The sequence below is a fragment of the Flavobacterium denitrificans DSM 15936 genome, from assembly GCF_000425445.1.
Taxonomy (GTDB): Bacteria; Bacteroidota; Bacteroidia; order Flavobacteriales; family Flavobacteriaceae; genus Flavobacterium; species Flavobacterium denitrificans.
The window spans coordinates 57,672-115,342 of record NZ_AUDL01000012.1 but is presented as its reverse complement, the minus strand read 5'-3'; the positions used below and the strand labels follow the sequence as shown (position 1 = coordinate 115,342).

At 34.1% G+C, this 57,671-nt stretch carries 52 protein-coding genes and 1 pseudogene (1 of these 53 only partly in view); 35 read left to right on the top strand and 18 right to left on the bottom strand.

The features are described 5' to 3' along the window. Nucleotides 1-89: 89 nt before the first annotated feature. Together H600_RS0107920 and H600_RS0107915 are read right to left on the bottom strand one after the other, a co-directional pair. Complete coding sequence (locus H600_RS0107920; RefSeq protein WP_026728276.1) at nt 90-845, bottom strand: SDR family NAD(P)-dependent oxidoreductase; 756 nt, start codon at nt 843-845, stop codon at nt 90-92. A gap of 203 nt (nt 846-1,048) precedes the next feature. Beyond that, a complete protein-coding gene (locus H600_RS0107915; protein WP_026728275.1) occupies nt 1,049-1,921 on the bottom strand; it encodes an aldo/keto reductase in 873 nt (290 codons plus the stop codon). Between the two features lie 224 nt (nt 1,922-2,145). On the opposite strand from H600_RS0107915, the gene H600_RS0107910 reads away from it, so the two are divergent. The 9 genes from H600_RS0107910 to H600_RS0107870 all read left to right on the top strand — a co-directional run bounded on the left by H600_RS0107910 (nt 2,146) and on the right by H600_RS0107870 (nt 11,764). Continuing rightward, the gene (locus H600_RS0107910) at nt 2,146-3,150 is read left to right on the top strand and encodes an AAA family ATPase (RefSeq protein WP_026728274.1); all 1,005 of its coding nucleotides are present in this window, start codon (nt 2,146-2,148) and stop codon (nt 3,148-3,150) included. 79 nt (nt 3,151-3,229) lie between these two features. After that, nucleotides 3,230-4,093, top strand: a complete 864-nt coding sequence (locus H600_RS0107905; protein WP_026728273.1) for a DUF58 domain-containing protein — start codon at nt 3,230-3,232, stop codon at nt 4,091-4,093. A gap of 60 nt (nt 4,094-4,153) precedes the next feature. Next, nucleotides 4,154-4,510 carry a four helix bundle protein gene (locus H600_RS0107900; RefSeq protein WP_035108497.1) on the top strand — a complete coding sequence of 119 codons (357 nt, stop codon included), beginning with the start codon at nt 4,154-4,156 and terminating at the stop codon, nt 4,508-4,510. Nucleotides 4,511-4,594: 84 nt separating this feature from the next. Beyond that, a complete protein-coding gene (locus H600_RS0107895; RefSeq protein WP_026728271.1) occupies nt 4,595-6,229 on the top strand; it encodes a phenylalanine--tRNA ligase subunit alpha in 1,635 nt (544 codons plus the stop codon). After that, nucleotides 6,229-7,230 (top strand): vWA domain-containing protein, encoded by a 1,002-nt coding sequence (locus tag H600_RS0107890; protein ID WP_026728270.1) that lies wholly within the window; start codon nt 6,229-6,231, stop codon nt 7,228-7,230. Before H600_RS0107895 ends, H600_RS0107890 begins: the two co-directional genes overlap by 1 nt. Nucleotides 7,231-7,306: 76 nt before the next feature. Beyond that, nucleotides 7,307-8,341: a vWA domain-containing protein gene (locus H600_RS0107885; protein WP_026728269.1), complete on the top strand. Its 1,035-nt coding sequence runs from the start codon at nt 7,307-7,309 to the stop codon at nt 8,339-8,341. Nucleotides 8,342-8,383: 42 nt separating this feature from the next. After that, nucleotides 8,384-9,145: a tetratricopeptide repeat protein gene (locus H600_RS0107880; protein WP_026728268.1), complete on the top strand. Its 762-nt coding sequence runs from the start codon at nt 8,384-8,386 to the stop codon at nt 9,143-9,145. Between the two features lie 111 nt (nt 9,146-9,256). Next, nucleotides 9,257-11,005 (top strand): BatD family protein, encoded by a 1,749-nt coding sequence (locus tag H600_RS0107875; RefSeq protein WP_026728267.1) that lies wholly within the window; start codon nt 9,257-9,259, stop codon nt 11,003-11,005. A 15-nt stretch (nt 11,006-11,020) separates the two neighbouring features. Beyond that, entirely contained in the window at nt 11,021-11,764 is a 744-nt protein-coding gene (locus H600_RS0107870) for a tetratricopeptide repeat protein (RefSeq protein ID WP_026728266.1), read from the top strand. 265 nt (nt 11,765-12,029) lie between these two features. Here H600_RS0107870 and H600_RS0107860 read toward each other — a convergent pair whose 3' ends face one another. The 3 genes from H600_RS0107860 to H600_RS0107850 form a co-directional block, all read right to left on the bottom strand. Continuing rightward, nucleotides 12,030-12,926, bottom strand: coding sequence for a restriction endonuclease (locus H600_RS0107860; RefSeq protein WP_026728265.1), 897 nt, complete (start codon nt 12,924-12,926; stop codon nt 12,030-12,032). A gap of 108 nt (nt 12,927-13,034) precedes the next feature. Continuing rightward, nucleotides 13,035-13,607, bottom strand: a complete 573-nt coding sequence (locus H600_RS0107855; RefSeq protein WP_026728264.1) for a 5-formyltetrahydrofolate cyclo-ligase — start codon at nt 13,605-13,607, stop codon at nt 13,035-13,037. After that, a complete protein-coding gene (locus H600_RS0107850) occupies nt 13,594-14,571 on the bottom strand; it encodes a succinylglutamate desuccinylase/aspartoacylase family protein (protein ID WP_026728263.1) in 978 nt (325 codons plus the stop codon). The genes H600_RS0107855 and H600_RS0107850 overlap by 14 nt, the downstream gene beginning before the upstream one ends. A 134-nt stretch (nt 14,572-14,705) precedes the next feature. Here H600_RS0107850 and uvrC point away from each other — a divergent pair, with 134 nt between their 5' ends. The 15 genes from uvrC to H600_RS0107775 all read left to right on the top strand — a co-directional run bounded on the left by uvrC (nt 14,706) and on the right by H600_RS0107775 (nt 33,099). Continuing rightward, nucleotides 14,706-16,499 carry an excinuclease ABC subunit UvrC gene (uvrC, locus tag H600_RS0107845; protein ID WP_026728262.1) on the top strand — a complete coding sequence of 598 codons (1,794 nt, stop codon included), beginning with the start codon at nt 14,706-14,708 and terminating at the stop codon, nt 16,497-16,499. 9 nt (nt 16,500-16,508) lie between these two features. Further along, nucleotides 16,509-18,791, top strand: coding sequence for a patatin-like phospholipase family protein (locus H600_RS0107840; RefSeq protein ID WP_026728261.1), 2,283 nt, complete (start codon nt 16,509-16,511; stop codon nt 18,789-18,791). 318 nt (nt 18,792-19,109) lie between these two features. After that, complete coding sequence (locus tag H600_RS0107835; RefSeq protein ID WP_026728260.1) at nt 19,110-20,267, top strand: homogentisate 1,2-dioxygenase; 1,158 nt, start codon at nt 19,110-19,112, stop codon at nt 20,265-20,267. A 147-nt stretch (nt 20,268-20,414) separates the two neighbouring features. Beyond that, the gene (locus H600_RS0107830) at nt 20,415-20,774 is read left to right on the top strand and encodes a four helix bundle protein (protein ID WP_026728259.1); all 360 of its coding nucleotides are present in this window, start codon (nt 20,415-20,417) and stop codon (nt 20,772-20,774) included. A 95-nt stretch (nt 20,775-20,869) separates the two neighbouring features. Continuing rightward, the gene (gene hppD / locus H600_RS0107825; protein ID WP_026728258.1) at nt 20,870-22,030 is read left to right on the top strand and encodes a 4-hydroxyphenylpyruvate dioxygenase; all 1,161 of its coding nucleotides are present in this window, start codon (nt 20,870-20,872) and stop codon (nt 22,028-22,030) included. 293 nt (nt 22,031-22,323) lie between these two features. Beyond that, complete coding sequence (locus tag H600_RS0107820) at nt 22,324-23,094, top strand: DUF3108 domain-containing protein (RefSeq protein WP_026728257.1); 771 nt, start codon at nt 22,324-22,326, stop codon at nt 23,092-23,094. Continuing rightward, nucleotides 23,094-24,035, top strand: a complete 942-nt coding sequence (locus H600_RS0107815; RefSeq protein WP_026728256.1) for a tryptophan 2,3-dioxygenase family protein — start codon at nt 23,094-23,096, stop codon at nt 24,033-24,035. Before H600_RS0107820 ends, H600_RS0107815 begins: the two co-directional genes overlap by 1 nt. Nucleotides 24,036-24,059: 24 nt before the next feature. Next, the gene (locus H600_RS0107810; protein ID WP_026728255.1) at nt 24,060-25,280 is read left to right on the top strand and encodes a peptidoglycan DD-metalloendopeptidase family protein; all 1,221 of its coding nucleotides are present in this window, start codon (nt 24,060-24,062) and stop codon (nt 25,278-25,280) included. Nucleotides 25,281-25,314: 34 nt separating this feature from the next. Further along, nucleotides 25,315-25,935 (top strand): hypothetical protein, encoded by a 621-nt coding sequence (locus H600_RS0107805; protein WP_026728254.1) that lies wholly within the window; start codon nt 25,315-25,317, stop codon nt 25,933-25,935. Between the two features lie 8 nt (nt 25,936-25,943). Beyond that, complete coding sequence (locus H600_RS0107800; protein ID WP_026728253.1) at nt 25,944-26,372, top strand: hypothetical protein; 429 nt, start codon at nt 25,944-25,946, stop codon at nt 26,370-26,372. 47 nt (nt 26,373-26,419) lie between these two features. Beyond that, nucleotides 26,420-27,076 (top strand): hypothetical protein, encoded by a 657-nt coding sequence (locus tag H600_RS0107795; RefSeq protein WP_026728252.1) that lies wholly within the window; start codon nt 26,420-26,422, stop codon nt 27,074-27,076. 143 nt (nt 27,077-27,219) lie between these two features. Next, nucleotides 27,220-28,863, top strand: coding sequence for a glucose-6-phosphate isomerase (pgi, locus tag H600_RS0107790; RefSeq protein WP_026728251.1), 1,644 nt, complete (start codon nt 27,220-27,222; stop codon nt 28,861-28,863). Between the two features lie 313 nt (nt 28,864-29,176). After that, complete coding sequence (locus H600_RS0107785) at nt 29,177-32,005, top strand: TonB-dependent receptor (protein ID WP_026728250.1); 2,829 nt, start codon at nt 29,177-29,179, stop codon at nt 32,003-32,005. Between the two features lie 105 nt (nt 32,006-32,110). Beyond that, on the top strand, nt 32,111-32,533 hold the full coding sequence (locus H600_RS0107780; protein WP_026728249.1) for a hypothetical protein: 423 nt from the start codon (nt 32,111-32,113) through the stop codon (nt 32,531-32,533). An 83-nt stretch (nt 32,534-32,616) separates the two neighbouring features. Next, nucleotides 32,617-33,099, top strand: a complete 483-nt coding sequence (locus tag H600_RS0107775; RefSeq protein WP_026728248.1) for a septal ring lytic transglycosylase RlpA family protein — start codon at nt 32,617-32,619, stop codon at nt 33,097-33,099. Between the two features lie 32 nt (nt 33,100-33,131). Here H600_RS0107775 and H600_RS0107770 read toward each other — a convergent pair whose 3' ends face one another. After that, complete coding sequence (locus H600_RS0107770; RefSeq protein ID WP_026728247.1) at nt 33,132-33,587, bottom strand: DinB family protein; 456 nt, start codon at nt 33,585-33,587, stop codon at nt 33,132-33,134. A 79-nt stretch (nt 33,588-33,666) separates the two neighbouring features. On the opposite strand from H600_RS0107770, the gene H600_RS0107765 reads away from it, so the two are divergent. From H600_RS0107765 to nadD, 4 genes are all read left to right on the top strand, one after another. Then, the gene (locus H600_RS0107765; RefSeq protein ID WP_026728246.1) at nt 33,667-34,014 is read left to right on the top strand and encodes an arsenate reductase family protein; all 348 of its coding nucleotides are present in this window, start codon (nt 33,667-33,669) and stop codon (nt 34,012-34,014) included. A gap of 94 nt (nt 34,015-34,108) precedes the next feature. Next, on the top strand, nt 34,109-34,969 hold the full coding sequence (locus tag H600_RS0107760) for a YicC/YloC family endoribonuclease (RefSeq protein ID WP_035108494.1): 861 nt from the start codon (nt 34,109-34,111) through the stop codon (nt 34,967-34,969). 94 nt (nt 34,970-35,063) lie between these two features. After that, nucleotides 35,064-35,636 (top strand): guanylate kinase, encoded by a 573-nt coding sequence (gene gmk, locus H600_RS0107755; protein WP_026728244.1) that lies wholly within the window; start codon nt 35,064-35,066, stop codon nt 35,634-35,636. 109 nt (nt 35,637-35,745) lie between these two features. Continuing rightward, nucleotides 35,746-36,327, top strand: a complete 582-nt coding sequence (gene nadD, locus H600_RS0107750) for a nicotinate (nicotinamide) nucleotide adenylyltransferase (RefSeq protein WP_026728243.1) — start codon at nt 35,746-35,748, stop codon at nt 36,325-36,327. A 59-nt stretch (nt 36,328-36,386) separates the two neighbouring features. Here the strand turns inward: nadD and H600_RS23285 are convergent. Both H600_RS23285 and H600_RS0107740 read right to left on the bottom strand, forming a co-directional pair. Further along, a pseudogene (locus H600_RS23285) lies at nt 36,387-36,566 on the bottom strand (PKD domain-containing protein); the annotation flags it as partial. Between the two features lie 310 nt (nt 36,567-36,876). Further along, entirely contained in the window at nt 36,877-37,782 is a 906-nt protein-coding gene (locus H600_RS0107740) for a LysR family transcriptional regulator (protein WP_026728242.1), read from the bottom strand. Nucleotides 37,783-37,867: 85 nt separating this feature from the next. Between H600_RS0107740 and H600_RS0107735 the strand changes: the two genes are divergently transcribed. From H600_RS0107735 to H600_RS0107725, 3 genes are all read left to right on the top strand, one after another. Next, nucleotides 37,868-38,629 (top strand): type 1 glutamine amidotransferase domain-containing protein, encoded by a 762-nt coding sequence (locus H600_RS0107735; RefSeq protein ID WP_026728241.1) that lies wholly within the window; start codon nt 37,868-37,870, stop codon nt 38,627-38,629. A gap of 175 nt (nt 38,630-38,804) precedes the next feature. After that, nucleotides 38,805-39,962, top strand: a complete 1,158-nt coding sequence (locus tag H600_RS0107730) for an iron-containing alcohol dehydrogenase (protein WP_026728240.1) — start codon at nt 38,805-38,807, stop codon at nt 39,960-39,962. A gap of 343 nt (nt 39,963-40,305) precedes the next feature. Further along, nucleotides 40,306-41,301: an NAD(P)H-dependent glycerol-3-phosphate dehydrogenase gene (locus H600_RS0107725; protein ID WP_026728239.1), complete on the top strand. Its 996-nt coding sequence runs from the start codon at nt 40,306-40,308 to the stop codon at nt 41,299-41,301. A 156-nt stretch (nt 41,302-41,457) separates the two neighbouring features. Here the strand turns inward: H600_RS0107725 and H600_RS0107720 are convergent, their stop codons facing one another. The 3 genes from H600_RS0107720 to H600_RS0107710 all read right to left on the bottom strand — a co-directional run bounded on the left by H600_RS0107720 (nt 41,458) and on the right by H600_RS0107710 (nt 43,462). After that, entirely contained in the window at nt 41,458-41,865 is a 408-nt protein-coding gene (locus H600_RS0107720) for a hypothetical protein (protein WP_026728238.1), read from the bottom strand. A gap of 97 nt (nt 41,866-41,962) precedes the next feature. Next, entirely contained in the window at nt 41,963-42,982 is a 1,020-nt protein-coding gene (pheS, locus tag H600_RS0107715; protein WP_026728237.1) for a phenylalanine--tRNA ligase subunit alpha, read from the bottom strand. A 123-nt stretch (nt 42,983-43,105) separates the two neighbouring features. Then, on the bottom strand, nt 43,106-43,462 hold the full coding sequence (locus tag H600_RS0107710) for a hypothetical protein (RefSeq protein ID WP_026728236.1): 357 nt from the start codon (nt 43,460-43,462) through the stop codon (nt 43,106-43,108). 200 nt (nt 43,463-43,662) lie between these two features. On the opposite strand from H600_RS0107710, the gene H600_RS0107705 reads away from it, so the two are divergent. After that, the gene (locus tag H600_RS0107705) at nt 43,663-44,208 is read left to right on the top strand and encodes a CvpA family protein (RefSeq protein ID WP_026728235.1); all 546 of its coding nucleotides are present in this window, start codon (nt 43,663-43,665) and stop codon (nt 44,206-44,208) included. 8 nt (nt 44,209-44,216) lie between these two features. Here the strand turns inward: H600_RS0107705 and H600_RS0107700 are convergent, their stop codons facing one another. Together H600_RS0107700 and H600_RS0107695 are read right to left on the bottom strand one after the other, a co-directional pair. Then, nucleotides 44,217-44,576 carry a hypothetical protein gene (locus tag H600_RS0107700; RefSeq protein WP_026728234.1) on the bottom strand — a complete coding sequence of 120 codons (360 nt, stop codon included), beginning with the start codon at nt 44,574-44,576 and terminating at the stop codon, nt 44,217-44,219. Between the two features lies 1 nt (nt 44,577). Then, nucleotides 44,578-45,036 carry a Panacea domain-containing protein gene (locus tag H600_RS0107695; RefSeq protein ID WP_026728233.1) on the bottom strand — a complete coding sequence of 153 codons (459 nt, stop codon included), beginning with the start codon at nt 45,034-45,036 and terminating at the stop codon, nt 44,578-44,580. Between the two features lie 199 nt (nt 45,037-45,235). Here H600_RS0107695 and H600_RS0107690 point away from each other — a divergent pair, with 199 nt between their 5' ends. The 3 genes from H600_RS0107690 to H600_RS0107680 all read left to right on the top strand — a co-directional run bounded on the left by H600_RS0107690 (nt 45,236) and on the right by H600_RS0107680 (nt 48,258). Beyond that, entirely contained in the window at nt 45,236-46,336 is a 1,101-nt protein-coding gene (locus H600_RS0107690; RefSeq protein ID WP_026728232.1) for a helix-turn-helix domain-containing protein, read from the top strand. 252 nt (nt 46,337-46,588) lie between these two features. Next, entirely contained in the window at nt 46,589-47,578 is a 990-nt protein-coding gene (locus H600_RS0107685) for an alpha/beta fold hydrolase (protein ID WP_026728231.1), read from the top strand. Between the two features lie 5 nt (nt 47,579-47,583). Next, nucleotides 47,584-48,258, top strand: coding sequence for a hypothetical protein (locus H600_RS0107680; RefSeq protein ID WP_026728230.1), 675 nt, complete (start codon nt 47,584-47,586; stop codon nt 48,256-48,258). Between the two features lie 265 nt (nt 48,259-48,523). On the opposite strand, the gene H600_RS22525 is transcribed toward H600_RS0107680, so the two are convergent. The 5 genes from H600_RS22525 to H600_RS0107650 form a co-directional block, all read right to left on the bottom strand. After that, entirely contained in the window at nt 48,524-49,261 is a 738-nt protein-coding gene (locus H600_RS22525; protein WP_051234396.1) for a helix-turn-helix domain-containing protein, read from the bottom strand. A gap of 172 nt (nt 49,262-49,433) precedes the next feature. Then, nucleotides 49,434-51,830 (bottom strand): glycoside hydrolase family 95 protein, encoded by a 2,397-nt coding sequence (locus H600_RS0107665; protein WP_026728229.1) that lies wholly within the window; start codon nt 51,828-51,830, stop codon nt 49,434-49,436. A 118-nt stretch (nt 51,831-51,948) separates the two neighbouring features. After that, complete coding sequence (locus H600_RS0107660; protein ID WP_026728228.1) at nt 51,949-53,895, bottom strand: sialate O-acetylesterase; 1,947 nt, start codon at nt 53,893-53,895, stop codon at nt 51,949-51,951. 111 nt (nt 53,896-54,006) lie between these two features. Continuing rightward, on the bottom strand, nt 54,007-55,509 hold the full coding sequence (locus H600_RS0107655; protein ID WP_084157366.1) for a cellulase family glycosylhydrolase: 1,503 nt from the start codon (nt 55,507-55,509) through the stop codon (nt 54,007-54,009). Nucleotides 55,510-55,598: 89 nt separating this feature from the next. Continuing rightward, nucleotides 55,599-57,671 carry the 3' portion of a glycoside hydrolase family 3 C-terminal domain-containing protein gene (locus H600_RS0107650; protein WP_026728226.1) on the bottom strand. Its footprint extends 165 nt past the window's final position, so only the last 2,073 of its 2,238 coding nucleotides appear in the window; its start codon lies off the right edge, out of view; its stop codon occupies nt 55,599-55,601.

Below are 57,671 nucleotides of genomic sequence, written 5' to 3'. Positions count from 1 at the left end.
AAAAACCCGCAAATCATTTTAATTCCAATTCATAATCTTAAAACGTAAAAAAGACGCACAGCAGTGCGTCTCTACAATAAAATTTTCTTTCAAATATTTTTCTTGACAATTGTTGCCGAGGCTTGCGCAGTCGGATAAACAATCAAATCAGCAATATTCACGTGATATTTTCTTGACACTACAAAATGAATAATGTCAGCAATATCTTCAGCTTGCAATGCGTCTAAACCTTTATATACATTTGAAGCTCTGTCGGCATCGCCTTTAAAACGAACTTCGCTGAATTCAGTTTCAACCATTCCTGGATGAATTGCTCCAACTCGAATTCCATACGGATTCAAATCCATTCGCATTCCGTTGTTGATCGCATCGACAGCATGTTTTGAAGCGCAATAAACATTTCCGTTCGGATAAACTTCTTTTCCTGCAATTGATCCAATATTGATAATATGCCCGGATTTTCTTTCGATCATCTGTGGGATAATTGCTTTAGAAACATACAAAAGCCCTTTTACATTTATGTCAATCATAGCATCCCAATCATCAATATCTCCGTTTTGAATCGGATCTAAACCATGTGCGTTTCCGGCATTATTGATTAAAACATCAATAGTCGAAAAATCAGTTGGCAATGAACCAATTGCTGCAAAAACATTTTCTTTGTCCCGAACATCAAATGATAAAGAATATACTTCTGTAAAAACCGAAAGTTCTTTTTCTAATTCTTCTAAACGATCCTTACGTCTTCCGCAAAGAATAACTTTATAATTGTTTTTTGCCAATATTTGTGCAGTTGCTTTTCCAATTCCGCTTGTTGCTCCAGTAATTAGGGCTGTTTTTTTCATTTTAAATATTTTGTTTTAACACATAGAATCATAGCTTAACTTTATCTAAAAAAAGGCATTTCATTTCATCTGAATTCACATAGCTATGTGAAAGTGAAACGTTGAATAGTTCTTTTCAGAAAAACATAAAATCTATGTTTCTATGTGTTTATTTTTTTTGCATTTTAGCTGAACACTAAAAACTGTAAACTGAATACTAAAAATTAAGGCACATCGTCGCCCATACTTTCAGTCCAGATTGCAAACCAGTCTTCTTTGTCCATATCTAATTCAACTGCTTTTAATAACGCTTGAATTCTGGCAACATTCACCGTTCCCGCAATTGGAATAACACCTGCTGGATGTTTTAAAATCCAAGCTAATAAAAGTGTATCAGCTCCTAAATGATATTTCTCTAATAAAGTTGAAAACAGCTTTTTCAATCGGCGTGTTTTTTTGGTATCTTCTCTAAAAACAGTTCCAAGCGGATTCCATGATAATGGACGAATTCCATGCGTTTGCATATAATCTAAACTTCCGTCAAGCATTGGTTCAAAATGTGTTGCCGAAAACTGCACTTGATTAAAACTGACTTCTGTTTTCTGGCGAATTAATTCGGTTTGAGAACTCGTAAAATTCGAAAGTCCGAAATCAATAATTTTTCCGTCTGATTTTAATTTTTCAACTGCCTCAGCAATTTCATCAGCCTGCATAAGCGGACTCGGTCTGTGCAATAAAAAAACGTCAATAAAATCTGTTTTAAGTTTCTTTAACGATTCTTCTGCCGACCAAATTATATAGTCTCTAGAATAGTCATAATGTTTGATTTTTGTGTTGCGATTTTCATTAACCAATTGGATACCGCATTTTGTAATCAATTGTAATTTTTCGCGGGAAATTTTACTTGCTTTAAATGCTTTTCCAAATTCAGCTTCAGTGGTGTAATCGCCATAAATATCGGCGTGATCAAAAGTAGTGATTTTGTTTTCGATACTAATTTGTATCAAGTTTTCCATTTCTTTAGCTGAAAGATTTTTATCCCAGATTCCCCAATTCATAGTGCCTGAAATAATAGGCGATAATGTTGTTTTGCTCATGGTTATATTGCGTTATTTTTGGTAATAAATATGCTTTTTAAAAACATATCCATCAAAGTTCTTAAAAATATAAAAATAGATTCACAATTCGTCCTTAAAATTAGGTGTTTGGTCGAAGTTTTAACCATTCTTTAACATCTTACTTCTCAAAAAATATTCAATTTGCACTCTCAAAAACCGGACGTAAAAATCAAGAGTTTAAAAAAGCTTTTAAAAACATTTATATGGAAGAAAATACAACGACTTTAGACATTAGAGCGATCAATGAAAAAATTGAAAGAGAAAGTGCTTTTATAGACCTTCTTACAATGGAAATGAACAAAGTTATTGTGGGCCAGAAACATATGGTCGAGCGTTTATTAATTGGTCTTTTAGGACAAGGACACATTTTACTTGAAGGAGTTCCTGGTTTGGCCAAAACTTTAGCAATTAATACGCTTTCTCAAGCGGTACAAGGTTCTTTCAGCCGTATTCAGTTTACTCCCGATTTATTACCTGCCGATGTTATCGGAACGATGATTTACAATATTAAAGCAAACGAATTCTCTATTAAAAAAGGGCCAATCTTTGCTAATTTCGTCCTTGCTGATGAGATCAACCGTGCTCCTGCAAAAGTTCAGTCTGCCCTTCTTGAAGCAATGCAGGAAAAACAAGTAACTATTGGTGACACTACTTTCAAATTAGATCGTCCGTTTTTGGTATTAGCAACACAGAATCCAGTTGAACAAGAAGGAACTTATCAATTGCCTGAAGCGCAAGTTGACCGTTTTATGCTAAAAACTGTTATTGATTATCCAAAAATTGACGAAGAGCGCTTTGTAATTCGCCAAAACTTAAAAGGAACTTACGAAAAAGTAAATCCGGTAGTTTCTGTTGATCAAATCTTGCGTGCGCAGGAAGCTGTTCGTGAAGTTTACATGGACGAAAAAATTGAAAAATATATCTTAGATATCATCTTTGCTACTCGTTATCCAGAGAAATACAAATTAGCCGATTTAAAACCGCTTATCAGTTTTGGAGCTTCTCCACGTGGAAGTATCAACTTGGCTAATGCTGCTAAATGCTATGCTTTCATCAAACGTCGTGGTTACGTAATCCCAGAAGACGTTCGTGCTGTTGTTCACGATGTGTTACGCCACAGAGTTGGAATCACTTACGAAGCAGAAGCAGAAAACATTACTTCTGTAGACATTATCAACAAAATCGTAAACGAGATTGAAGTACCTTAAAAAGTTGATGGTTGATAGTTTTTTGTTGATGGTTTATACACCATCAACCAACAACCATAAACCATAAACCAAATCAAAAATGGATACAAAAGAGCTTTTAAAAAAAGTACGGAAAATAGAAATCAAGACGAAAAGACTGAGCAATCATATCTTTTCGGGAGAATACCACTCTTCATTTAAAGGACGAGGAATGACGTTTAGCGAGGTGCGTCAATACCAATACGGAGATGATATTCGTAACATCGATTGGAATGTAACCGCACGCTACAACGAAGCTCACGTTAAAGTATTTGAAGAAGAACGCGAATTGACCATGGTTTTAATGGTTGACATTTCGGGTTCAGAAGGTTTTGGATCAAAAAGCCAATTTAAGAAAGACATCGTAACCGAAATTGCGGCAACGATGGCTTTTTCGGCTACACAAAACAACGACAAAATCGGACTGATTTTATTTTCTGACAATGTCGAATTGTACATTCCACCAAAAAAAGGCCGTTCTCACGTTTTGAGAATCATTCGAGAATTGATCGAATTTGAACCAAAAAGCAACAAAACGGATATTTCTGAAGCTTTGAAATTTTTATCTGGAACGCAGAAAAAGAAAGCCATCGTTTTTATGATTTCCGATTTTATGTCTGAAAATTATGAGCAGACCTTGAAAATTGCTTCCAAAAAGCATGATTTAACAGGAGTTCGCGTGTATGATATTCGTGAAGAAAAAATCCCAAATTTAGGCATGGTGCACATGCTAGATGCTGAAACTGGAAAAACAATTTTGGTTGATACGGGGTCAAAAACGGTTCGAATGAACTATGAAAAGCATTATCACGAAAGAGTAAATTATTTCAAAGAAACTTTCAGTAAATCTGGTGCCGGCGTTGTAAATACGAGAGTCGACGAAAATTATGTAACAAAATTATTAGGCTATTTCAAGTCAAGATAAAATTTTTGATTTTTGATTAACGATTTCTGATTTTTGAATGATTGCCTAAACGGATTTATAATGAATAAACAAGAACTAGAAAATAGATTGATTGATTTTGCAGCAAGTATAATAACGCTCACAATAAAATTTGAAAAGAATTATGCGGGAAATCACTTACTTGGACAAATAACACGATCTAGTACATCTCCTGCTTTGAATTATGGAGAGGCACAAAGCGCAGAAAGCAAAAAGGATTTTATTCATAAAATGGGAATTTGTCTAAAAGAATTAAGAGAAACTTTTGTTTGTTTGAAAATAATTGAAAAAGCAAACTTGTCAAAAGATTTAGAAAGTTTGACAAAAGCAAAAGAAGAAGCAAACCAATTAATATCAATTTTCGTTTCAAGCATTAAAACATCAAAAAATAATTCATGAAATTAAAGATTATCATTTTAGAAACTATTGACAATCTTAGGAAAATCAAAAATCAAAAATCGTTAATCTTCAATCGTTAATAAAATGAAATTAAAATTTTACATATTTCTATTTTTGCTTACATCGGCGGTTTTTGCACAGCAAAAGCAAGTCGAAACTAGTATTGATACTACAAAAAACAAAATTGGAGCTGAATTTAAACTGACGCTCAAAACAGTTGTAAGCTCAAAATCAAAAGTTGTTTTTCCTAAACAAAAAACCTTCGGGCCGTTAGAAGTTATTCAATCTTATCCAATTGATACTGTCAAAAAGAATGACACCTATGAATTGATCAAAAAGTATGGCCTAACTCAATTTGATTCGGGAAAATATACTATTCCCCCAGTTAAAATTTTAATTGACAAAAAACCTTTTTTATCAGACTCAATTAAAGTTGAAGTCGCTGGAGTAAAAGTAGATACTTTGCAACAAAAGATGTACGACATCAAAGATATTTCTAGTAGCGACAACGGTCTTGGTGACTGGTGGAAATATCTTCTTGCACTTATAATCATTCTAGGGATTGGTGCTTTTGTCTATTGGTTTGTTAAAAAAAATCAGAAGAAAAAAATTGAAGAGGAAGTTTATAAAACACCTATTGAAAAAGCAACAAGTTTACTTAACAATTTAGAGCAGAAAGAACTTGTACAAAAAGGTGAAATCAAAGAATATTATAGCGAACTGACTGATATTGCCCGAAATTATATTGAAGAGGCGATTCATATTCCGGCCATGGAAAGTACAACATCGGAGTTGATTGCGGCAATCAGAATAGCTTCCACTAAAAAGAAAATGACTTTGACGCCAGAAACAGTTGAAAACTTAGAACGTGTTTTGCGTCAGGCCGATTTAGTGAAATTTGCTAAATCCAAACCATTGGATTTTGAAATTACCGAAGACAGAAACAAAATTCAGAAAGTAATTTTAACGTTGGATAATGCCATTCCAACGGAAGCGCCAGAAGAAATAGAAGATCAGTTATTGAACGAAGCTCAGAGACAGAAACAAATTCGAATACAACTTCGTAAAAAACGAAATGCAAGAATTGGCTACTCAGTTGCGGCGGTTATATTCCTATTAGTAACAACTATATCTTTTTTAATTGTAACTAAAGGATTCAATTATGTAAAAGATAACTTAATCGGTCATCCTTCTAAAGAATTATTAGAAGGCGAATGGGTAAAAAGTGCTTATGGAAATCCGGCAGTTCTTATCGAAACTCCAAAGGTTTTAAAAAGAATGGATACAGAAAAAATACTGCCAAAAGAAACCATGGCATTAATCAAAGAAATGCAGCTTTTTATATATGGCAGCATGATTGATAATTTTTATGTCACAGTTTCTACCACTAAATTCAAACAGCCAACAGATATCGATTTAAGTAAAGCGCTAGAAGGTTCGTTAAAAGTAATCGAAGCACAAGGTGGCCAAAACATAATAGTAAAACAAGAAGATTTTCAAACAAACGAAGGTATTCAGGGAATAAAAGGTTACGGAACAATGTCAGTTCTGAATCCGGCAACTAAAACGAGTACAAAAGCATACTATGAGTTACTGCTTTTCAAACAAGATCAGGGTTTACAGCAAATCATGATTTTACATGAAGAAGGTGACACATATGCAAACGAGATTACAACTCGAATCTTAAATTCTATTGAACTTCAAAGAGCAAGCAACTAATGGGAAAGATCACTTTTTTAAATCCGGAATTCTTTTGGTTGTTTTTACTAATACCAATTGCAATAGCGTGGTTTTTCTGGAAACGCAACGAGCAGTCGGCAACTTTAAAAATGAGTTCGACGCAAGGTTTCAAAAACAGTGAATCGCTGTTGACGAAATTAAAACCGTGTTTATACGTTTTTAGAATTATTGCTTTATGTTCTTTGATTATTGCTTTGGCAAGACCAAGAACAGTAGACATCAGTAATCAAACCAAAACAACAAAGGGAATTGATATTGTAATGGCAATTGACGTTTCGGGAAGTATGCTCGCAAAAGATTTAAAGCCAAACCGTATGGAGGCTTTAAAAAGAGTGGCTGCAGATTTTGTGGGAGAAAGACCTAATGATCGAATCGGATTAGTTTTATACGCATCGGAAGCATATACAAAAACACCTGTTACAAGTGACAAAGCAATCATTCTAGAAGCGATTAAGGAAATCAAATACGATAATGCTTTACAAGACGGAACCGGAATTGGTATGGGGCTTGCAACAGCAGTAAACCGACTTAAAGACAGCAAGGCCAAAAGCCGTGTTATTATTTTATTGACAGATGGTGTAAACAATGCCGGATTTATTGAGCCAGAAACTGCTGCCGATATTGCTAAACAATACGGAATCAAAGTTTACACAATTGGTTTAGGAACAAACGGAATGGCAGAATCTCCATATGCTTACGGACCAAATGGCGGATTCTTATTCAAAATGCAAAAAGTAGAAATTGATGAGCAACTAATGAAAAGCATTGCCCGCAAAACGGACGGAACGTATTTTAGAGCAACAAGCAATGACAGATTAGCTCAAATCTATAATGCAATCAATAAATTAGAAACAACTGAAATACAAGAATTAAAATTCTACGATTATGACGAAAAATACAGAATGTTCGTTGCATTAGCAGTCTTTTTATTATTGCTGGAAGTTGGTTTAAGAAATACGGTTTATAGAAGCTTTATTTAAAATATTTTAGTCGCAGTCACAGTTCTCAGTTTACAGCTGAATACTGTAACTGAAAACTGAAAACTAGAATTAAGAAATGGAATTAGACGAAAAAAAATATTTATATCTTTTATTCTTGCTCCCAATCGTGGTGTGCATTTTTCTTTTCAATGTGTATTGGAAAAGAAAAAAGCAACGTGAATTTGGTGATTTGGAAATGGTTAAAAAACTGAGCCCTGAAAGTTCTGTTTTCAAACCAGTATTGAAATTATCGATTATCCTTTTAGCATTGGCTTGCCTAATCATTGGATTAGTGAACCCAAAAATTGGCACTAAAATGGAAACCGTAAAACGTGAAGGTATTGATATTGTTTTTGCGGTCGATGTTTCTAAAAGTATGCTTGCAGAAGATGTGGCGCCAAGCCGTTTAGAAAAAAGCAAGCAAATAGTTTCTCAGATCATCAATCAATTAGGAAGCGACCGAATTGGAATTGTAGCTTACGCAGGAAGCGCATTTCCTGTTTTGCCAATTACAACAGATTACAGTGTTGCTAAAATGTTTCTTCAGAGCATGAGTCCAGATATGGTTTCGTCTCAAGGAACTTCACTCGACGAAGCGATTCGGTTATCATCTACTTATTTTGATGAAAAAAGCAAAACAAGCAAATTGCTGATTTTAATTTCTGATGGAGAGGATCATTCGGAAGGAGCTTCTGGAGCAGCTGAAGAAGCCAATAAATTAGGAATGAAAATCATCACAATTGGTGTTGGAACTGAAAAAGGAGGCACAATTCCGTTAAAAGAAAATGGCATAGTTAGAAGCCATCAAAAAGATCAAAACGGAGAAATCGTAATAACTAAATTAAATCAAGAAGGCTTAAAAACTATTGCAAAAGCAACAAAAGGCGGTTATGTTTACGGCGGTAACACAAAAGAAGTTTTAGAATACATAAAAAATGCGTTGAACAACATTCAGAAAACAGAATTTGAAGCTACGCAAATGGCCGAATTTCAATCGCAGTTTCAATGGTTTCTTGGTTTTGCTTTTCTGTTATTATTCTTGGATATTTTCTTGTTGGAAAGAAAAACAAATTGGATCAAAGAGTTGAATTTATTTAACGAAAAGAAATAATTGTTCCGCTTAAATTTTGGAACAAAAAACAAAAAATTTAGAATGAAAAATTTACTTCTTTATATTTTACTAACGTTTTCTTTAGCAGTTTCTGCTCAAGAGAAAGACAAAACATTGCCGGACGGGAACGAAGAATATAAACAGAATAAATTTGTTGATGCCGAAGCGAATTATAGAATTTCACAATCAAAATTTCCAAAAAAAGCTGCCGCTTCATACAATTTAGGAAATACGATCTACAAACAAAATCAAATTTCAGAAGCCAAATTTGCTTACGCAAAAGCGATAAAAAACGCTACAACGCGACCTGAAAAGCACAAAGCTTATCATAATTTAGGAAATGTTTTCATGAAAGAGAAAGATTACACGCAAGCTGTTGAAGCATACAAAGAAGCTTTGCGCAATGATCCAACTGATGATGAAACGCGCTACAATTATGCTTTGGCCAAACAAAAACTAAAAGAAAACCCTCCTAAAAACGACAACAAGGATAAAAACAAAGACAAAGACAAGGACAAGGATAAAAATAAAGACAAGGACAAAGACAAGGATAAAAACAAGGACAAGGATAAAGATAAAAAAGACGATAAAGGCGACAAAGACAAAGATAAAGACGGTAAAAACGATCCTAAGAAAGATGACAAATCTGATCAAGGTCAGCCAAAACCACAGCCTGGAGGAATTTCAAAAGAGCGCGTTCAGAATTTATTAGATGCTGTAAATAATGAGGAAAAGAAAATTCAAGACAAAGTAAACGCTCAAAAAATAAAAGGAAGTCCTAAGAAAACAGAAAAAGACTGGTAGGACTTTTGGGTTAATCGTTTAACCGTTTATTTGTTTAATCGAATAAACAGTTAAACGATTAAACAGTTAAACAAATAAACGGTTAAACAGCAAAAACGATTAAACAATTTAATGAAAAGATATTTAATTTTATTTCTATTCACTTTTCAAGGACTTTTGGCTCAAGTTCAGTTTGAAGCCAGAGTCAGCAAAAATACGCTTGGTCTAAATGAAAGACTTCGAATTGACTTCATCATGAATGTTGATGGAGACAACTTTGAACAGCCTAATTTTGACGGATTTAAAATTGTAGCCGGGCCAAGCCAACAAATAAGCCAATCATGGGTCAACGGAAGAAGTTCTTTTCAAAAAATATACTCTTATATTTTACAGCCTGATAAAAAAGGAACTGTAACTATACGTCAAGCGGCTATCGAATTCAATGGACAGATTTACAAAACATCTCCTATAAAAATTGTTGTTACAAATGCCGTTGCTCAAGAAAGGGATCCAAACGATAGACCACAAGGTCAAGGAAGCGAAACCCTAAATCTTGTTGCTGAAATTTCAAAAACAAATCCATACTTGAACGAACCAATTACAGTTGTTTATAAATTGTATTTCAACAATATTGGCGTTACTGGTTTTAAAGAATTGGCAAAACCAAAATACAATGATTTCTGGAATCAAAACATTGATATTAAGCAATTATCAATTGAAGAAGGGAATTTTCAAGGACAAAGATGCTATTTCGTAATCTTGAAAAAAACAATCTTATACCCTCAAAAATCAGGCAAATTAACAATCGAACCACTTTCACTGGATATTGGCGTACAATTGCCAACAAATCGTCGCGATATGTTTGGTCAAATGATTATTACTGACGACAATAAAGTAGTTTCGGCGGGAGCCAAAACAATAAATGTAAGACCACTTCCTGAAACAGGAAAACCAGAGGGCTTCAGCGGTGCTGTTGGAAAATTCAACTTTATTGTTACGCCGTCTAAAACAAGTGTAAAAAGCGGTGAAGGTCTAGATTTGATTGTGAGCGCTTCAGGAACTGGAAACATGAAACTATTCACATTACCAAAACCTGTTGTGCCAAACGCCTTGGAAATGTACGACCCTGTTCATGACGAAAAAGTGACTACATCATTAACAGGAATGTCTGGAAGAATATCAGACAAATATACTATTGTTCCTCAATACAAAGGAAAGTATGTCATTAAACCGATGCAGTTTTCTTATTTCGATTTAGGCACTGGTTCATACAAAACAATCACTTCGCAAGAAATTGCAATTGATGTTCTAGACGGACCAATGCAAGCGGAAGCAAACAGTACTGCAAATACAGCTAAAAACGTGATTTCTAAAACAGAACAGTTTAAATATATTAAACCTAAAACTTCTTTAGTTTCTATTGCCAAAGATGATTTTTATGGCTCTGATTTATATTACGCTTTATTGTTTGCACCATTCATCATTTTGCCAATTATCATTATTGCTAAGAAGAAAAAAGAAGCAATTGATGGTGATGTTGCTGGAAACCGAATTAAAATGAACAATAAGCTGGCGAAGAAATATTTATCTGAAGCGAAGAAACAGCTTAACAACAAGGAAGCGTTTTACATCGCCCTAGAAAAAGCAATGCACAATTTCTTGAAAGCAAAACTGCATATTGAAACCTCAGAAATGAGCAAAGACAATATTCGTGAATTGTTGTTGTCTCGAAATGCAAATCCAGAATCCGTTCAAAGTTTTATTAATTTGACTGAAAACTGTGAATTTGCACGCTATGCTCCTGCATCTAGTGCTTCGATTCAGCAAGATTTTGATAAAGCCGTTTTGATTATTTCAGAATTAGAAAAGCAGATCGTTTAGTTTAAAGAAAATAAAATGAAAAATATAGTATATCTCTTTTTATTCATCACACAAGTTTTCTTTGCCCAAAGCTTTGAAAAAGGAAATGCCATGTATCAAAGAGGCAATTATCAGGAAGCTATTGAGGCTTATGAAGGCGTTATAAAAGAAAACAAACAAGAATCAGCTGAGTTGTATTTCAATTTGGCTAATAGTTATTATAAGCTGAATAAAGTAGCTCCGGCAATTTACAATTATGAGAAAGCTTTAGTTTTAAAACCTCATGATCCGGAAACACTTAACAACTTAAAGTTTGCCAAAAAACTAACAATAGACGAGATTAAAGAAGTTCCGAAAGTAGGCTTTGCAAAACTAATTCAGAATTTTACAGGCATTTTTAATTATAATACCTGGGCAAAAATTTCTGTCGGAATTGCATTTCTTTTCTTATTGAGTTTTATCGGGTATTACTTTTCACAAATTACGCTTACAAAAAGAATTTATTTCATTGGAATGTTTGTTCTTTTGGTGGCTTTAGGATTGAGTGTTTCTGCCGGAATGTCTGAAAAAAATCATTTTGATAATGATCGCCCAGCAATTGTTTTTGCCGAGCTGAGTGAAGTTCGAAGTGAACCTCAAAAAGGTGGAGCAGCCATTTTCTTATTGCACGAAGGGGCAAAAGTGTATGTAACCGAAACGCTAGGAACCTGGAAAAAAGTAGAATTAACAGACGGCACCGAAGGCTGGCTTGATGCTTCGACTATCAAAGAAGTAAAATAAATTTCAAAACATTAAAATGAAAAATCCCAAATTCCAATTTTAAAATTGAAAGTTTGGGATTTTCTTTTTTAGGTTTAAACCATCGTAGAGACGCATTTCAATGCGTCTACATCTTATATATCGTTCTGGTACTACAGAGGGTTTGGGACTAAATTAAGCCCTATACTCGGGTTTGCCAATCCCGATAGCTATAGGGACCCAAATACAAGACCATTTTTCCATTAAACCAATTGTCCAAATCCGTTGTAGTAGCTGTTGTGCATAGTTAATCTTCTTCAAAAAAGTCATTATCAAGTTCTTTAACTTCATAAACAGTTTTTACTTGAACACCTACGTTATACTGATGCATTAAGTCAACCAATTTTAAGCCGTCAATTAATATTATTCTGTGATGGGCTTCTTTTGCTTTTCTAATAGCGGAATCATCAAAAGTTGATGTTGTAATAAAAACACCCTTGCTAGTATCTCCACTCATTGCTCCAATAAAATTCCTGATGTCTTTTTCACGAACCTTATTTTCATTGTAGCGTTTAGCTTGAGTGTAAATTCTTTCAAGACCTAATTTATCTTCATTGATTATTCCATCAATTCCTCCATCACCTGATTTTGATGTTTCAATAAAATCTCCATATCCCATTTTTTTAAGAAGAATTAAAATTACCTTTTCAAAATAGTATGGGTCTATTTCTTTAAGTTTTTCTAAAAGTTCAGTTTTCACTTCCGTTTCAATTGTTGAAAATCCAGAATCAAGTAAATCTTGTGGCGAAGCATTTTCACCGCTAACTATATCAAGTTCTATTTCGTTCCCTTTTTCACTTTTAACAGATTCACGGTGACCTATAAAATCTGAGTCATTTTGAAGGTCATGTAAAGGTAAATTGCCAACTGAGAGTATTCTTTTCCCTTTTTCAGTTATTTGAACAAAACCTCTTTTTGGGTATGAAACAAATTTCCCCATTTTTAGATATGATTTTCCCCATAGTATTCTGTCAAGTAAAACGTTAGCTCCAGAACTAGTCTTTTGGTTCATTAATTCTTGCGGAAGGTCAGAATAATATGTATCACGAACTTTAGATGCCAATTCTCTGCTTTTAATCGATTCAACTGTATTTAGAATTTCTAATACAGGTATGAAAGTTTCATGATATTTAGGTAATTCCATATTGTTTGATTTTAATTATGCACATCTACAAACTTTGTAGACTTTGTTAGACGCATTAAAATGCGTCTCTACGATTTTGATTGTGGAATTATATGTTGGCGTAAAAATTTATTGAAAATTATAAACCTTTTCAGGAGTCACACAATAATCCAATTTTATATCCGATTCAAAAACATCATCAATTTGATTTACGGCTTCAAAAAAAGAAAGTCCTATTTTTATGGTTTCCGGACGGCATTCTGCTAAGAATTTATCATAAAAACCTTTTCCGTAACCCACACGGTTTCCATAAATATCAAATGCCAAAAGCGGTACAAAAACAACATCAATATTTGAACTCTGAACTTGAAGTCCGTTCACTGGCTCTGGAATATTAAATTCGTTCTTTTTGATTTTGGTATTATCGGTCAATAGAAAATGGGTCATTTGACGTGTTTCGAAATCACTTTTCGAAATCAAAATTTCTTTGTCTTTTCCAGAAAGCAAGTGCAGAATAAATTCGGTATCGACTTCTTTATGTTCAACAATTGGAAGAAAAACATGGAAATACGTTTTATCCCAAATGGGCAACTGAATTAAATTATTGGCTATAGCTAAACTTTTTTCTTCAATAACGTCTTCAGACAGTTCTTTTCGAAGGTTTTTATAATGAATTCGTATTTCTTTTTTATTCGTCGGCATTTTCAGGGCTTTTTGATATGTGATAAATTGCATCGCCTTCATAAACAATCGGCGAATGATTGGCATTGATTATAAATCCATCATGAGGCGCTTTTACTTTTTGTTCAAACTTACCAAACGGATCCGTAATAATTGCTAAAATAGTTCCTTTAGTCACAAATCTTCCGATCAAATTAAAATCATGAAGCAATCCAGAACATTTTGCTCGAAGCCAAACTGAATTTTTTATATAAATTGAAGGCATCGGCGCTGCTTCAACAAGTTGTTTTGAATCCAACATTCCCAAATAATTCAACAATCGTTTTGTGCCCATCACACCTTCATTGGCAATATCGTTATTAATATCGAGAGATTTTCCACCTTCAAAAAGGAGCATTTTTACATTTGCTTTTTCAGAAGTATTTCGAAACGAACCATTTATATTTTTAGAATACAAAGTAAAAGGCGCATTAAAAACATCGGCCAAAATTCTTAATTCGGGATTATTTTCTGTAATTCTAATTTGCGGTGCGTTGAATCGGCTGGCGCCTCCGGCATGAAAATCGACTGCATAATCTAGAATAGGCAAAATTTCTTCAACAATATGATAAGCAAAACGGCTTGCCAGCGAACCTTTTTTACTTCCTGGAAAAACTCGGTTTAAATCACGTCCGTCGGGAAACTCGCGTGACTTATTTACAAAACCATACATGTTTATAATTGGAATACAAATAATAGTTCCCTTCGCCGGTTTGTTTATTTTTTTGCTGATAATTTGCCTTACGATTTCGACTCCGTTTATTTCGTCGCCGTGAATTCCAGCTGAAAATAAAACAACAGGACCTTCAATTTTTGAACGGCGCACAATTACCGGAATATTAAGTTTTGTTGTGGTGTGCAATCTCGCGATTTCAACGTTGATTGTTCTGCTTTCTCCCGGCAAAATTGCTTCGTCGAAAATAACTAAGGGCTTACTATTTTTCATGTAGAATTATAAAAGCTAAATATAGAAATTATTCTTTTGATTTCGTAAATTTGATTCTAAATCAGTGTTAAGCTTTTTTCAGAAATTGAAATGATTTTTGAATGCTTTTTCACAATCTTCAGAAACAAAACAGAATGCAAAAACCGTCCTTAGATCTTCAAATTCTTACCCTCCCTGACAATCCGGGCGTTTATCAATATTACGATAAAGATGGGAAGATCTTATACGTTGGGAAAGCCAAAAATTTAAAAAAAAGGGTTTCCTCCTATTTCAATAAAATTCACGATACTGCCAAGACGAATGTTTTGGTCAAAAAAATTGTTACGATAAAACATATTGTGGTTCCAACTGAAACAGATGCCCTTTTATTGGAAAACAATCTAATCAAAACTTTACAGCCACGTTATAATGTGTTGTTGCGAGATGATAAAAGTTATCCATGGATTTGTATTAAAAAAGAACCTTTTTCGAGAATATTTTCAACCCGAAGAATGGTCAAAGACGGCTCCGAATATTTTGGACCTTATACCAATTTCAAAACGGTTCATACGATTTTGGAATTGATCAAAGAATTATATCCATTGCGAACTTGCAATTACGATTTGAGCGAATCAAATATTAATTCTGGCAAATTCAAAGTTTGTTTGGAATATCACATTGGCAATTGCAAAGGTCCGTGCGAAGGTTTGGAACCGCTTGAAGAATATCAAAGACAGGTCAATGCGATTCGTGAAATCTTGAAAGGAAACTTCAAAGAAAGCTTAAAGGATTTCAAAAAGATAATGAATAATTATGCGCAGAATCTGCAATTTGAAGAAGCGCAAAAAATCAAAGAAAAGATCGAAGTTTTGGAAAATTACCAATCCAAATCGACCATCATCAATCCTAAAATTACAAATGTTGATGTTTTTTCAATTGTTTCTGACGAAAGCGCCGCTTATGTGAACTTTCTGCAGATTTCTCATGGATCAATTATTCGTTCGCATACTTTGGAAATGAAAAAAAAGCTGGACGAAAGTGACGAAGAATTATTAGAGTTGGCAATTATTGAACTTCGTGAACGTTTTGAATTATTATCAAAAGAAATAATTGTTCCGTTTGAAATTGATTTAGGCGAAAACATCAAAACAACTGTTCCGCAACTTGGAGATAAAAAACAGATTCTGGATTTATCGATTCGAAATGCAAAATTCTACCGAATTGAACAATTAAAGCAATTGCAAATCGTAGATCCGGACAGACATACGAACCGAATCATGGCGCAAATGCAAAAAGATTTGCGTTTGCCAGTTGAACCGCGTCATATAGAATGTTTTGATAACTCAAACATTCAAGGAACAAATCCGGTGGCAGCTTGTGTGGTTTTTAAAGATGGAAAACCAAGCAAGAAAGATTATCGCCACTTTAATGTGAAAACCGTTGAAGGCCCAGATGATTTTGCTTCGATGACGGAAATCGTTGGCAGACGTTATAAAAGATTATTGGAAGAAAACGAACCTTTGCCGCAATTAATAATTATTGACGGTGGAAAAGGACAGCTTTCGGCAGCATTAAAAAGTATTGATGAATTAGGTTTACGCGGTAAAATCGCGATTATTGGAATTGCAAAACGTCTTGAAGAACTTTTTTATCCAGGAGATTCGATTCCGTTATATTTGGATAAAAAATCTGAAACCTTAAAAGTGATTCAGCAATTACGAAATGAGGCGCACAGATTTGGGATTACATTTCACCGTGACAAACGCAGTAAGGCGGCGCTGAATTCATCTGTAGAAAGCATTCCGGGAATTGGCGAAAAAACCATGACGGCTCTAATTCAGCATTTTAAAAGTGTTAAAAGATTAAAATTGGCAACAGAAAAAGAAATTTCTGCTGTTGTAGGGGTTTCAAAAGCCAAAAAAATTGTCGACTTTTACAAAACCAACTAGCTGTTTTTTATGTACTTTAAAAAAGTGGACCTTTCACATACTAAGTCTAAAGGATTCTCTTCCAATTCTATTTGGAAAGCAATATTCGTATTTTTCGGATTACTTCTTCTACCTGAAAAATCATTTTCACAGGACATAAAACAAGACAGTGTTAAAAGGCCAAAAATTGGTTTGGTTTTAAGTGGTGGTGGCGCAAAAGGCTTTGCTCATATTGGAGTTTTGAAAGTTTTAGAAGAAGCCGGAATTAAAATCGATTATATTGGCGGAACTAGTATGGGATCTGTAATTGGCGGACTTTATGCTACTGGATATAATGCTACTCAAATTGATTCTATTTTCAAGCAAACCAATTTTGACGAATTGATCAACGATTATATTCCACGTTCATCAAAAAACTTTTACGGCAAAAAAAACGACGAATTGTACGCCGTAACCCTTCCCTTCAGCAATTTCAGAATCGGAATTCCAGAAGCGCTTTCAAAAGGAATGTACAATTACAACCTTTTAAGCAGTTTGACTCGAAATGTACGTCATGTTCGAGATTTTAATAATTTGCCAACTCCATTTTTATGTATTGCCACCAATATTGAAACCGGTGAAGAAGTACTACTAAATAAAGGCAATTTGGTTCAAGCCATGATGGCCAGTGCTGCTTTCCCTTCATTATTTACTCCAATTGAAATTGACGGCAAACTTTTGGTCGATGGTGGAGTTGTAAACAATTACCCCATTCAAGAAGTACGCAATCTTGGTGCTGACATTATTATTGGAGTAGATGTTCAGGATGATTTACAAAACAGAAAAGGCTTAAAAAATGCCACTCGAATTTTGGTTCAGATTACCAATCTGCAATCGATCGAAAAAATGAAAAGCAAAAGAAAAGAAACTGATATATATATCAAACCAGATATTCGTGATTTTGGCGTAATTTCATTTGATCGAGGAGAAGAAATCATTAGAAAAGGTGAAGAGGCAACTTTTGCTGTGTATGAAAAAATCAAGACACTAGTAACGGAAGAAACTTTCTACAAAAAACCAAAACTAAAAGTTGGCAGTGATACTTTAGAGGTTCAAAAAATCAATGTCGACAAATTAGACAATTACACCAAAGAGTACATTAATGGAAAACTTCGTTTCAAACCTGGAAGCACAATCACATATGCTGATTTAAAAACCGGAATGAATAATTTGGACGCAACTCAAAACTTCAGCACAATTTCGTATTGTTTGCAACCAGGAGAAGAAGGCAAAGACAATTTAGATCTAGTTCTGAAAGAAAACCCTACACAGACTTATCTAAAACTTGGTCTTCATTATGACGGACTTTATAAAAGTGCGATCTTATTAAATTTGACGCACAAGAAAACTTTCATGAAAAATGATGTTACCTCATTAGATATTATTTTAGGAGATAATTTTAGATATGATTTCAATTATTACATCGAAAACGGATTTAATATCAGTTTCGGGTTTCGTTCAAGACTAAATCAGTTTAATCGAAATGTAACAACAAGCATAAGCAAACTTGAACAATCAAATCCAGATGTCAACCTTATTAATGTTGATTTTCTCGATCTTAGTAACCAGGCTTATTTTCAAACCATTTTTGTCCAAAAATTCCTGATGGGCGGCGGTTTAGAATACAAATATTTAAAAATCAATACGCCAACGCTTGCAAACGAAGGGAATATAATTGACAAAAGTAATTACTTTAGTGTTTTTGGATATTTGAAATATGATTCACTAGACAAAAAAACCTTTCCGCGTTCAGGACTATATTTTTCTGGCGATGTGCAAACTTATTTAGCATCTTCTGATTATACAAATGCTTTCAAACCATTTTCGATGGCTAAAGCCGAAATTGCATTTGCTAAAACATTATTCAGACGAGCAACTTTTAAAATTGGTGCCGATGCTGGATTTAATATTGGAAGCGACAGTGTACCGTTTTTCGATTATATTCTAGGAGGTTACGGCTACAGCAAAATCAATAATTTTAATTATTTCTACGGTTATGATTTCCTAAGTATTTCTGGCAACAGCTATATCAAAAGCGATATCACTCTAGATTATGAAATTTTCAAGAAAAACCACATTAACTTTTCTGCCAATTTTGCTAATCTGGGCGATGATATTTTCACAACAGTTGATTGGATTTCAATGCCAAAATATACAGGTTATGCTTTAGGTTACGGATTAGAAACTATTATTGGCCCAATTGAAGTAAAACAATCGTGGTCGCCAGAAATGTCAAAAAGCTTTACTTGGTTTAGCATAGGGTTCTTGTTTTAGCATTTCAGCAAAGAATTCTTCAATAAAACCAAACTATTTTTTTGCTATCAAAAAATTTATATCGAAAAAAATCAAAATAATTAGTGTTATAAATAATATAATTTATAATTTTACTCGGCAAAAATTACGACATTTGTTATAATGAAAACAAATTGGACAGGTTTATTAGAGTATCTTCAATTCCTAATCAAGAGAAATCCTGAATAATGGCTCTATCGAATTGAAATAATTGGTCAATTGCAAAATTGAATCAATTATTAACTCTGCAATTCACATTTTCTAATTATCTAATTTACAAATTATCTAATTGAAAAGGCCATGCCATTATATCACAAACTCGGAGATTTTCCCCAAAAGAGACACACCCAATTCGAAAAACCAAATGGAGGTTTTTACTACGAACAATTGTTTGGAACAGAAGGTTTTCACGGACATTCGTCATTATCTTACCATGTTCACCGACCAACGCAGGTAAAAGAAATTTTGAAATCTTATTCGGTTGAACCAAAAATTGCAATCGGAAAAAACATAAAATCATTACTTTTTAAAGGTTTTGAATTAAAGCCTGAAAACGACTTTTTGGACAGCCGAAAAGCCATGTTAGTTAACAAAGACTGCATCATTGGTTTAGCTGCTCCAAAAGAATCGCTTCGAAATTATTTCTACAAAAATGCCGATGCCGATGAAATGCTTTTCATCCATAAAGGAAAGGGAAAATTAAGAACCATGCTTGGGAATATTCCGTTTGAATATGGCGATTACTTAATTATTCCGCGCGGTATTATTTATCAAATTGAATTTGAGACAACAGAAAACAGACTGTTTTATGTCGAATCGTATTCTCCATTTTATACTCCAAAACGATATAAAAACCAATCAGGTCAGCATTTAGAACATTCTCCATTTTGTGAGCGTGATTTTATTTTGCCAAGCGAATTGGAAACACATGACGAAAAAGGCGATTTTTTAATTAAAATCAAAAAAGAAGGCATGATTCACGAAGTGGTTTATGCAACACATCCTTTTGACATTGTGGGTTGGGACGGGTATAATTTTCCATACGGATTTTCAATTCACAATTTTGAACCTATAACGGGACGCGTTCACCAACCGCCTCCGGTACATCAAACTTTTGAAACGGCCACTTTTGTCGTTTGTTCTTTCTGCCCAAGACTTTACGATTATCATCCGAAAGCAATTCCGGCGCCATATAATCACAGCAATATAGATTCTGACGAAGTGCTATATTATGTTGATGGCGATTTTATGAGTCGTAATAATATTGAGCAGGGTCATATCACTTTACACCCAAAAGGAATTCCGCACGGACCAGCACCTGGCGCAATGGAACGCAGTATTGGCCACAAAGAAACTCAGGAATTAGCCGTTATGGTTGATACTTTCCGTCCATTAATGGTAACGGAAGAAGCGATGGGGCTTGACGACGGTCAGTATTACAAATCTTGGACGGAATAATTAGTCAATGTGCCAATTTGATAATTAGAAAATTTCTTTAATTAGAAAATGTGTCAATTTGGAAATTAGATAATTAAATATTGTAATTTTAAACTTACAAAATAAATTGTCTAATTATCTCATTTTCTAATTATCAAATTAAAACAAATGACTTTCAACGAAAAATATAAAGACAACGCTCTTTTAATTAAAACATTCAATTTTGCACTAAATATAATTGATTATACTACCGAACTTCAAGATCAAAAGAAATTTGTAATTGCAAATCAGTTATTAAAAAGCGGAACATCAATTGGAGCAAATTCAAAAGAGTCGCAAAATGCAGAAAGTAAAGCAGATTTTATTCATAAATTAAAAATCGCAATTAAAGAAGCAGACGAAACAGAATATTGGTTGTTTTTATGCGATGCTCATAGAGAATATCCAAATTGCAAAGATTTATTAAATGAATTATCAGAAATTTTAAAAATTTTAAATAAAATAATATCAACATCGAAGAGGAATTAGATAATTAGTCAATGTGTCAATTAGAAAATTATTTTAATTGTCCAATTTTCAAATTTTCTCATTATCTAATTATCTAATTGACAAATTATCTAATTATGAGTAAAGAAGTTAAATCAGTAGAATACGGATTAGAGAAAATATTTGAAGGAGCACAGGATTTCCTTCCATTATTGGGAACAGATTATGTAGAATTTTATGTAGGGAATGCAAAACAATCTGCACATTATTATAAAACAGCTTTCGGATATCAGTCATTGGCTTACGCCGGATTAGAAACTGGAGTAAAAGACAGAGCATCGTATGTTTTGAAACAAGACAAAATCAGAATTGTTTTGACTACGCCTTTAACAGCTGATTCTCCGATAAATGAACATTTGAAAAAACACGGTGACGGAGTAAAAGTTGCCGCACTTTGGGTTGAAGATGCTACGAAATCTTACGAAGAAACTATGAAACGTGGTGCACGTTCTTTTATGGAACCAACTGTTGAAGAAGATGAATTTGGTCAAGTTATCCGTTCTGGAATTTATACTTATGGCGAAACGGTTCACATTTTTGTAGAAAGAAAAAACTACAATGGTATTTTCTTGCCAGGCTATAAAGAATGGAAATCGGACTATAATCCAGAACCAACCGGATTAAAATATATTGATCACATGGTTGGAAATGTGGGTTGGAACGAAATGAACACTTGGGTAAAATTCTACGAAGACGTAATGGGATTCGTGAATTTCCTATCATTCGACGACAAACAAATCACTACAGAATATTCTGCTTTGATGAGTAAAGTAATGTCAAACGGAAACGGAAGAATCAAATTCCCTATCAACGAACCAGCCGAAGGAAAGAAAAAATCTCAAATTGAAGAATATTTAGATTTTTATGGTGGGCCAGGAATTCAGCATATTGCCATTGCGACAGATGACATTATCAAAACAGTATCACAATTAAGAGCGCGTGGTGTTGAATTTTTATCTTCTCCTCCTCATACTTATTATGAAGCAATTCCAGAAAGATTGGGAGTTCACATGGAAATGATGAAAGAAGATATTAACGAAATTGAGAAATTAGCAATCATGGTCGATGCCGATGAAGATGGCTATCTTTTACAAATATTTACCAAGCCAGTTCAGGACCGCCCGACGCTTTTCTTCGAAATTATTCAAAGAATGGGCGCAAAAGGGTTCGGTGCAGGTAACTTTAAAGCACTGTTTGAGTCAATTGAGAGAGAACAAGAATTAAGAGGAACACTATAAAAACGCATTATTTTTACATTATGTAGAAAAATTCTCTGTAAATCGATGGTTTTTATGCAAATGTTATGTTAAACTCGCCTTTTGCTATTTATTTTTTGAACTTTCTATCTATCTTTGCACTCGCAAATCAAAAGGGGTGGTTTCCTTTTGGATTGATATAAATTTCATAATTTATAGTTTTTTGGTTAGTTAATAGCATAAAAACTCAGTCATTACTTGACTGAGTTTTTTTGTTTTGGTACATTTGGAATAGAATTTGCAATTATCCTCATAAATATTTGTAAAACAGTACTATGAAAAAATTAATCCTCATTATATTCACCCTAACAGCCTTTAGTTTTGATTCGCAAAAAGAAGACGCTTTCGGTACAGGAGAGTTCTTCAAGTTTAGAATTCACTACGGAATCGTAAATGCCGGATATGCCACACTTGAAGTCAAAGATGCCACCATCAACAACAAAAAAGTTTATCATGCGGTGGGTAAAGGTTACACAACCGGAATGTCAAAATTTTTCTTTAAAGTCGAAGATTTGTACGAAAGCTATTTTGACAAAGAAACCGGAAGTCCATACCGTTATGTCAGAAAAATTGATGAAGGCGGTTACACCAAAAATCAGGAAGGCTTTTTTAATCAAGCAGAAAACCGAGTTTTAGTAAAAGATTACAAGCGAAAATCTGAAAAAACCATTATCACCACTGATAATGTGCAAGATATAGTATCTTCATTTTATTTTTTGAGAAACCATCCGAATATTGACAAATTAAAATCGGGAGAGGCCATTACAATTGACATGTTTTTCGATGACGAAATCACAAAATTTAAGTTAAAATATGTAGGCCGTCAAGATATTACGACTAAATTTGGGTCCGTTTCTACAATGGTTTTCAAACCTCTTGTACAAACCGGCAGAGTTTTTAAAGAAAAAGAAAGTTTAACGCTCTGGATTACAGATGACGACAACAAAGTTCCTATCAGAATTAAAGCAGATCTTGCTGTAGGATCACTTAAAGCAGATCTTGATGAATATAAAGGATTAAAAAATCCATTTAAAGTTAAAAAATAATGAACCTTACTGATCATTCAGAATCAATTTTAAAAGAAATTGATCAAAAATTCCAAGCTATAAATCAAAAAACTGATGTTCAGTTAGAAGGATTGCTTTGGTCAAAACCAATTACGTATTGGGACTACATTCAAACAGACGCCCTATTAAATTTACAAATACAACGTACTACCCTTCCTGATGAAATGGTTTTCATTATGTACCATCAAGTCAACGAATTAATCTTTAAAATGATTTTGTGGGAAATTGACCAAATTGCCGAAACAGAAAATATTAAAGTTGAATTTTTCAGCGAAAGACTTTCTAGAATTACCCGCTATTTCGACATGCTTACCAATTCGTTCAGCATTATGGAAAACGGAATGGAAGTCGATCAATACATGAAATTCAGAAATACTTTGACACCTGCAAGCGGTTTTCAGAGTGCACAATACAGAATGATCGAATTTGCATCAACCGATGTCATCAATTTAACCGACAGAAGATACAAAGCAAACTTTGACGAAAACACCGATTTAGAAACTAGTTTCGAGCATTTATATTGGCAAGCCGCGGGAAAAGATTATCAAACCGGAGAGAAATCATATCTTCTGAATGAGTTTGAGAAAAAATATAAAGAGCAATTTTTAAGACAAATGTCATCGTTTAAAACGAAAAACATTTGGCAAAAATTCACACAACTTCCTATTGAAGATCAACAAAATACAGAACTTATTGAAGCTATGCGCCATTATGACAAAACTGTAAATATTACGTGGGTAATGCAGCACCTTAATACTGCAAGAAAATACATTTTGGAAAGCGGAAAAGGCAACGGAGAAGCGACTGGAGGAAGTGATTGGCAAAAATATATGCATCCAAAATACCAAAGACGCATCTTTTTTCCTAAATTGTGGACCGAAGAAGAATTGTCCAATTGGGGAAATGAAACCGAGGTTTAATTTCGTCACAAAAAAACAAAAAGTTTGAAAAAAGCAGTCGTAATTTTAATTGTCTTGTTTTCTATTTTTTCGTGCAAAAAAGCAGAAGAAAAAGTTGAAACCAAAATCACTAAACCAACAACCAAAAAAATAGAATTCGGTTTTAATTACGCAGATTTTAATGTTATTAATGATACTATTTCAAAAGGAGATTCTTTCGGATCCATTTTGCAAAGTCAAAATATTGGAGATAAAAAAGTACACGATATTGTTGAACAGGTAAAAGACTCATTTAATGTAAGAAGCATTAGATATGGAAAACCTTTTACATTAATACGTGCAAAAAACAAAACAAACAATCTTCAAGCTTTTGTTTATCAGCCTGATGCTTTAACGTATTATGTTATAGACTTAAGAGATAGCATAGCAAAAGCTTATAAAAAAATAAAACCTGTTACTTTAAAACGTAAAATAATTGGTGGCGTTTTAAAAAGCTCTTTATCCGAAACTTTAGGAAATGAAAGTGTCGAAACAGCATTGGCAAGCAGAATTACAAAAGTATTTTCTTGGTCAATTGACTTCTTCAAACTAAAAAAAGGCGACCGATACGGATTAATTTTTACCGAAAGATTCATTAACGGCAAAACCTATGACGGAGTTGAAGAACTTGAAGCTGCTTTTTTTGAATATAAAGGAAAAATCGTTTATGCATTTCCTTTTGAAAAAGATACACTTTCAGGAAAAATCGAATATTATGACGACCAAGGAAGAACGCTTAAAAATTTCTTTCTAAAAACGCCGATTAAATTCAGCCGAATTACTTCCAGGTTTACCATGAACAGATTTCATCCGGTTCAGCATACCTGGAAAGCACATAAAGGAACAGATTATGCAGCACCAACCGGGACTCCAATTTCGACTACCGCTTCTGGAGTTGTTGAAGCAACTGGATATACCGCAGGAAACGGAAACTTTGTAAAAGTAAAACACAACGGAACCTACTCTACTCAATATTTACATATGTCAAAAATCTTGGTTCGTCGTGGACAGCGCGTTACACAAGGACAGACTATTGGTTTAGTTGGAAGTACAGGTTTAGCTTCTGGACCACACGTTTGTTATCGTTTCTGGAAAAATGGCGTTCAAGTTGATGCACTTCGTCTCAACTTGCCAACCGGAGAATCTTTAACCGGAAATGACAAAACTCGTTTCGCGAAACAAATTGAACCTTTGAAAAGAGAATTAGACAGTATTGGGAATCTTTAATTTTTTATTAAAAACTCAAAGAAAATAACAAAACATGAAAAACGCTCGGCTTAAAGCAATTTACAGTGAAACTTTTTCTGGTTTAAAACTATTTTACAGAGACACCAATTTATCGGATAATTTAATTTCGAATTACAAAGTCGGGCAGATCATTCAGGAAAAAGGTTTTACAGACATGACTTCTATTGGAGGAGGTCTTTCGGGAAATTTGAGATATTTAATTGCAAGTGCTCATCCCAAGGATTTATCAAAATTCAATCCTGATTCGGGAAAAATTGGGCATTTTCTTTTAGATTCGATTGCTTATTTTAAAGTTTTGGATATTAAGAAAATTGGCGACAAAACTCAAATTTTTCTTTTGAATATTCCAGATAATTCATTGACTCTTTTCAAGAATTCTTCTTCAAATCTAGAAGAAGAAATCATAGAAAAGGCAAGAAAAAAGTTCAACGATAAAATCAATATTGCTTTAATTCAGGATTTACAAACCCAAAATTGGAAAGAAAGAACAAAATTTCCAATTGGAATGAATGAAAATGGCGAATTCTTTTTTGATGATTCAAAAATTAAAATTGAATCTTTCAAAAGAATAGAAATTGACACTGAAAAGAAAACTATCGAAGTAAATAAAAAACCTTGGTGGAAGATTTGGTAATCTGATTTATGAAAAAACTGCTAAAATATTTTCTCCTTTTTGCTTTTGTTTCATGTCAAAACAAACCGTTTGAAATTAGTTTTGACACCTATAATGATTATAAAACAGAAACAAATTTGAGATTAACGGGCTGGTTTCCAAATATCATCAACGCGGATTCTTACAATCTAAAAAGCGCTTCTCATCTTGGCTCTTGCAACTTTGTAAAATTCAATTATTCTAATAATAAGAGTTACGATTCCTTATTCTTGAACAGCACAAAAGTTCCTTTATTCTCATTTCAACAAAAAATAAAAAAATACGACGAACTAAAACCAAATTGGTTTCCAAATTATAATGAAATAAATAACACCGATTTTGAAATTATAAAAACCGATAGGTATAATATTGCAAGAAAGAAATCTACACATGAAATCTTTTGCTTCTGTGAAAATTAAACTTTGAAGAGTAGAATAAAACAAAACATTAAAACCAACCCCAAATAATGACTGAAAATTTTATTGCTTTTAAGAATTTCCCAACTCGAATTCAAGCTAAAGAAGTTGAAATGTTGCTAAATAAAAACAATATCAAAACAGTTTTAGCAGATAATATTGCACCTGTTGACATAACTTTTTCAGGAAGCACTTTACAAAATCAATATGAAATAAAGATTGACCCAGCTGATTTTGCAAAAGCTCAAGAAATTTTAGAAAAAGACACGGAAAGCCTTCTAAACCAAGTTGACAAAGATTATTATCTTTTAAGTTTTTCGAATGAAGAATTATATGATGTTCTTTTAAAATCGGATGAATGGAATGTTTTTGATTATAAATTGGCACAAAAACTTTTAACCGAGCGTGGCAAAAATATCGATCCTGATATGCTGGCTTCTTTAAAAAAAGAACGCCTGAAAATTTTAGCAAAACCAGAAGAGAATCAAAAACCTTGGATAATGGCCGGATATTTATTTTCACTTTTGGGTGGCGGAATCGGAATTGTTATTGGTTATTCGCTTTGGACTTCTAAAAAAACCTTACCAAACGGCGAGCGTGTTTATTCCTATAATGATGCCGACCGAAATCATGGGAAAACCATTTTTATTCTCGGCACAATAATTTTCCCATTGGCACTTTTAATCAGAATTCTTAGTGTCAATTAATTTAAAAAACTGACTATTTTCAAATCACATTCATAAAACGTTTTCGTAACTAATTGTTATATAATCGTGAACCGCTACCCTTTTAAAAGTTATTTCAGTATTTTTGTGTTTCTGAAAAAAACAAACCACATAATAAAATACAAATGGCTTTAAACACAACAAACCCAACTGGGACTGAGGCGTGGAAAAATCTGCAAAACCACTATAATGCAATTCACGAAACTACGATACAAGAATTATTTCAGCAGGATAATGCCCGCGCTGCAAAATTCAACTTGCAATGGAATGACTTTTTAGTTGATTATTCTAAAAATAATATCAGTCAGGAAACTATTTCTCTTTTGTTAGAATTGGCCAATTCAATTGGATTAAAAAATGCAATTGCTGCTTATTTTGGAGGAGAATTGATCAACAAAACAGAAAATCGTGCTGTTTTACATACGGCTTTGCGTGCTCCAGAATCGGCAATAATTAAAGTTGACGGAGAAAATGTAATTCCGGAAGTTTATGAAGTAAAAAATAAAATCAAAAATTTTACAAACGAAGTTATTTCGGGAGAAAGAAAAGGTTTTACAGGAAAAGCTTTTACTGATGTTGTAAATATTGGAATTGGAGGTTCAGACCTTGGACCAGTTATGGCGGTTGAAGCTTTACAATTCTACAAAAATCATTTGAATTTACATTTCGTTTCAAATGTTGACGGCGATCACGTAAATGAAGTAATCAAAAAATTAAACCCTGAAACCACTTTATTTGTAATTGTTTCTAAGACTTTTACAACTCAAGAAACACTTTCGAATTCAGAAACTATTAAAGAATGGTTTTTAAAATCGGCAACTCAAGACGATATTGCAAAACACTTTGCAGCCGTTTCTACAAATATTCAAAAAGTAACGGAATTCGGAATTAATCCAGACAACGTTTTCCCAATGTGGGACTGGGTTGGAGGAAGATTTTCTCTTTGGAGCGCAGTTGGTTTGAGTATTGCTTTGGCAATTGGTTTTGATAATTACAACCAATTATTAGTTGGAGCTCATGATATGGACAACCATTTCAAATCGACAGAATTTGATGAAAACATTCCGGTAATTTTAGCATTATTAAGCGTTTGGTACAATAATTTTTATGGTGCCGAAAGTGAAGCCTTGATTCCGTACACACAATATTTATCAAAACTGGCTCCGTACTTGCAACAGGCAACTATGGAAAGTAACGGAAAAAGTGTTGGCCGTGACGGAAAACCGGTAAACTATCAGACCGGAACTATTATTTGGGGAGAGCCAGGAACAAACTCTCAGCATGCTTTTTTCCAATTAATTCACCAAGGAACAAAAAGAATTCCAACAGATTTCATCGGATTTGTAAAACCACTTTACGGAAACGAAGATCATCACGATAAATTGATGTCAAACTTTTTCGCGCAGACAGAAGCGTTAATGAATGGAAAAACACCAGCACAAGTTCAAGCTGAATTTGACAAACAAGGACTTTCTGCAGAAAAAGCATCTTACTTATTGCCATTTAAAGTGTTCACAGGAAACAAACCAACCAATACAATTTTGATTGAAAAACTTACTCCAAAAAGCTTAGGATCATTAATTGCACTTTATGAACACAAAATTTTTGTTCAAGGAATCATCTGGAACATCTTCAGTTTTGATCAATGGGGAGTTGAATTAGGAAAACAGCTAGCAAATTCAATTTTAGACGAAATAAATTCTAAAACTGTTAATACACACGACAGCTCAACAACATTTTTGTTGAGTCACTATTTGAAAAGCAAATAATCTCTGATTTTTATAACATTCTGAAACGCCTTGATTTAATGAAAATTAAGGCGTTTTTTCGTATAAAAATGCCTCAAAACGCCCAAAACAGAATCAATTTTGCAAGTTTAGCGCTACACCATTACGAAATTCATTGCTATTTTAACAATAAATACTAGTCAAAATTAAAAAAAACGTTATTATTTTTAATGAAAAAAGAAAAAATCATTTTAATGCGCAACGAAAAACGTAAAACTAATTTTTCTTAACATTTTGATAACATTATCTGATTTTATTGTTATAATTTTGCCAAAAACAATAAACTAAATAACAAATGAAGAAAATGAAAAATTGGTTACTTACTGGACTATTTTTTATGATAGTTTCGACCGTATTTTCTCAAGGAAAAGTTACTGGTACAATTACCGACGGATCGGGTTCATTACCAGGAGCAAACGTAGCGATCAAAGGATCATCTACAGCAACTTCAACAGATTTTGATGGTAAATTTACCTTAAATTCTACAACAGGTTCAGGAGAGATTGTTGTCTCTTTCTTAGGATACGACAGCAAAACTGTAAAATTTACAGTTACAAATGGATCGACAACTAATTTGGGCGAGATTGTTTTAACATCTAACTCAAATGAATTAAGCGAAATTGTAGTAAAAAGTACTGTAGTAGACGTTGCTAAAGACAGAAAAACTCCAGTTGCTGTATCGACAATTAAAGCAGCAGAAATTCAACAAAAATTAGGAACTCAAGAGTTCCCTGAAATCTTAAGAAACACTCCTTCTGTATACGCAACTAAATCAGGTGGTGGTTTTGGAGATTCAAGAATCACATTACGTGGTTTTAACCAAAACAACATCGCTGTTATGATCAACGGTATGCCAGTTAACGACATGGAAAATGGTTCTGTTTACTGGAGTAACTGGGCTGGTTTATCAGATGTAGCTTCTGTTATTCAAGTTCAAAGAGGTTTAGGATCTTCTAAATTAGTATCTCCTTCTGTTGGTGGTACAATCAATATTCTTACTAAAGCTTCTGACAGAAAAGAAGGCGGATCTTTCGCTTCTATGTTCGGTAACGGAAGAAACTTTAAAATCCAAGGTTCATATAGCACAGGAAAACTAAGCAATGGACTTTCTGCTTCGATCTTATTGTCTCAAACAATGGGAGATGGTTACATCCCTGGAACTGCATTTGAAGGATCTAACTACTATGTAGCTTTAGGATATGGAAACAAAAGCGGAACACATGATTTCCAATTAACAGTAACTGGTGCGCCACAATGGCACAACCAAAGATCTACTGCTTCTACAATTGCTACTTACCAACAATACGGTAGCCTTGACGAACCAAACATCAGATACAACGCTGATACTGGATATCGTAATGGAGAAGAATACAACATCAGAAAAAACTACTACCATAAACCAATTGGTTCTTTCAACTGGGATTACAAAATCAATGAAACTACAAAACTTTCTTCTGTACTTTACGCGTCTTTAGGTCGTGGAGCTGGAGCTAGTGCTGCTGGTGGAATTAGAGGAAAATCTTACAATGACCTTATTGCATTCAGAAGACCTGATGGATTAATTGATTATGATAAAATTGTAGCTTACAACTCAGGACAACCTGTTAACATCAATGGTTTTACAGGCCCTCAAACAAGAGCTAAAGTAGGTGGTGTTTACCAAAACACATTCTCTTCTGGTTCAAGTGCTGCTAATGGTGCAAGTACAGGTACATCAGGTATTTCTCAAACATCTTCTATCAACTCACATGACTGGTATGGAGCTGTAATCAACTTAAACAAAAAATTATCTCAAACATTAACATTAGACTTTGGTGTTGATGCAAGAACTTACACAGGATACCACTTTACTGTATTAAATGATTTATTTGGTGCTGATGAGTTTTACGATACTTCTAAGAAAAGCGACCCAGCTAGACACCTGACAACTACTTATCCAACAAACGTTCAATGGAATGTTTTTGATAAAAAAGAATACGAAAAAATCTCTTTTAATAGTACTGGAAAAGTTAGATGGTATGGTGCATTTACTCAATTAGAGTACTCTAAAGACAATTTAACTGCATTCGTTCAAGGAGCAATTTCTCAACAAGGTTTCAAAAGAGAAGATGATTTCCTTTACTTGCCAACTGATCCTTTATCGTCAACAGATTACGAAAATATCTTAGGTGGAAACGTAAAAGGGGGAGTTAACTACAACCTTAACGAAAAAAACAATGTTTTTGTTAATGCAGGATACTACTCAAGACAACCATTCTTTAACTCAGTATACCCTAATAACAAATCTACAGTAAACCCTAACCTTACTAATGAGAAAATCTTAGGTTTTGAAGCTGGTTACTCTTTCCGTTCAAGATTCTTTAATGCTTCTGTTAACGTTTACAATACAAACTGGAATGATAGATACTTAAGAGGTAATGCTTTACCAACTTCTCCAACTATTCCAGCAAATACAACTTATACTGAATATGTTGGTCTTAACGAAGTTCACTCAGGAATTGAATTTGAAGGAAGCTCTAACATTACAGACAAATTAAGAGTTAATGGTATGATTTCTTACGGAATCTGGGAATACAAAGGCAATGCTAAATTAAATGCTTACTGGCAAGTTGACAATACTCCAGTTCCTGGATATGAAGCAGCAACTGTATACATGGACGGTGTAAAAGTTGGTGATGCAGCTCAAATGACAGCATCTTTAGGAGCTTCTTACGAAGTATTAACAAGAGTGTTTTTAGATGCTAACTACAACTACAACGACAATTTATACGCTGGTATCAGCCCAAATAGCTTCACAAACCCTGTAAACAAAGGTTCATTACAATTACCTGCTTACGGATTATTTGACGCTGGTTTCTCTTACAAAATGTTAGTTGGTCAAAACAAAGACAAATCTGTAAACTTCAGATTAAATGTTAACAACGTTTTTGACAAAACTTACATCGCTGAATCTAGAACTAACTTCTTTGCAGATGATAACCTTCCTGTAGCTGCTGGACAACCAGCTGGTTCAAATGGAACTTACGCTTCTAACGGATTAGTTTGGAACGGTGTAGCAACTAACAATCAAGTATTCTTCGGATTTGGAAGAACTTGGAACTTCACATTACGTTACGATTTCTAAAATTTAGAATCTTAATAAATAGTAAAAACGGCATTGACTTTTAGTTTAATGCCGTTTTTTTTATAGCCTTTTTTTCTATATTTGTTTTAAACAAAAAACACAATTATGTATCATTTTTTACAAAAATTTCACTCAGGCTGGGCTTATTTAGCTTTATTGCTTCTTTTAGTTGCAGTTGTAAATGCTATAATAGGCTTAAATTCTAAAAAAGAATTCACTGCCAAAGACCGCAAAATTTCATTATTTGCTTTAATTGGAACTCATACGCAATTATTAATTGGTCTAATCCTTTATTTTGTATCTCCGCTTGGAAAAGCCGCTTTTGGAGAAATGTCTAATGCTGAGTTGAGACTTACTTCACTTGAGCACCCACTAATTAACATTATTGCAATCATCTTGATCACCATAGGATGGTCAAAACATAAAAAATTAATAAACAGCGAAGCAAAATTCAAAACCTTTGCTATTTTTTACGGTTTAGGATTATTGCTTATTTTAAGCAGAATTCCTTGGAACTTATGGTTCTAAACAAAAAAGTCCTAATTTTGTAGGACTTTTTTTATAATGGCATATTATTTGTACAAACTCCCCAAGTCTGAAAAAAATAACCCATGAAAAACAAAAAAAACTTTATACTCACGATGCTTACGGCAACTTTTATATGTTGCTTTACTTTCGTTATAAGCCAAACCAAGCCCGTTATCGAGCCAAAAACTCAAGATACTATAACAAAACCTACCTTAATACCTTTGCCAACAGACTCCGTCTTTACAGATAAAGGATTAAAATTAAAAGTTTACAAAAAAAACGCTCACGCCTCCTACTATGCTGATCGTTTTAATGGTAAAAAAACCGCAGACGGAAGTCGTTTCAGCAATAGCAAATATACCGCGGCTCATAAAAAACTCCCTTTTGGAACTCGTGTGAAAGTAACCAATGAAGCTAACGGAAAATTTGTAATTGTAAAAATCACCGATCGTGGCCCATTTGTAAAAACTCGCGAAATAGATCTTTCAAAACGTGCGTTTATGGAAATTACAAAAAGTAAAGGCGCCGGCGCTATGAAAGTGACAATTGAAACCATTATAGAATAAAAAATAAATCCTGCCAAAAGCAGGATTTATTTTTAAACAAACTTGCGAATACTCATTGCAATTCCGACATGCAACCCTTCGTGATAATTATTAAAACTCAAAGCACCATCAACATTTCGTAATGTAAAACCAACACTGGTCTCGTATTCACGATAAGTCTTGAATATTTTAGCTTCATAATCTTTTTGCACTTGTTCGAACGTAGATTGGAGCAATGCTCTCACTTCATCAACTTCAGCTTGAGAAACATCACCTTCTGGTTTAGTACCTTTTCGGTATTTTTCGATAAATTTTTCCGGAACCATTGTTGGAAGTCCGGATAATTTATAAACCAAAACCTGATGTGTGGCAACACAGTGGGCAATATTCCAAATCAAATTATTGCTGAAGCCCTGCGGTATCTTATTTAACTGCTCGAGTGAGTGATTGTCTAAAATTTTAAGCAAATTTTGCCTAATCGTTTTCTGTACATCAAAAACTGGATTCATAGCTATATTTTTTTCTAAAATTAGGCAATTTTAAGCTTCAAATGGATTTTCTTTGTATGTCTAACAAAATTTGTAAAAAATGAACAAAATATATTATTTAGCCTCTTGCGATACTTGTCGCAAAATCATCAAAAGTTTGCCTGAAAACAATTTAGTCTTTCAAGACATCAGACAAGAACCGATTACAGAAGAACAACTAGAAGAAATGTATAAACTTTCTGCAAGCTACGAGGCTTTATTCAGCAAAAAAGCACAATTGTATAAGTCGATGGACTTAAAAAACAAAAATCTGACAGAGGCAGATTTTAAAAAATATATCTTGGAGCATTATACTTTCTTAAGTCGTCCGGTTTTTATTATTGACGGCAAAATTTACATTGGCAACAGCCAAAAAAATGTAGCCGAAGTAATAAAAGCATTATCGTAAGAAAAATAAAAATATTACTGTACGAAACTGATTAACAATTTACAACACAAAGCAGCAAACTTTTAATTATCTTTGCGCCTTTATACTCAATTATATGATACAATCTATGACAGGGTTTGGCAAAGCTTCTTTGCAATTGCCTACAAAAAAAATTACGGTTGAAGTAAAATCGCTAAACAGCAAAGGCCTTGACTTAAACGTGCGAATGCCTTCAGTTTATCGCGAAATGGAATTGGGTTTAAGAACTTTGATTTCAACCAAACTTGAAAGAGGAAAAATTGATTTCGGCATTTATATTGAAAGTACTGCCGAGCAAACTTCGACTAAAGTTAATGTTCCTGTTGTAAAAAATTATATCGCGCAATTACAAGAAGTTTATCCTGATGCTGACGTAACTGAATTAATGAAAATGGCTGTTCGTATGCCTGATACATTAAAAACAGAACGCGAAGAAATTGATGAAAATGATTGGGATCAAATTCAGGTTACAATTGATGAAGCGCTACAAAACATCTTAAGTTTTAGAAAAGATGAAGGAGAAGCTCTTGAAAGAGAATTCAATCTTCGCATAGCAAACATTCGCCAATACATGAACGATACTTTGGCTTTGGACTCAGAGCGCATTCAAGCAATAAAAGACCGTCTGCAAGCTGCTATTTCAGAATTGCAGGTTAATGTCGATGAAAATCGTTTTGAGCAAGAATTAATCTATTATTTAGAGAAATTAGATATTACCGAAGAAAAAGTGCGCTTAACAAACCATTTGGACTATTTCCTAGAAACTTTAAACGGGACCGAAGCTAACGGTAGAAAATTGGGTTTCATCACTCAGGAAATGGGACGTGAAATCAATACAATGGGTTCAAAATCAAATCACGCTCAAATGCAAAAATTGGTTGTGATGATGAAGGATGAATTGGAGAAAATCAAAGAACAGGTTTTGAATGTTTTGTAAAAACGCTGTAAGCTTTAAGCTATAGGCAATAAGCTAAAAACGAAATCAAATTAAAGCCTAAGGCCTACAGCCTAAAGCTTAAAGCATAACAATAATGAACAAAGGAAAATTAATTGTTTTTTCAGCACCATCGGGATCAGGAAAAACAACTATCGTAAGACATTTGCTAGGGAAAGAAGATTTAAATCTGGAATTTTCGATCTCAGCCGCTTCACGCGATCCACGTGAGGGAGAAATCAACGGAAAAGATTATTATTTCATTTCTTTAGAAGAATTCAAAAAACACATAAAAGCTGAAGATTTCTTAGAATGGGAAGAAGTTTACCGTGATAACTTCTACGGAACTTTAAAATCAGAAATTGAAAGAATCTGGGCTTTAGGAAAAAATGTAATTTTTGACATTGATGTTGCCGGCGGACTTCGTATTAAGCATAAATTTCCAGAACAGACTTTAGCCGTTTTTGTTAAACCGCCAAGTGTTGACGAACTTAAACGTAGGTTGAAAGAACGCTCTACGGAGAGCGAAGACAAAATTAACATGCGTATTGCAAAAGCTTCGGTTGAATTGGCAACTGCACCACAATTTGATGTAATCATTAAAAACTATGATTTGCCAGTAGCATTGCAGGAAGCCCACCAATTGGTAAAAGATTTCGTAAGTAAATAATTTTATTCCGCAGAGATATACAAAACAAAACACAAAGATTCGCGAAGCTTAATTAGAAACTTTGCGAATCTTTGTGTTATCTTAGCGAGACTCTGCGAAACGCTACAAAATGAAAATAGGTCTATATTTCGGAACTTACAACCCCATTCATGTTGGTCATTTGATCATTGCCAATCACATGGCAGAATATGCTGGTTTAGACCAAATTTGGATGGTGGTTACACCTCATAATCCGTTAAAGAAGAAAGCTACTTTGCTAGACGACCAACAACGCCTTCAAATGGTTTTTCTGGCAACAGAAGATTATCCAAAGATAAAACCATCGGATATTGAATTTAAATTGCCCCAGCCAAGCTATACAGTTATTACACTTGCTCATTTGCAAGAGAAATATCCAAATCATGAATTTTCATTGATTATGGGCGAAGACAATCTGAAAACGTTTCATAAATGGAGAAACTATGATGTGATTTTAGAAAATCATGATATTTATGTGTATCCGAGAATCTCAGAAGAGCCTGAAAATGTCGAGTTAAAATCGCATCCAAAAATTCATGTTATCGATGCGCCGATTGTAGAGATTTCTTCAACCTTTATTCGAAAGAACATTAAAGAAGGCAAAAATATTCAGCCTTTGTTACCTCCAAAGGTTTGGGATTATATTGATCACAATAATTTTTACAAAAAGTAAATATACAAAGCAACAAAATAAAAAAGCCTGAACTTTAAATTCAGGCTTTGCATTTTATGTTAATTCACAGTAACACTTTTCTTTGGACTCACTGTACAGCTCCCCCCTCCTTTGGAAATTGTCACATCCGCTTTCACTTCATAAGTCCCTGCGGCAGTATATGTATGCGATACAGCTCCTGTTGTTCCGGTTACTGTTTGAACAGCCGTTCCGTCTCCAAAAGTCCATTTTACAGAAGTTACAGTATTGCTACCACTCTAGTGTATTGAATAATTAATTATTTTTGTGTTTGTGCCATCTGCAGAATGTTTTAACTCTGTCAATATTGAGTCTCCGAAACAATCTACTATTGCCGCATCATCACTTTTGCTGCAGGAGATAATCATAAAAAACATCAAAGTAAACATTAAAATTGTTGTAACCTTTTTCATAAGTTTGGAAATTTAGCGGTATATATACTCAAAGATACTATTTACAGAAGAAACATAAAAAAAGAGAGAAAATTCCGGTTTTTAACAATCGTTTATTATGAAGAAAAAGCGAGACTAATTACAATCTGTTACCAAAAAACAATTTTAATTCTTTCTCAATAATATCAAAAAACGATTTCAAATTATTGTTTTTTGGAGCCAATAAATACACAAATTCTTCTGGCACATGAAAACTGTTCCAAACCAATTGCAATTTATCTTCTTTAATAAGCTTTCGTGCATTGCAATTCCATGTGGCGGCAACTCCTTCATGCTTAGATAAAAGCCGAAGCATTTCAGATTCTGAAGGAATAATGTAATTCGGAACCATCGATGGACGCTTTTTATTGAAAGCATGCAACCAGAATAATTTTATATGCGGAATGCGCGCATCATGACTGTACCATTTTTGTCCATTGAGCCACTGCTCTATTTCCGTAAAATTATCCGATTTTAATCGTTGACGGAATTCTGTTATATCTAAACTTGTTGGAGCGACTAAAATCAATTTGATTTTTCCAACAATTTCATAGGTTGTATCAAAAGTATCAAACCTTTTTGTCGTAATTGCAAAGTCAAGTTTTTTGGCATCTACCAATGCAAAAAGTTCGTCGTTTTCAGCAAAAGTAAAATCGATTAAATCGAACTTCGAAATCAAAAGATCTCCAATACAATCAAAAAGGTGTTTCGAAATACCAACTGATATTAAACGATTAGCATCTTCGGCTTTAGACCTAAAGCTAGTTTCCACATTTTCAAGACGTTCAAGCGCATCTATAATCAAATTATTCAGTAACTTAGCGTATTCTGTTGGCTCAACGCCTTTTGACTTCCTAATAAATAATTTATTTCCAACATGAGCTTCAAGCATAGAAATCTGCTGACTAACTGCAGGCTGGCTCATAAATAACTCTTTGGCGGCAACTGAAAAATTTCCGTTTTTATAAACCGCCTTAAATGTTCTGTACCATTCTAAATTGACCATGACATAAATTTATTTATAACAAACATAGTTTATTTTATTTTTACTGATATCATCTAAGCCGTAAATTTGTTGAAAATTTAATATTATGAAGAAAATAGCATTACTCGCGATAATTGCATTTGCAGCTATAAGCACATCGGCTTTGGCACAAAAATCAAATAAAAAAGGTATGAAAAAAGTATTATTTGTTGTAACCAGCAATGATAAGCTGGGCAACACAGGAGAAAAAACCGGATTCTGGTCTGAAGAATTTGCTGCGCCCTATTATGAATTATTAGACCAAGGCGTTGAAATCGCAATTGCATCTCCGCTTGGAGGCCAGCCACCAATTGATCCAAAAAGTGCTGATCCTTCATCAGCAACAGAAGACACAAAACGTTTTGACGCAGATAAAGTTTTACAAGAAAAATTAAAACATACTTTGAAACTTTCAACTGTTAATCAAAAAGATTATGACGCGGTATTTTACCCAGGAGGACACGGGCCGCTTTGGGACTTAGTTCAAGACCACAATTCAATCGCACTGATTGAATCATTTTATACACATAACAAACCTGTAGCTTTTGTTTGTCACGCTCCAGCAGTTTTGAAAAACGTAAAAGTAAACGGTCACTATTTAGTGAAAGGCAAAAAAATCACAGGTTTTACCAATGAAGAGGAAGAAGCAGTTGGCTTGACAAAAGTAGTTCCGTTTTTATTAGAAGATGCTTTAGCTTCAAATGGAGGAATATTTTCTAAGGGACCAAACTGGCAACCATATGCAGTTGAAGACGGGCTTTTAATTACAGGCCAGAATCCTGCATCGTCTAAACTTGTAGCTGGAAAATTATTGCAGAAATTAAATTAAAAAAGGGACTAAGGGACTGAGACGCTATCCCGAGGCTTCGGGACTAAGACTTTAGCAGTTCGGTCTTTTGTCAAAAAATTAAAACTATAAAATCAACCCGATACTAAGATTCTGAATCCACTAAGTAAAAAACTTAGTCCCTCAGAATCTTAGCATCTTAGAAACTTAAAAAAAAATGCTAAACTTTGAATTATATAATCCGACGAATTTAATTTTCGGAAAAGGACAAATTGAAAAACTTTCAACTTTAGTTCCAAAAGATGCTAAAATTTTATTGGCTTATGGGGGCGGAAGTATTTTTAAAAACGGAATTTACGATCAGGTTATCAATAATTTAGAAGGTTTTGAAATCGTAGAGTTTGGTGGAATTGAGCCAAATCCGCGATTTGAAACTTTAATGAAAGCCGTTGATGTAATCAAAACAGAAAAAATTGACTTTATTCTGGCTGTCGGCGGTGGATCTGTTATTGACGGTGTGAAATTTATTTCGGCTGCAGTAAATTTTGAAGGAAACCCACTCGATATTCTTCAAAAAAGAATCTTGATCAAAGAAAATGCAATGCCTTTCGGAACCATTTTGACACTTCCAGCAACGGGAAGCGAGATGAATTCTGGATATGTAGTAACAATTGAAGCAACCCAAGAAAAATTGTCTTCTGGCGGAAGTGCTTTATTTCCAAAATTCTCTATTTGTGACCCAACAGTAATTGCCTCCTTACCAAAAAGACAAATCGAAAATGGTGTTGTAGATGCTTACACACATGTTATGGAGCAATACTTAACGTACCCACACGATGCTTTTCTACAAGACAGAATTGCCGAAGGTATTTTACAAACGCTAATTGAAGTTGGCCCAGGCGTTGTCAAAAACCCAACTGATTATACTTTGGCTTCTAATTTTATGTGGAGTTGTACTATGGCTTTAAACGGATTAATCCAAAAAGGAGTTCCAAGCGACTGGGCAACTCATATGATTGGCCATGAATTGACAGCACTTTATGAAATTGATCATGCAAGAACTTTAGCCATTATTGGCCCAAGCTTATACAAAGTTATGTTTGAAACCAAAAAAGGCAAACTAGCTCAATATGGAAGAAGAATATTCAACTTAACAGGTTCAGATGAAGAAGCAGCAAAAGAAGCCATCAACAAAACAGTTGAATTTTTCCATACAATGGGAATGGATACCAAACTTTCGCAATACACAAACGACTATTCTAACACAGCTGATTTCATTGTAAATCGTTTTGAAGAAAGAGGCTGGAAAGGTTTAGGTGAAAATCAATTGGTTACTTTAGACAAAGTAAAATCGATTGTTGAACTTTCTTATTAGTCACAGTATCCAATGTCAGTTTGCAGTTTTAGCATATCACTGAAAACTGTGACTGCGACTGAAAACTAAAAAAGGCGTTCTTAAAATAATTTAGGAACGCCTTTTTACAATACTAAAACAAAACTAACTAACTCAATTTTTATTAAACTCATTAAAATTTTAATTTATAATCAGTTACAACGCAAGGTTTGTTATTTTATTGTATAGGGTATAAAATATTTTTTAATTTTTTTTTTAACCACTTGAAAAAGTGAGGCTTTTAAGGGCTTTTTATAAATTTCTTAAAACAGATTTTGTATTATTACTACATTATTAAGTACTTTTGTTTTAAATTATTAAAATAATGAGCGAAAATTTAAAATTTGCAGTAATTGGAGGAGGAAGCTGGGCAACGGCAATTGCAAAGATGTTATGCGTAAATCAATCGGAAATTGCATGGTATATGCGCAACGATGCTGCAATAGAGCACATTCAGAAATACAAACACAACCCAAATTATTTAAGTTCAGTAGAATTTGACACTAAAAAACTTAAATTAACTAACAATATCAACGAAGCAATTGAATATGCAGATTATTTGATCTTCGCTATCCCATCAGCTTTTTTAGATGCCGAAATGAAAAACATGACGGTTTCTTTGGCAGATAAAATTATTTTCTCGGCAATTAAAGGAATCGTTCCTGAAACTAGCTTAATTGTTGGAGAACATTTCCATATTCAATACGATATTCCATACTATAACATTGGAGTTATTACAGGGCCTTGCCACGCAGAGGAAGTCGCTTTAGAAAGACTTTCTTATTTAACGATTGCTTGTGGCGACCCTGAAAAAGCTTGCAATATGGCAAAATCACTTTCTGGCAATTACATCAAAGCTAAAATTTCGGATGACATTATCGGAACCGAATATGCTGCAATGCTTAAAAACATTTACTCTATTGCTGCCGGAATTGCACATGGCTTAGGTTACGGCGACAACTTCCAATCGGTTTTGATGAGTAATGCGATTCGCGAGATGAAAAAATTCATCAGAAAAGTGCATAAAATGAAACGTAACATTAATGATTCGGCTTATTTGGGCGATTTATTAGTTACAGGATATTCTGTTTTTTCAAGAAATAGAATGTTCGGAAATATGATTGGAAAAGGATATACGGTAAAAAGCGCTATGATGGAAATGAGCATGGTTGCTGAAGGTTATTATGCAACAAAAAGTGCTTATAAACTAAATCAAGGTTACGGTGCCAAAACGCCAATTATAGACGCTGTTTACGCTGTTTTATACGAAGGAAAAGATGCTAAAACGGTTTTCAAGAAATTGACGGAGTCTTTGGATTAAAATTTTTAGAAGAAAAAGAAGAAAGAAGAAAGAAAAAAGACTTCTTTACTGAGATAAAAAAAAGAGCCAAACTGAATTTCAGTCTTGGCTCTTTCTTCTTTATTCTATTAAATCTCAGTTTAGTCTTTCTTCTTGCTTCTTGGCTCTTTTAGATCTTTACTTCACCATAACCCCTTCAACAAACAAAATCGGCACTTCTTCCGTAGCGCTTTCATTGATTGAATTGGCTTTAAAAATGAATTTCTTATCGTACAAAGTATTCCCGATGAAGAAAGTCACCATAAATTCATTATTAAGCGCTAAAAGACTCTTTTCTATCAATTCTACTTTTACAACAGAAACCGAAGGAACTTCAACAAAAGCATGACGCAAAATCGAAGTTTTTTTCATTTCACCATCAATAGTTCCAAACGCTTTTGAAACTACCATTACGCTGTCTAAATTAAAGTCGCTGTCATTTACTAAATAAGCGTACCACACTTTTTCCATAAAATCGTCGCTCCATTCCTGCACTGCAGCAAGAAAAACATTTTCAACTTCTGGAATTATTATATCTTTTTTCATTAAGTCAAAAGTCATAAAGTCGAAAGTCGAAAGTCCAAAAGTTTGAAGTCATTACTATGAGACTTTCGACTTTGGACTTTCGACTTTTGACTTAAAATTAAATATTTGCTTTAAACTGCTCTAAGAAACGAACATCGTTTTCATAAAACATTCTGATATCGCCAATTTGGTATAAAAGCATTGCGATACGCTCTACTCCCATTCCGAAAGCAAATCCGTTGTATTCATCTGGGTTGATATCACAATTTTTAAGAACGTTTGGATCTACCATTCCACAACCTCCAATTTCTAACCAACCTGTACCTTTTGTGATTCTGTAATCCGTTTCCGTTTTTAATCCCCAATAGATATCAATCTCAGCACTTGGCTCTGTAAATGGGAAATAAGATGGACGAAGACGAATCTTAGATTTTCCGAACATTTCTTTTGTAAAATAAAGCAATGTTTGCTTCAAATCAGCGAAAGAAACATCTTTGTCAATGTATAATCCTTCCACTTGATGGAAAATACAGTGCGAACGAGATGAAATTGCTTCATTACGGAAAACACGTCCTGGAGAAATCGTACGAATTGGCGGTTTGTGATTTTCCATATAACGCACCTGAACCGATGATGTATGCGTACGTAACAAAACATCAGGATTTGTCTGAATGAAAAATGTATCCTGCATGTCACGCGCTGGGTGATATTCCGGCAAGTTTAATGCAGTAAAGTTGTGCCAATCGTCTTCAATTTCTGGACCTTCAGAAACGTTGAAACCGATATTAGCAAAAATATCTATAATCTGATTTTTAACAATTGAAATAGGGTGACGAGAGCCTATAATTACTGGCTCTGCTGCACGAGTCAAGTCGCCAAAAACGCCTTTTGTTTCTTCTTTGCTTTCCAAAGCCTCAACAATTGACTTCACTTTTTCTTCAGCAGCATTTTTTAATGCATTTACAACTTGTCCAAATTCTTTTTTCTGATCGTTTGGAACCTTTTTAAACTCTGCGAAAAAATCGTTCAAAACGCCTTTTTTTCCTAAGAATTTTATACGGAATGCTTCTAGTTCTTCTTTGTTTTCTGTTGAAAAAGATTGGGCTTCCCCAATATAATCTTTAATCTTATCTATCATTTTCATTCGGTTCTTGAGAATACAAATTTAGTGTTTTTAGTTTAAAGTGTGCAGTCACAGTCGCAGTTTTCAGCTTTCAAATCAATAATTCTGCAAACTACTGCTGTCAACTGTGACTAAAAACTACTCGATAAGCTTTCTTTCTAAAAAATAACTTACAATGGCTTCTTTCATCAAAACCGATTGTTCTCCTGCTTTTAACGGTGGCAATTGTTCTTTTACTTTGTAATGCGGCCATCCTTCTTCATCAAAATACTCAAATTCGTAAAACCCGTACGGTTCTAATAATCGGCAAATTGCTATGTGCATTAAATTCAGTTTTTCGTCTTTCTTGTATTCACGGTGTACTTTTCCGTATTCCTGAACTCCGATAAGGTAAATTATGGCATCCAAATCTAAATCTTCTCCTTGCGAAAACTGATTTGAAAGTATATCAACGAGCTTTTCCCATCGCTCTTTTAATTGTGTATCTCTAGACATTTTTTATAATTGTGAATTATGAATTGTAAATTATAAATTTCAAAACATAAATTTTTAGTTCGCAAAGATACGGACTTCAATCTCAATGCGCTTAAAAAATTAACCGCCTACAAGATAAAACCTTTGTCGCTTTGTTACTTTGAGCCTTTGTCCCTCAAAAAAAAATCTATCTTTGCGCCTCATTAACACAAAACCAAAACATGAGTTTTTTTGATATTATTGTTGGCGCGCTTTTAATATTTAGTTTGTATAAAGGAATTAAAAACGGACTTTTTGTAGAAGTTGCTTCTTTTATTTCGCTGTTATTGGGAATTTATCTGGCGATTAAATTTTCGTCTTTAATGACCGGAATGATCTCAAAACATGTTTCTTGGAATCCAACAAATATTCAGATTACTGCTTTTATCTTGACTTTTATTTTGGTAGTAATTGGCGTTTATTTTTTAGCCAAAATATTGACCGGAATAGCAGATTTTGCCATGTTGGGCTGGATGAACAAGCTTGGTGGCGGTTTTTTCAGAGTTTTAAAAACCATTTTGATTTTGAGTATTTTTATTGCTTTATTCGAAAAAATAAACTTCAATAACACTTTCGCTAAAAAAGAAACTTTAGACAAATCGATTTTTTACAATCCGGTAAAAAAAGTTGCTGCTTTTGTCTATCCATCAATTGAAAAATGGTATGATTCTTTCAAAAAAGACCAAACAAAAAAATCGGAAGAAACTTCTGAAACTGAAAAAGGATAATTCTGTTTTTATTCTGAATCACCTATTGGTTTTGGAAACAAATTCTTCAAAATAATCAACATCATTCCAATTACGTTTACGCATGTAGTTGTCAGCAAAGTAATCAAAACATTTTCTGAAAGATTGAGATGCAGTAGATTTCCATTAAAATATAAAATCGAAATTACCGAAGCCAGCCACAAAAAAATGATAAAAGAGAAAATATAAGTTAAATGTCTTCTCAACTTTGTATCTTCTAAAAATCGGCCCACTTTAGCATTTCCTAAACGATCTTCCAAAATCTGATTTTGGGTTCTGGCATTGGTTAAATCTTCGGGAGTCAGGGCTGAATAACTGTCTATTGAAATTCGGTTAAGATCTAGGGCCATCTTAAATTGGTTTAAGTTTGGTTTTGTAATGGTCGTAAATATCATTGTCAGAAATCACGGCATTTGTATCTTTTTGATAAACTTTCGTCCAGGGCGTTCCTTCTGTATGCGTCAAAGCACTCAAATAAATTCCGTCAAATCTTCCATATAAATCCCAGATTTTGTCTAAGAATTTCTCGTCATCCGCTGAAATTTTTTCGTTTTTAATCGGATTTGGAATTCGTTCTGTAATAATATTCTTTTTGTATTGCTTGATGCTGTAATATAAAGATGGGAAAACGGGTCCAAAATCCCAAGCAATTGGTTTTTCATCAATCAATCGTTCTTCTTTATTGGTCAGCGCAAGATACCAGCCATAGGCAATATAGGTCAGTTTGATTATTTTCATAGGTGTTAAATTTCCGTCCTTGGAATATTTTCCTATAAAATAATTGGCCACTGTTGTAGGATTATAAGCCATTGTCTTAGAATTATTGTTTTTTCAAAGTTACTTAAAATAAATTCCCGTCAAAATTTCAGAAAAGTTATCCTGGTGTAAATGAATGATTTTGCTTTAAAAACTTTACTTTTTGGCAATAAACGAACTACAAAAAATTGATCAAAATAAAGTATCTTGCTTCCTGTTTCCAACAACCGATTTAACCAAAAATCAAAACCTTATGTTGTACTTGATTGGCATAATAATTACCTTTTTTCTGGTTGTTATTCTTGCAAGCAAAAAAGACAAAAGCGAAGCCGATAAAATTCTAGCATTTTGGCTGTTTTTTACCGGATTTCATTTGTTTTTGTATTATCTGCACTATAAAAAAGACTTTGTCTCATTTCCGTTTTTATTAGGTTTTGAATTGCCAATGCCTTTACTTCAAGGTCCATTTTTGTTTTTGTATACTTCAGCTTTGACCAATCAAAATCAGAATAGAAAATACAATCTTTTACATTTCTTGCCTTTTGTACTGGCGTTTCTAATTCTGATTCCGTTTTTCAGTCTTTCTTTCGAAGAAAAATTAAACGTTTTTCAGAATGAAGGAAAAGGTTATGAAACTACAATTCTGATTTTATACAGTGCCATTTTAATTTCAGGAATATCGTATGCTTTGCTTTCTCTTCGAAAACTTTCTAAACATAGAAAAAACATTTCAGAAGCGTTTTCTTCCATCGAAAAAATCAATCTCCGCTGGCTTCAATATTTGATTCTCGGTTCAAGTATTATTTGGATTGTTGTTATTTTATTTAACGACGAATACATTTTTACGTTTGTGGTTTTTTATGTGATTTTCATAGGATATTTTGGGATCAAACAAGTTGGGATTTTTACAAATCAGACCTCTCATCAAAACAAAATTCCCGAAGTTTCTTCTGTCGAAAACATCAAAAATGAAAATCCTTCTGAAAAAATTAAATACGAAAAATCAAGTTTGACCACTTCAGAACTTCAGGTCATTCATCAAAAATTAACTCAAATTATGGAAGATGAAAAACTATACAAAAATCCTGATTTGACTTTAGCTGATTTATCTCAAAAATTAAATATTCACTCGAATGTTCTTTCGCAGGTAATCAATTCAGCCGAAGAAAAAAACTTTTATGATTATATCAATCTACAGCGTGTAGAAGAATTTAAAAAACAGATTCTTTTGCCCGAAAATCAAAAATTCACCTTGCTGTCTGTTGCTTTTGAATGCGGCTTTAATTCGAAAACGGCTTTTAACCGAAATTTCAAAAAAGCAACCGGACTTTCTCCTTCCGAGTATTTGAAATAAGTTTTTAATCTCGCAAAGGCGCTAAGTCGCAAAGATTTTTTATTTCACGCAGATTCCGCAGATTTAAACAGATTTTTTTTAATCATTTTAATCCTTTAATCTGTGGCAAAAAAAATTGCGAGCAAATAAAAAAGCTTAGCGACTTAGCATCTTAGTAACTTAGCCTCTTTAAAAAAAAGAACCACCTTACAAGTTGGGGCGACTAATATTAGTCTGAACAACATCTTTGCATAAACTTTTAAAAATTATGCAATGAAAAACAAGATGTTATATTCAGCAGTTGTAGTCCTTTCAATTTTCTTTTTAAGTTGTGAAAACGACAATGAAATTGATGGTGTTGGAAAGTTAGTTCCCAAAACGGTTGATCAAGATGCCTCACTGCCTTCCATTTTTGTAAACGGAACACAACTTCACGCACAAACTTTTGGAAACCCAAATAATCCAATGCTGATTTTTCTGCACGGCGGTCCCGGTTCTGATTATCGCAACGGATTAAATGTGCAACAGCTCGCGAACGAAGGTTACTATGTGATTTTTTACGATCAACGCGGTTCTGGTTTATCTAAAAGACATGATAAAAACACCTATTCCATTCAGCTTGTATTAGATGATTTAACTGAAGTCATTAAATACTATCGAACTTCTGCAGATCAAAAAGTCTTTCTTTTTGGACATTCTTGGGGCGCAATGCTGGGAACGGCTTACGTCAATAAATATCCCGATAAAATCAACGGATTAATTCTGGCGGAACCGGGCGGACTGAACAAAAAACTACTTGATGATTATGGCGAAATGAGCCGAAAAATCAACATCTTCTCCGAAGTTACCAGCAATCTCTTATATGTCGATCAGTTTATAACTGGGAAAGAAAACCAGCATGAGATTCTAGATTACAAATACGGTATTTCTTCGAGTTTTTCTTATGCCAAAAACAATAAAGAAGGTATTCCGGGACCGTCGCCTTTTTGGAGAATTGGAACAACAGTTTTAGAAAGTTTCACTGATATTGCCGAAAATGATGGTTTTGATTTTACCACAAATCTCAATCAGTATCAAACTAAAGTTTTGTTTTTGTACGGCGAGCTAAATCAATCTTATGGTTTGAGTTTTGCCCAAAAAGAAGCTGCTTATTTTCCGAATTCAGAAATTTCCGAAGTTAAAGGAACGGGCCATGAAATGATTTATTTCAAATGGGAAAATGTGCATCCGCTAGTGTTGAATTATTTAAATAATCTAAAATAATAATCATGAAAGCAATAGTAGTACTAATCACATTTCTCTTTTCACTTTTCGCATCTAACATTTTACAAGCCCAAACCATTAACTGGGAAAATCTAAAAACTGAAGAAAAACATATTTTGAGTGTAAACGCTGGATGGGATTATAGTTTTGTTTACGGTTTCGGTTATGGCTATCATTTAAAAACCGAAATGCCGATTATTTTGGAAAGTTCATTTTCGTTTGCTTCGGGCGAAGTCATTTTTGATGATTTTAAAACAAAAATCGGAGGACAAATTAATGTGTATCAATTTAACAATTTCCATTTCAATGCAGCAATTCATGCCATTTATAGGCGTTACGGAAACCCGCTGGTGACTTTGCAGAACTTTGGTGCTGCTGCTTCAACGACAATTGGTTATTACAAACCGAAATGGTTTGTCGCAGGCGAATTTGGTTTTGATCAAGCCATTGTAACACATTTTCAGCATAGCGAAATATACAAGGAAGTTTATCCCGATGTAAAAAATGGTTGGTTTGAACCGACAACGGGTGGCAATTTTAATTTCGGAATTCAAGGTGGTTATTCTTTTGCCAAAAGCGATTTGACTTTAAGAGCTGGAAAAGTCATGACAGAGGATTTTGAGACTACACCGTTAATTCCGTTTTATTTGCAGATTGGATATAGTTATAAATTGGATTAAACTTCATCTTAACCAAATATTTACAAAGAGCTTTCCATGATGTTGAGAAGCCTCAGAGAGGCTAAATATTTATAGAAATCCAATCACACACAGAAAAAGAGCTCCAACGGAGCGACATATTTAATTGCGAAAAATTATATGTCGCTCCGCTGGAGCTGTTTTGCAAATTCTATTTTATTCTATAAATATTTTGCTTCTCCGAAGCTTAAAAAAACAAACCCAACAGGTTTTGAAAACCTATCGGGTTTAAACTATTTGTTTTAGACTACTTTTTATCAAATTGTAATCCTGAAGTTTCACTTACTATCAGCCATTCATTGTTAGTTAATCTCCATTCAGATGTATATTCGCCGCCTATTGGCAGACCTGAGTTTAAAATCGCACTCCATTTACCTTTTTCAATAGCAACGGTATCATTAACCTCAATACTTGTCGATTTTAATTCAGTAAATTTAAACTTACTCGCTTCAACATTGTAGTAACTTTTAATGAAATCCTTACCACAGCCTCTAGAAACGAGGCAGGCATCTTCGCGATACAAACTAACCAACGAGTTTATTTCACCGCTGTTAAACCATTTAATAAAATCTAAATTAGACTTTTCAATTTGTTTTTGAGCTTTAGCTTGTGCAAAAGTCTGGCTTGTTAAAGACGTAATCGCCCATATTAAAGTAAATATTGTTATTGATAAAATTGATACTTTTTTCATAGTGTTTGTTTTTAAATTAAATAAATCAATGAAACTTATATAAAATTGCTCGAGCCCCTTTTCAATTCTCCCTTTTGATTTCTCGTTTTGAGAATTTAAGGAATTTTCAAAATCAAGTTCCAATACTTCAAAAATCAACTTTACCGTATAATTTCTAGGAGTAACTTCTCCAGCTTCTATGCGCTGAAGAGTACGTACATTCAGATTACATTTCTCCACAAGTTCTTCTTGAGTAAATCCTTTTGATTTTCTGTAATCTGCAATTTTCTTTCCTAGTTCTGGCTGTTGAATCATTTTGAAACTTTTAAGCAAAATTAAATCTCAGTTTTAAAACACTTCACGAATTTTATTCAATTTTATCACGTCATTTACCCGACATTTACCTTAATTCACTATATATCAACACTCTTATCAAAACACATTGAGTCTGGGTCATCTTACTCATTCCATTTTTACAGAATTAAAATTACCAAACTATTTCTTTCTTCTCTCCTTTCTTCAAAACAATTTCTTGTTTTTTATCTCCAAAAATCAAAGTGGTTTTTCCTCCGATTTTAGAAGAAATCGTCATTCTCTGAATTGTTTTATTCATCCAATTCATTTCAATTTCAAATCCGCCTCTGGCACAAATTCCTTTTACAGAACCTTCTTCCCACGCATCTGGCAAGGCAGGAAGCAATCTGATTTCGTTTTCGTCTGACTGAACCAACATTTCGGCAACCGCAGCCGCGCCACCAAAATTCCCATCAATTTGAAATGGCGGATGCGCGTCGAATAAATTTGGGTATGTTCCTCCTCCTCGTCTTGGCTTATCGGTTTTCTTTTTGTCTGGATCTACGTAGCGCAATAATTCGCGATACATTTTGTAAGCACGATTTCCATCCCAAAGTCTTGCCCAAAGATTAATTCTCCAACCTTTTGACCAACCTGTTGTTTCATCCCCTTTTATTTCAAGTGTTTTTCGTGACGCTTCGGCCAAATCAGGTGTTTTTAATGGTGTAATATGATTTCCCGGAAAAAGTCCAAACAATTGTGATTGATGACGGTGTTTTGGATCCTGATCGTCCCAATCAAAATACCATTCCTGAAGATTTCCTTTTTTGCCAATTTGATACGGATGAAGTTTCGCCAATGCATCTTCAAGTTTCTTTCTGAAAGTGGCATCGGTATTCAGCACTTTTGATGCTTTTATGGTTTTATCAAAACATTCGCGAATCATGGCTAAATCAGCTGTTCCTCCATACATTGTAGCACCAACAAAACCATCTGCTAATTTATATTGATTTTCTGGCGAGGTCGATGGTGATGTAATATAATTTCCATTTTTATCGGTTATCAGCCACCCTAAACAGAATTCGGCGGCGCCTTTCATTAATGGATAACCTTCTTTTTTTAGATATGAGACATCTTGGGTAAAAGTATAATGTTCCCAAATATGCGTACTCAACCATGCGCCCGCCATTGGCCAGCACGCCCACATGGGTTCTTCTTTTCCAAATTGCCCTACTGGATTGGTCATTGCCCAAATATCAGAATTGTGTCCGGCGGCCCAGCCTTGGTTTATTCCATAAAAAGTCTTTGCAGTCACTTTTCCGGTTACTGATAGATTTTTAATGAAACTCAAAAGTGACTGATGCATTTCTGAAAGATTGGTGTTTTCCGCTAACCAATAATTCTCTTCCAGATTAATATTCATCGTGTAATTGCTACTCCACGGTGGACTTAAATACGGATTCCAAAGTCCTTGTAAGTTGGCCGGAACTCCGATAGTTCTCGAAGAACTGATCAACAAATAGCGTCCAAAATTGAAATAGAGGATTTCTAGATTTTTATCTTCTTTCCCGTCTGCGTAGCGTAGTAAACGTTCATCTGTTGGTAAATCTGGCGCTGTTGTTTTTCCAAAATTCAAATCGACACGATTGTAGAATTTCTGATAATCAGCAATGTGGTTTTCTTTTAATTTATCGAATGGTTTAGCGACCGCTTTATTCAGATTTTGTACTGCAATTGCAACGTCATCTAATCCTTCTGTAGCTGGATTTTTATCAAACCCGTTAAAACTTGTCGCCACCGAAACGTAAATATAAACTTCAGAAGCATTTTTTACGCTTAAAACGGCACTCGAACTTGTAATTTGTCCGTCGGTTTTCTTGATTTGAAGCAATGTAGTAAATCTTGTGCCACGCTCTTTAATTTGTAAATATTTTGAAGGTGGTACATAACCTGCTTGTTCATTAATTGGCGCTGTACCATTCATCATCAACATATTGCTTCGCACCTGCACTTCTGACTTTAGTAAGCTTTTTAAACTGACATCAAAATTTAAGGCGCCTTTTTCACTGCTGGTCAATTTAACAACCATAATTTGATCTGGTGCCGAAACAAAATATTCTCGTGTATATTCAACTCCATCTAATACATAGCTAACTTTTGAAGTTGCGTTAGATAGATCAAGTTCCCTGTAATATTTCGTTGCTTTTCCTTTTTCAGAATTATTGATTTCTAAAGTTCCTAGAGGAGCGTATTTTTCAGAATTTTTCCCCTGAACTTTTTTATTTAACTCCTCAGAAAGTTTATAGTTTTCATTTTTTAATGCTTCGCGGATGGCTGGAATGTTTTTGTACGCTTCAGGATTCATATTAGCATTTACAGGTTCACCCGACCAAAGCGTGATATCGTTCAAATCAATTTTATCCGAATTTACGCCTCCGTAAACTGTTGCGCCCATTTTTCCATTCCCTAAAACCAAACTTTCTTCAAAAAATTCGGCTGGTTGTTTGTACCATAAAACATGATTTGATTGTGCCGAAATGTTTATTGCGTAAAATGCCAGAAGTAAAATGAGAAATGTTTTTTTTATCATATTTGGTTATCTTATCCTAACAGGTTTCCAAAACCTGTTAGGTATTTATTGAATATCTAAAACTAATAAAAAATCTATGTGATACCTAACAGGTTTTGAAAACCTGTTAGGAAACGAATTATTTACTCACTTTATAAATTTCATTCGCCGTAATCATTTCCCAATTATCTGTTCTGAAAGGTGAAGCAGGGAATTTTTCTTTATTGAAAAGATTAATCTGTGTATCATCGTCTGCCCATCCGTAATGAACGGCAACTGGATTTTGGACTTGATCACTGGAAACGATTATTTTGTTGTCTTTGATTATCGCTTTCGCAGAATAAAAAACTTTATCTTCACCTGCTACTTCAAAGCCTTTTAGCTCGTCGTTATTTGGTGTTGACAATCCACTTCCGATGTTGTCGAAAGTCAAAATAATTTGGTTTCCTTTTATTTCTTGAGATTTATAGGTTGGCCCACTAAAAACTTGTTTTTTGCCGTAAATATCGTTCAGCGCAATTGCTGCTAAACGCAAACCAATATCTTGTTTATTAGTTGGATGAATATCTTTTGCGTTTCCAATATCTGTCGTTACGGCCATGCCTGTGTTTTTCAGTTTCAAAGTTTCAGATTGTGCTTCTCGAAGTTCAGCCCAGCGACTACCTTTTTTACTATTTCCGCCCGTTTCGTCAAAAGTGGATAATTGCACAAAATAAAAAGGAAAATCACCTTGTTTAAATTTCGTTCTCCAATCTGTAATCATCAAAGGAAATGCTTTTTTATATTGATTAGCTCTCCAAACATTTGCTTCACCTTGATACCATAAAACACCTTCGATTGCATAAGGAACCAACGGATTTACCATTGCATTGTACAATAATGATGGGTAACTGTTTGGTGATAATGATGTTTTTACCACAATAACTCTAAATTTCCATTTCCCGTCAAGCGGAACAACCTTGCTTCCTAAAGTTAGTTTTAAATCTTCAGCTTCGCCATAAATTCCGCCTCCTCCGGTGTTATCGACAATTCTGACTGCAATGACATTTTTTCCTTCTTTTAAAATCCCATTTGGAATTTGGTAAATCCTTCTGACATCATAAAGCGTGTTTTTGCCTACTTCAACTCCGTTTACATAGGTAATGTCTTCGTCGTCGATTTTTGCCAAACTTAAAGTGGCTTTATTTTTAATATCTTCTCCCGAAAGCGTAATCGTTTTTCGCATCCAAACTACACCGTCTAAATCGCCTAAAGGTTGGTTTTCCCATAAACTTGGTGTATTTAATTCGCCCCAAGAAGTATCATCAAAAGAAAAATCTTTGAATGTATTTTCATTTACTGTACTTACCGAAGTTCCTTGAATTTTTTCAACTCTTTCTTTCATTCGCTTTGCGTATAAAACAGAAATCGAATCGACGTTCATTACTGGAACATCAGCAATCATATTTTTGAATTCTGGACTATTTTGAAATGCTTCACGGCTTGTCCAAGTTTCAACATTGGTTCCACCCCAAGATGTATTGATAATTCCAATTGGAATTTTTAATTCTGAATATAATTTTCGTGCAAAATAAAATCCGACAGCGGTGAAATTCCCAACAGTTTCTTTACTTGAAACTTCCCATTTTCCAGCTTTTAAATCGTCTTTTGGTTTTCCACTTAAATCTTGCGCAACGCCAAAATGACGAATCATTGGATAATCGGCATTGTTCATTTCTTTATCAGCATTCATCGTTTTGAAAACTTGAAACTCCATATTCGATTGTCCGCTACAAATCCAAACTTCACCAACTAAAACATTTTTAATCGTGATTTTATTTTTTCCTATAATAATCAATTCGAAAGGTCCGCCGGCTTTTTCAGCATCTAAATTTACTGTCCATTTTCCGTTTTTATCGGCTTGTGTTTTTTTGATTTGTTTGTTAAAATGGATTTCTACTTTTTCATTGGCGTCAGCAAAACCCCAAATCGGAATTGCTTTGTTGCGTTGCAAAACCATTCCGTCTGAAAACAGCAACGGCATTTTGACATTTGCATTGGAAATCAAAGTGCAAAGCAAAAAGAGTAAGGCTAAATATTTTTTCATTATTTTAATTTTAGATAGTTAAAACGACAAAAGTGATATAAGTAAATTTAAGCCTCCAATGTATGAAAACTTATTTTAACTTATATCACTTATATGATTTTAAAAGTTTTATTACTGCAATCCTTCTTTCATTGCATTTAAAGCCTGCGAATCAAAAACAGTATTATTTGATCGGTCAAAAATGGCCGATCCATTGTTTCCTGTATTTCCAGCATCCCAGTAGAACGGCAATAACCCGTTTGCTTTAGCTTGTTTTACCACATATTTTAAATAATAGGCTCTTGAATCTAAATGCAATTTCAAATCGTTACCCGTTAATGTTGTTCTTCTGATTGCTCCAAATTCTCCCAATAAAACTGGAATTCCTTTATCAACAAACTGGGTTTTCATTGATTTGAAAAGTTTATCTACATCAGCTTCTTCTCCCCAAGTTGCATTTCGTGAAACATCAGTAGTGGAGTGAAAACCACTGCCCCAATAGTAAAACATTTTACCCCAAGATTCATCTTTGTCCATTAAACAAAATTGATATGGCGTATAAAAGTGTACTTCAGCCATCAAACGATCTGCTACTTTATCTGTTGGCAAAGTCAGCATCAATTTATTTGTTTTTTCAATATCTGTCGATGGCCCTTGAACTACTAAAACACGATACGCATTTTTTCCTCCTGTTGCTCTTACGGCATCAATAAAAGTTTGATGATATGAATTTAAAACGGTCATTTGTGCCGCAGTTTCAACATTTGGTTCATTGGCACTTGCAAACATTACATGCTCATCAAAATCGCGCAAAGTTGTTGCAATCTGCTCCCAAAAAGCTTTTTGCTTCATATTGTTTTCTTCTTTTTTGGCTTCAGTAACATTGTTTTCTAACCAGCCACCGTCCCAGTGTACATTTACTAAAACATACATATCACTGTCCACGCAATATTGCACAACTTCTTTAACTCTGTTCAACCATTCTGTTTTTAACTCAGCTGTTTTTGCATTTGCCAAATACTGATTCCAAGAACACGGAATTCTGATGGCGTTAAAACCATTTGCTTTTACAAGATCGATAAGCTGTTTGGTGATTTTTGGATTTCCCCAAGCTGTTTCGCCACCAGTTGCTTCCATCGTATTACCAATATTCCAGCCCAATTTTATTTTTGCTGCGAGTTGAACAGCTGTACTTCCCATTCCAGATGCATCTGCAGGAAGCGGATTTTTATTGTAACTTGGAAATCCTGTTTCTACAGGGGCTGCTTTTTGCGAAACTGTAATTTCAACAGGTTCAGCTTGACCAGATGTCAAGGTGATTTTTCCCGTTCTTGCAGCAGCCGTATTTTCTAAAACTGTTATTTTAACCGTTGTTGAACCTGCCGTTCCTCCAGCTTGACTAAATTTTATCCAGCTTGCATTATCACTATTCATCAACCATGCTGTAACATCTGTATTGATGATTATATCGGTTGTTGTTTCCGTATTATTAGCTTCAATACTTGTTTTATTTACTGCTAATGAATTTATGGTTGTATTCTGTGGTGTTTCTTTATCGGCACTACAAGCCAAAACTCCAAAAAAAGTTATGCATGACAACATGCTAATGATATAATTCTGTATTGTTTTTTTCATTTCAAATAATTTAAAAATTAAGCAACAGCGAATTGACTTTCAATTCACTTCATTCATTATTCAACTTATTATAAAAAATAACAATCTTCTTACTGAATTGTTATGGCAATCTCTTTTTTGATATCTCTTGATGAGTTTCCTATTTTCAAAGTATATTTTCCAGGTTCAACAGTCCATTTTTTTGCCGAAACATCATAATAGGCCAATTCTTTAACCGGAATCTGAATCGTAACAGTCTCTGAACTGCCCGATTTCACTAATACTTTTTTGAAACCTTTTAATTCTTTTGATGCACGAGCAACTTTTGAATCGGCTTTTGAAACATATACTTGTACAACTTCTTTTCCATCGACTTTTCCTGTGTTTTTCACCTCAACAGAAACCGAAATTGTTTCATTCGGCACATAAGAAGTTTTATCAGTTCTGCCATTTTCCAAAGCAAAAGTGGTGTACGATAATCCGTAACCAAAAGGATACAATGGTGCAATATTTTTAGTATCAAACCAACGATATCCAATCAAAAGTCCTTCGGCATAATTCACCGATTTTCCTCCTGGGAAACTTTTTGTAGCATGCGCTGGAGAATCCATAATATTTTTAGGCATTGTCCAAGGCAATTTTCCTGACGGATTTACTTTTCCTAAAATGACATCAGCCAAAGCATTTCCGCCTTCAGATCCATTAAACCAGCTCCAAACTACAGCAGGCGATTTTTGAGTGATTTCTCCAATATCAAAAGGCGCTCCAGCGATAAACACCACAATTGTTCTTGGGTTTACTGCCAATACTTTTTTGATTAATTCCTCTTGTCCAAATGGCAAATGCAAATCTCTTCTATCAGAAGCTTCGGTTTCATAATCACGATTTGAACCTGCAAAAATCACAGCAACATCCGATTTTTTAGCCGCTTCTACTGCTTCCTGAACTTTTGCCGGATCTAATTCGTCAATAGTTACTGGGCCATTTAAAGTAATATCGCCAAGTTTTCCTTTGTTCTTCTCATCGTAACGCTCTAAATAACCTTCGGCATAATTAATTTTTATAGAAGATGGAAGTCTGTTTTTCAAACCTTCAAGTGGTGTAACTTCTCTTTTTGTTTTCACTCCGGCACCAAAACCTCCAAGAGAATTTTTCTTCATTGCATTGTTTCCAATAACTGCAATAGATTTTATTCCGTCCAATTTTAATGGCAAAGCATTGTTATCATTTTTCAGCAAAACGATATCTTCCGTTGCAATTTTATAAGCATCTTGATAATGCGCTTCGGTAGCGATGCTTCCTTTTTCACGCGTTTTTCCGCCCATTGCTTTTACTTGGAACAAAACTCTTAAAATACGTTTTACGTGAAGATCGATTTCTTTCTCTGAAACTTCACCAGATTTAACTGCTGCGATTAATTTATCGGCTAAGAAAAATTCATTGAAAGGTTTTGGTGTTCCCATTTCAATATCTAAACCGCTCTTTAAACTTTTAGCTGTAGAATGTACTGCAGCCCAATCTGAAACTACAACACCTTTAAATCCCCATTCGTCACGAAGAATTTTATTCAGCATATAATCATTTTCACATAAATATTCGCCTCTGAATTTGTTGTAAGCGCCCATTATCGCATAAGATTTTGCTTCTTTTACCGAAGCTTCAAATGCTGGAAGATAAATTTCACGAAGTGTGCGCTCGTCAATTTGTACATCAACAAAATCACGATTTGTTTCTTGATTGTTTGCCGCGTAATGTTTCACACAAGCCATTACATCTTTTTCTTGTAAGCCAACAATCAAAGGCACGGCGATTTTTTTGTTTAAAAAAGGATCTTCAGACATGTATTCGTAAGTTCTTCCTCCAAGCGGTGTTCTCACCATGTTGATTGCTGGCGAAAGCAACATGTCTTTATCTCGTGCACGAAGTTCTTCTCCCAGACTATTTCCGAATGTATGCGCCATTTCAGCATTCCAAGTTGCTGCCAAACCGCCTCCGGCTGGATAATAAGTTGCAAAATCATTTGTCAATCCGGCTGGCGCCCAACTGTCGCGCGAAATTTCCTCGCGAACTCCAAGCGGTCCATCGGCCATTTTTAATTCTGGAATTCCCAAACGTTCTACTGCTCCAGTACTGAACATACTGTTTCCATGCAGCATTCCGATTTTTTCCTCAACAGTCATTTG

Bases quoted from the DNA above. Each gene is read 5' to 3' on its own strand.
- H600_RS0107775 (WP_026728248.1), top strand. From the start codon at position 32,617: ATGAAAAACAAAAAAAACTTTATACTCACGATGCTTACGGCAACTTTT.
- H600_RS0107795 (WP_026728252.1), top strand. From the start codon at position 26,420: ATGACTGAAAATTTTATTGCTTTTAAGAATTTCCCAACTCGAATTCAA.
- H600_RS0107655 (WP_084157366.1), bottom strand. From the start codon at position 55,509: ATGAAAAAAACAATACAGAATTATATCATTAGCATGTTGTCATGCATA.
- H600_RS0107690 (WP_026728232.1), top strand. From the start codon at position 45,236: ATGTTGTACTTGATTGGCATAATAATTACCTTTTTTCTGGTTGTTATT.
- H600_RS0107695 (WP_026728233.1), bottom strand. From the start codon at position 45,036: ATGGCTTATAATCCTACAACAGTGGCCAATTATTTTATAGGAAAATAT.
- H600_RS0107770 (WP_026728247.1), bottom strand. From the start codon at position 33,587: ATGAATCCAGTTTTTGATGTACAGAAAACGATTAGGCAAAATTTGCTT.
- H600_RS0107665 (WP_026728229.1), bottom strand. From the start codon at position 51,830: ATGATAAAAAAAACATTTCTCATTTTACTTCTGGCATTTTACGCAATA.
- gmk (WP_026728244.1), top strand. From the start codon at position 35,064: ATGAACAAAGGAAAATTAATTGTTTTTTCAGCACCATCGGGATCAGGA.
- H600_RS0107720 (WP_026728238.1), bottom strand. From the start codon at position 41,865: ATGAAAAAAGATATAATAATTCCAGAAGTTGAAAATGTTTTTCTTGCT.
- nadD (WP_026728243.1), top strand. From the start codon at position 35,746: ATGAAAATAGGTCTATATTTCGGAACTTACAACCCCATTCATGTTGGT.
- H600_RS0107820 (WP_026728257.1), top strand. From the start codon at position 22,324: ATGAAAAAATTAATCCTCATTATATTCACCCTAACAGCCTTTAGTTTT.
- H600_RS0107705 (WP_026728235.1), top strand. From the start codon at position 43,663: ATGAGTTTTTTTGATATTATTGTTGGCGCGCTTTTAATATTTAGTTTG.
- H600_RS0107855 (WP_026728264.1), bottom strand. From the start codon at position 13,607: ATGCCGACGAATAAAAAAGAAATACGAATTCATTATAAAAACCTTCGA.
- H600_RS0107710 (WP_026728236.1), bottom strand. From the start codon at position 43,462: ATGTCTAGAGATACACAATTAAAAGAGCGATGGGAAAAGCTCGTTGAT.
- H600_RS0107875 (WP_026728267.1), top strand. From the start codon at position 9,257: ATGAAAAGATATTTAATTTTATTTCTATTCACTTTTCAAGGACTTTTG.
- H600_RS0107915 (WP_026728275.1), bottom strand. From the start codon at position 1,921: ATGAGCAAAACAACATTATCGCCTATTATTTCAGGCACTATGAATTGG.
- H600_RS0107890 (WP_026728270.1), top strand. From the start codon at position 6,229: ATGGGAAAGATCACTTTTTTAAATCCGGAATTCTTTTGGTTGTTTTTA.
- H600_RS0107660 (WP_026728228.1), bottom strand. From the start codon at position 53,895: ATGAAAAAATATTTAGCCTTACTCTTTTTGCTTTGCACTTTGATTTCC.
- H600_RS0107900 (WP_035108497.1), top strand. From the start codon at position 4,154: ATGAATAAACAAGAACTAGAAAATAGATTGATTGATTTTGCAGCAAGT.
- H600_RS0107780 (WP_026728249.1), top strand. From the start codon at position 32,111: ATGTATCATTTTTTACAAAAATTTCACTCAGGCTGGGCTTATTTAGCT.
- H600_RS0107815 (WP_026728256.1), top strand. From the start codon at position 23,094: ATGAACCTTACTGATCATTCAGAATCAATTTTAAAAGAAATTGATCAA.
- H600_RS0107840 (WP_026728261.1), top strand. From the start codon at position 16,509: ATGTACTTTAAAAAAGTGGACCTTTCACATACTAAGTCTAAAGGATTC.
- H600_RS0107725 (WP_026728239.1), top strand. From the start codon at position 40,306: ATGAGCGAAAATTTAAAATTTGCAGTAATTGGAGGAGGAAGCTGGGCA.
- H600_RS0107700 (WP_026728234.1), bottom strand. From the start codon at position 44,576: ATGGCCCTAGATCTTAACCGAATTTCAATAGACAGTTATTCAGCCCTG.
- H600_RS0107910 (WP_026728274.1), top strand. From the start codon at position 2,146: ATGGAAGAAAATACAACGACTTTAGACATTAGAGCGATCAATGAAAAA.
- H600_RS0107785 (WP_026728250.1), top strand. From the start codon at position 29,177: ATGAAGAAAATGAAAAATTGGTTACTTACTGGACTATTTTTTATGATA.
- H600_RS0107870 (WP_026728266.1), top strand. From the start codon at position 11,021: ATGAAAAATATAGTATATCTCTTTTTATTCATCACACAAGTTTTCTTT.
- uvrC (WP_026728262.1), top strand. From the start codon at position 14,706: ATGCAAAAACCGTCCTTAGATCTTCAAATTCTTACCCTCCCTGACAAT.
- H600_RS0107880 (WP_026728268.1), top strand. From the start codon at position 8,384: ATGAAAAATTTACTTCTTTATATTTTACTAACGTTTTCTTTAGCAGTT.
- H600_RS0107850 (WP_026728263.1), bottom strand. From the start codon at position 14,571: ATGAAAAATAGTAAGCCCTTAGTTATTTTCGACGAAGCAATTTTGCCG.
- H600_RS0107800 (WP_026728253.1), top strand. From the start codon at position 25,944: ATGAAAAAACTGCTAAAATATTTTCTCCTTTTTGCTTTTGTTTCATGT.
- H600_RS0107835 (WP_026728260.1), top strand. From the start codon at position 19,110: ATGCCATTATATCACAAACTCGGAGATTTTCCCCAAAAGAGACACACC.
- H600_RS0107830 (WP_026728259.1), top strand. From the start codon at position 20,415: ATGACTTTCAACGAAAAATATAAAGACAACGCTCTTTTAATTAAAACA.
- H600_RS0107685 (WP_026728231.1), top strand. From the start codon at position 46,589: ATGAAAAACAAGATGTTATATTCAGCAGTTGTAGTCCTTTCAATTTTC.
- H600_RS0107805 (WP_026728254.1), top strand. From the start codon at position 25,315: ATGAAAAACGCTCGGCTTAAAGCAATTTACAGTGAAACTTTTTCTGGT.
- H600_RS0107885 (WP_026728269.1), top strand. From the start codon at position 7,307: ATGGAATTAGACGAAAAAAAATATTTATATCTTTTATTCTTGCTCCCA.
- H600_RS0107740 (WP_026728242.1), bottom strand. From the start codon at position 37,782: ATGGTCAATTTAGAATGGTACAGAACATTTAAGGCGGTTTATAAAAAC.
- H600_RS0107895 (WP_026728271.1), top strand. From the start codon at position 4,595: ATGAAATTAAAATTTTACATATTTCTATTTTTGCTTACATCGGCGGTT.
- H600_RS0107860 (WP_026728265.1), bottom strand. From the start codon at position 12,926: ATGGAATTACCTAAATATCATGAAACTTTCATACCTGTATTAGAAATT.
- H600_RS0107730 (WP_026728240.1), top strand. From the start codon at position 38,805: ATGCTAAACTTTGAATTATATAATCCGACGAATTTAATTTTCGGAAAA.
- H600_RS0107920 (WP_026728276.1), bottom strand. From the start codon at position 845: ATGAAAAAAACAGCCCTAATTACTGGAGCAACAAGCGGAATTGGAAAA.
- hppD (WP_026728258.1), top strand. From the start codon at position 20,870: ATGAGTAAAGAAGTTAAATCAGTAGAATACGGATTAGAGAAAATATTT.
- pheS (WP_026728237.1), bottom strand. From the start codon at position 42,982: ATGATAGATAAGATTAAAGATTATATTGGGGAAGCCCAATCTTTTTCA.
- H600_RS0107735 (WP_026728241.1), top strand. From the start codon at position 37,868: ATGAAGAAAATAGCATTACTCGCGATAATTGCATTTGCAGCTATAAGC.
- H600_RS0107765 (WP_026728246.1), top strand. From the start codon at position 33,667: ATGAACAAAATATATTATTTAGCCTCTTGCGATACTTGTCGCAAAATC.
- H600_RS0107760 (WP_035108494.1), top strand. From the start codon at position 34,109: ATGATACAATCTATGACAGGGTTTGGCAAAGCTTCTTTGCAATTGCCT.
- pgi (WP_026728251.1), top strand. From the start codon at position 27,220: ATGGCTTTAAACACAACAAACCCAACTGGGACTGAGGCGTGGAAAAAT.
- H600_RS0107905 (WP_026728273.1), top strand. From the start codon at position 3,230: ATGGATACAAAAGAGCTTTTAAAAAAAGTACGGAAAATAGAAATCAAG.
- H600_RS22525 (WP_051234396.1), bottom strand. From the start codon at position 49,261: ATGATTCAACAGCCAGAACTAGGAAAGAAAATTGCAGATTACAGAAAA.
- H600_RS0107680 (WP_026728230.1), top strand. From the start codon at position 47,584: ATGAAAGCAATAGTAGTACTAATCACATTTCTCTTTTCACTTTTCGCA.